At 41.6% G+C, this 57,671-nt stretch carries 44 protein-coding genes and 1 riboswitch (2 of these 45 cut by a window edge); of the genes, 21 read left to right on the plus strand and 23 right to left on the minus strand.

Annotated elements, in window-relative coordinates:
- The 8 genes from AC13FX_RS10570 to AC13FX_RS10605 all read left to right on the plus strand — a co-directional run.
- A protein-coding gene (locus AC13FX_RS10570; protein WP_482880559.1) for a M3 family oligoendopeptidase crosses the window boundary here: on the plus strand, positions 1–1,551 show its 3' portion. Its footprint begins 246 nt before the window's first position; only the last 1,551 of its 1,797 coding nucleotides appear in the window; the start codon falls outside the window, past its left edge; its stop codon occupies positions 1,549–1,551.
- Positions 1,552–1,639: 88 nt separating this feature from the next.
- Positions 1,640–3,103, plus strand: coding sequence for a GAF domain-containing protein (locus AC13FX_RS10575; protein WP_482880560.1), 1,464 nt, complete (start codon positions 1,640–1,642; stop codon positions 3,101–3,103).
- A complete protein-coding gene (locus AC13FX_RS10580; protein WP_482881668.1) occupies positions 3,100–4,269 on the plus strand; it encodes a phosphopentomutase in 1,170 nt (389 codons plus the stop codon). The genes AC13FX_RS10575 and AC13FX_RS10580 overlap by 4 nt, the downstream gene beginning before the upstream one ends.
- A gap of 204 nt (positions 4,270–4,473) precedes the next feature.
- A complete protein-coding gene (locus AC13FX_RS10585) occupies positions 4,474–5,328 on the plus strand; it encodes a sigma-70 family RNA polymerase sigma factor (RefSeq protein WP_255132498.1) in 855 nt (284 codons plus the stop codon).
- Positions 5,329–5,443: 115 nt separating this feature from the next.
- Complete coding sequence (locus tag AC13FX_RS10590; protein ID WP_482880563.1) at positions 5,444–8,326, plus strand: sensor histidine kinase; 2,883 nt, start codon at positions 5,444–5,446, stop codon at positions 8,324–8,326.
- A 4-nt stretch (positions 8,327–8,330) separates the two neighbouring features.
- Positions 8,331–8,963, plus strand: coding sequence for a response regulator (locus tag AC13FX_RS10595; protein ID WP_482880565.1), 633 nt, complete (start codon positions 8,331–8,333; stop codon positions 8,961–8,963).
- Between the two features lie 85 nt (positions 8,964–9,048).
- A complete protein-coding gene (locus AC13FX_RS10600; protein ID WP_482880566.1) occupies positions 9,049–10,611 on the plus strand; it encodes a hypothetical protein in 1,563 nt (520 codons plus the stop codon).
- A 63-nt stretch (positions 10,612–10,674) separates the two neighbouring features.
- Positions 10,675–12,189: a hypothetical protein gene (locus AC13FX_RS10605; protein WP_482880567.1), complete on the plus strand. Its 1,515-nt coding sequence runs from the start codon at positions 10,675–10,677 to the stop codon at positions 12,187–12,189.
- 13 nt (positions 12,190–12,202) lie between these two features.
- On the opposite strand, the gene corA is transcribed toward AC13FX_RS10605, so the two are convergent.
- The 4 genes from corA to AC13FX_RS10625 all read right to left on the minus strand — a co-directional run bounded on the left by corA (position 12,203) and on the right by AC13FX_RS10625 (position 17,436).
- Positions 12,203–13,303 carry a magnesium/cobalt transporter CorA gene (gene corA, locus AC13FX_RS10610; RefSeq protein WP_482880568.1) on the minus strand — a complete coding sequence of 367 codons (1,101 nt, stop codon included), beginning with the start codon at positions 13,301–13,303 and terminating at the stop codon, positions 12,203–12,205.
- 101 nt (positions 13,304–13,404) lie between these two features.
- Positions 13,405–14,082, minus strand: a complete 678-nt coding sequence (locus AC13FX_RS10615; protein WP_482880569.1) for a YiaD family glycine zipper/OmpA-like lipoprotein — start codon at positions 14,080–14,082, stop codon at positions 13,405–13,407.
- An 82-nt stretch (positions 14,083–14,164) separates the two neighbouring features.
- Positions 14,165–16,717: an ABC transporter permease gene (locus AC13FX_RS10620; protein WP_482880570.1), complete on the minus strand. Its 2,553-nt coding sequence runs from the start codon at positions 16,715–16,717 to the stop codon at positions 14,165–14,167.
- 5 nt (positions 16,718–16,722) lie between these two features.
- Entirely contained in the window at positions 16,723–17,436 is a 714-nt protein-coding gene (locus AC13FX_RS10625) for an ABC transporter ATP-binding protein (protein WP_482880572.1), read from the minus strand.
- A 113-nt stretch (positions 17,437–17,549) separates the two neighbouring features.
- Between AC13FX_RS10625 and AC13FX_RS10630 the strand changes: the two genes are divergently transcribed.
- Both AC13FX_RS10630 and AC13FX_RS10635 read left to right on the plus strand, forming a co-directional pair.
- Positions 17,550–18,164: an arylesterase gene (locus AC13FX_RS10630; RefSeq protein WP_482880574.1), complete on the plus strand. Its 615-nt coding sequence runs from the start codon at positions 17,550–17,552 to the stop codon at positions 18,162–18,164.
- Between the two features lie 88 nt (positions 18,165–18,252).
- Entirely contained in the window at positions 18,253–19,146 is an 894-nt protein-coding gene (locus AC13FX_RS10635; protein ID WP_482880575.1) for a PIG-L family deacetylase, read from the plus strand.
- 68 nt (positions 19,147–19,214) lie between these two features.
- Here AC13FX_RS10635 and AC13FX_RS10640 read toward each other — a convergent pair whose 3' ends face one another.
- Genes AC13FX_RS10640 through AC13FX_RS10650 form a run of 3 tightly spaced genes read right to left on the minus strand, consistent with a single transcriptional unit; the run spans position 19,215 to position 21,256 of the window.
- A complete protein-coding gene (locus AC13FX_RS10640) occupies positions 19,215–19,973 on the minus strand; it encodes an SIMPL domain-containing protein (protein WP_482880577.1) in 759 nt (252 codons plus the stop codon).
- Positions 19,924–20,547: a hypothetical protein gene (locus AC13FX_RS10645; protein WP_482880578.1), complete on the minus strand. Its 624-nt coding sequence runs from the start codon at positions 20,545–20,547 to the stop codon at positions 19,924–19,926. The genes AC13FX_RS10640 and AC13FX_RS10645 overlap by 50 nt, the downstream gene beginning before the upstream one ends.
- Positions 20,537–21,256, minus strand: a complete 720-nt coding sequence (locus AC13FX_RS10650; RefSeq protein ID WP_482880580.1) for an SGNH/GDSL hydrolase family protein — start codon at positions 21,254–21,256, stop codon at positions 20,537–20,539. Before AC13FX_RS10650 ends, AC13FX_RS10645 begins: the two co-directional genes overlap by 11 nt.
- 235 nt (positions 21,257–21,491) lie before the next feature.
- Here AC13FX_RS10650 and AC13FX_RS10655 point away from each other — a divergent pair, with 235 nt between their 5' ends.
- From AC13FX_RS10655 to dnaJ, 3 genes are all read left to right on the plus strand, one after another.
- On the plus strand, positions 21,492–24,383 hold the full coding sequence (locus AC13FX_RS10655) for a TonB-dependent receptor (RefSeq protein WP_482880582.1): 2,892 nt from the start codon (positions 21,492–21,494) through the stop codon (positions 24,381–24,383).
- 184 nt (positions 24,384–24,567) lie between these two features.
- Complete coding sequence (locus AC13FX_RS10660) at positions 24,568–25,149, plus strand: nucleotide exchange factor GrpE (protein ID WP_482880583.1); 582 nt, start codon at positions 24,568–24,570, stop codon at positions 25,147–25,149.
- Positions 25,150–25,158: 9 nt separating this feature from the next.
- A complete protein-coding gene (dnaJ, locus tag AC13FX_RS10665) occupies positions 25,159–26,346 on the plus strand; it encodes a molecular chaperone DnaJ (RefSeq protein ID WP_482880585.1) in 1,188 nt (395 codons plus the stop codon).
- 122 nt (positions 26,347–26,468) lie between these two features.
- On the opposite strand, the gene AC13FX_RS10670 is transcribed toward dnaJ, so the two are convergent.
- From AC13FX_RS10670 to AC13FX_RS10685, 4 genes are all read right to left on the minus strand, one after another.
- Entirely contained in the window at positions 26,469–26,789 is a 321-nt protein-coding gene (locus AC13FX_RS10670) for a heavy metal-binding domain-containing protein (protein WP_482880586.1), read from the minus strand.
- 134 nt (positions 26,790–26,923) lie between these two features.
- Positions 26,924–27,169, minus strand: a complete 246-nt coding sequence (locus AC13FX_RS10675; RefSeq protein ID WP_482880588.1) for an RNA recognition motif domain-containing protein — start codon at positions 27,167–27,169, stop codon at positions 26,924–26,926.
- Between the two features lie 131 nt (positions 27,170–27,300).
- The gene (gene purE, locus AC13FX_RS10680; protein WP_482880589.1) at positions 27,301–27,786 is read right to left on the minus strand and encodes a 5-(carboxyamino)imidazole ribonucleotide mutase; all 486 of its coding nucleotides are present in this window, start codon (positions 27,784–27,786) and stop codon (positions 27,301–27,303) included.
- Between the two features lie 62 nt (positions 27,787–27,848).
- Positions 27,849–29,009 carry a 5-(carboxyamino)imidazole ribonucleotide synthase gene (locus tag AC13FX_RS10685; protein ID WP_482880591.1) on the minus strand — a complete coding sequence of 387 codons (1,161 nt, stop codon included), beginning with the start codon at positions 29,007–29,009 and terminating at the stop codon, positions 27,849–27,851.
- Positions 29,010–29,162: 153 nt separating this feature from the next.
- Here AC13FX_RS10685 and prfA point away from each other — a divergent pair, with 153 nt between their 5' ends.
- Positions 29,163–30,236 (plus strand): peptide chain release factor 1, encoded by a 1,074-nt coding sequence (gene prfA, locus AC13FX_RS10690; protein ID WP_482881669.1) that lies wholly within the window; start codon positions 29,163–29,165, stop codon positions 30,234–30,236.
- Positions 30,237–30,240: 4 nt separating this feature from the next.
- Here prfA and AC13FX_RS10695 read toward each other — a convergent pair whose 3' ends face one another.
- From AC13FX_RS10695 to AC13FX_RS10715, 5 genes are all read right to left on the minus strand, one after another.
- A complete protein-coding gene (locus AC13FX_RS10695; protein WP_482880592.1) occupies positions 30,241–31,305 on the minus strand; it encodes a family 10 glycosylhydrolase in 1,065 nt (354 codons plus the stop codon).
- Positions 31,302–32,375 carry a carbohydrate-binding family 9-like protein gene (locus AC13FX_RS10700; protein ID WP_482880594.1) on the minus strand — a complete coding sequence of 358 codons (1,074 nt, stop codon included), beginning with the start codon at positions 32,373–32,375 and terminating at the stop codon, positions 31,302–31,304. Before AC13FX_RS10700 ends, AC13FX_RS10695 begins: the two co-directional genes overlap by 4 nt.
- An 85-nt stretch (positions 32,376–32,460) precedes the next feature.
- Positions 32,461–34,065, minus strand: a complete 1,605-nt coding sequence (locus tag AC13FX_RS10705; RefSeq protein WP_482880596.1) for a phosphoenolpyruvate carboxykinase — start codon at positions 34,063–34,065, stop codon at positions 32,461–32,463.
- Positions 34,066–34,425: 360 nt separating this feature from the next.
- Positions 34,426–37,062 (minus strand): tetratricopeptide repeat protein, encoded by a 2,637-nt coding sequence (locus AC13FX_RS10710; RefSeq protein ID WP_482880597.1) that lies wholly within the window; start codon positions 37,060–37,062, stop codon positions 34,426–34,428.
- Between the two features lie 75 nt (positions 37,063–37,137).
- Positions 37,138–37,713, minus strand: a complete 576-nt coding sequence (locus tag AC13FX_RS10715) for a sigma-70 family RNA polymerase sigma factor (RefSeq protein ID WP_482880599.1) — start codon at positions 37,711–37,713, stop codon at positions 37,138–37,140.
- 207 nt (positions 37,714–37,920) lie between these two features.
- Here AC13FX_RS10715 and AC13FX_RS10720 point away from each other — a divergent pair, with 207 nt between their 5' ends.
- Positions 37,921–38,979: an agmatine deiminase family protein gene (locus AC13FX_RS10720; protein ID WP_482880600.1), complete on the plus strand. Its 1,059-nt coding sequence runs from the start codon at positions 37,921–37,923 to the stop codon at positions 38,977–38,979.
- A gap of 8 nt (positions 38,980–38,987) precedes the next feature.
- Here the strand turns inward: AC13FX_RS10720 and AC13FX_RS10725 are convergent, their stop codons facing one another.
- From AC13FX_RS10725 to AC13FX_RS10735, 3 genes are all read right to left on the minus strand, one after another.
- Complete coding sequence (locus tag AC13FX_RS10725) at positions 38,988–40,274, minus strand: M20/M25/M40 family metallo-hydrolase (RefSeq protein ID WP_482880602.1); 1,287 nt, start codon at positions 40,272–40,274, stop codon at positions 38,988–38,990.
- A gap of 118 nt (positions 40,275–40,392) precedes the next feature.
- Positions 40,393–41,583 (minus strand): saccharopine dehydrogenase family protein, encoded by a 1,191-nt coding sequence (locus AC13FX_RS10730; protein WP_482880603.1) that lies wholly within the window; start codon positions 41,581–41,583, stop codon positions 40,393–40,395.
- Positions 41,584–41,666: 83 nt separating this feature from the next.
- Positions 41,667–41,876 (minus strand): cold-shock protein, encoded by a 210-nt coding sequence (locus AC13FX_RS10735; protein WP_103665130.1) that lies wholly within the window; start codon positions 41,874–41,876, stop codon positions 41,667–41,669.
- 320 nt (positions 41,877–42,196) lie between these two features.
- Here AC13FX_RS10735 and AC13FX_RS10740 point away from each other — a divergent pair, with 320 nt between their 5' ends.
- Together AC13FX_RS10740 and AC13FX_RS10745 are read left to right on the plus strand one after the other, a co-directional pair.
- Positions 42,197–43,495, plus strand: a complete 1,299-nt coding sequence (locus tag AC13FX_RS10740; RefSeq protein ID WP_482880604.1) for a pepsin/retropepsin-like aspartic protease family protein — start codon at positions 42,197–42,199, stop codon at positions 43,493–43,495.
- 104 nt (positions 43,496–43,599) lie between these two features.
- A complete protein-coding gene (locus tag AC13FX_RS10745; RefSeq protein ID WP_482880606.1) occupies positions 43,600–45,108 on the plus strand; it encodes a S10 family peptidase in 1,509 nt (502 codons plus the stop codon).
- A gap of 151 nt (positions 45,109–45,259) precedes the next feature.
- Here AC13FX_RS10745 and AC13FX_RS10750 read toward each other — a convergent pair whose 3' ends face one another.
- The 3 genes from AC13FX_RS10750 to AC13FX_RS10760 all read right to left on the minus strand — a co-directional run bounded on the left by AC13FX_RS10750 (position 45,260) and on the right by AC13FX_RS10760 (position 47,097).
- Entirely contained in the window at positions 45,260–45,469 is a 210-nt protein-coding gene (locus tag AC13FX_RS10750; protein ID WP_103665127.1) for a cold-shock protein, read from the minus strand.
- 292 nt (positions 45,470–45,761) lie between these two features.
- Positions 45,762–46,541, minus strand: a complete 780-nt coding sequence (locus AC13FX_RS10755; protein ID WP_482880608.1) for a S1/P1 nuclease — start codon at positions 46,539–46,541, stop codon at positions 45,762–45,764.
- Positions 46,542–46,602: 61 nt separating this feature from the next.
- Positions 46,603–47,097 (minus strand): VOC family protein, encoded by a 495-nt coding sequence (locus tag AC13FX_RS10760; RefSeq protein ID WP_482880610.1) that lies wholly within the window; start codon positions 47,095–47,097, stop codon positions 46,603–46,605.
- Between the two features lie 225 nt (positions 47,098–47,322).
- Here AC13FX_RS10760 and AC13FX_RS10765 point away from each other — a divergent pair, with 225 nt between their 5' ends.
- Positions 47,323–47,745, plus strand: a complete 423-nt coding sequence (locus tag AC13FX_RS10765; protein ID WP_482880612.1) for a fasciclin domain-containing protein — start codon at positions 47,323–47,325, stop codon at positions 47,743–47,745.
- 61 nt (positions 47,746–47,806) lie between these two features.
- Here the strand turns inward: AC13FX_RS10765 and AC13FX_RS10770 are convergent, their stop codons facing one another.
- Positions 47,807–49,477 carry an amidase gene (locus AC13FX_RS10770; RefSeq protein ID WP_482880614.1) on the minus strand — a complete coding sequence of 557 codons (1,671 nt, stop codon included), beginning with the start codon at positions 49,475–49,477 and terminating at the stop codon, positions 47,807–47,809.
- A gap of 158 nt (positions 49,478–49,635) precedes the next feature.
- Positions 49,636–49,854: riboswitch (cobalamin riboswitch) on the plus strand.
- A gap of 166 nt (positions 49,855–50,020) precedes the next feature.
- On the opposite strand from AC13FX_RS10770, the gene AC13FX_RS10775 reads away from it, so the two are divergent.
- From AC13FX_RS10775 to AC13FX_RS10785, 3 genes are all read left to right on the plus strand, one after another.
- The gene (locus AC13FX_RS10775) at positions 50,021–51,865 is read left to right on the plus strand and encodes a TonB-dependent receptor plug domain-containing protein (RefSeq protein ID WP_482880615.1); all 1,845 of its coding nucleotides are present in this window, start codon (positions 50,021–50,023) and stop codon (positions 51,863–51,865) included.
- Between the two features lie 517 nt (positions 51,866–52,382).
- Complete coding sequence (locus tag AC13FX_RS10780) at positions 52,383–56,063, plus strand: vitamin B12-dependent ribonucleotide reductase (protein ID WP_482880617.1); 3,681 nt, start codon at positions 52,383–52,385, stop codon at positions 56,061–56,063.
- A 551-nt stretch (positions 56,064–56,614) separates the two neighbouring features.
- Positions 56,615–57,671: the beginning of a S41 family peptidase gene (locus AC13FX_RS10785; protein ID WP_482880618.1), read on the plus strand. The gene runs 2,207 nt beyond the window's last position; 1,057 of the gene's 3,264 nt are visible here — the first part of the coding sequence; the start codon lies at positions 56,615–56,617; its stop codon lies beyond the right edge, outside the window.

Consider the following 57,671-nt stretch of genomic DNA (forward strand, 5'->3'; position numbering starts at 1 on the left):
TACCTTCAGTGGTCAACAGACACGGGTAATACTGATTATGGAAAGTTGGTGGCAGAAACAAACGAACTGTCTTCAGAGATCTCACAAAAATTGGTATTTCTGGATGTAGAATGGTTAAAGATCCCGGAAGAAGAGGCACAAAAGCTCATTGAAAGTGATGAACTGAAAAAATACAAACATTACCTTGAAAGCTCCCGCCGATACAAGGAACATGTACTTGAAGAAGGGCAGGAAAAGATCATGTCGGCCAAATCAGTGACCGGCCGAAGCGCGTGGGTTCGGTTTTTTGATGAAACCCTGGGCGCTGCAAAATTTGAACTTGATGGGGAAGAGCTGAGTGAACAGGAGGTACTTAGTAAGCTTCATGAAAGTGATAGAGATCTGCGGGTAAGGGCTCATGCTTCTCTGACAAAGAAATTCAAAGACCTAAGCCGTCAGCTTACGTTTATCTTCAATACCATTTTGGCTGATAAATCCACCAATGATAAACTTCGCAAGTACGAAAGCTGGATCGATTCCAGAAACCTTGCCAACCAAACCAATAGGGAAACGGTTGACGCACTTATCAATTCAGTTACCGGTCAATATGAGCTGGTTCAGCGTTATTACAAACTGAAAAAGAAGCTACTTGGTCTGGATGAAATGAAAGACTATGACAGATATGCCCCAATGCTGAAGAACGAGGCGACTATTAAGTGGAATTCCGCCCGTGATATGGTTTTGGATTCATACTCAAAGTTTCACCCACAAATGGGTGAGATCACAAAAGAATTCTTTGAGAAAAAATGGATCGATGCGGCAATAAAACCGGGTAAACGGGGCGGTGCTTATTCAGCCGGTACGGTACCATCGGTTCACCCCTATGTATTTATGAATTTTGATGGAAAGATCCGCGATGTACAAACACTGGCACATGAACTTGGTCACGGAGTGCATCAATATTTATCCAGACAGCAAGGTGTACTTCAGTCTTCAACACCACTAACCACAGCTGAAACGGCCTCAGTATTTGGAGAAATGTTGGTTTTTCAGAAACTGATGAAAGAATTGGATGATCCCAAAGAAAAACTAGCATTATTGATTGGTAAGATCGATGATACTATAGCTACGGTATTTCGTCAGATCTCAATGAATCGGTTTGAACATGCCATACACACAGCTCGCCGTGAAGAGGGTGAACTTACTACTGAAAGGTTCTCAGAGCTATGGATGAAGCAACAGAAGGCTCTTTATGGTGATTCTGTAACACTGACGGAGGAATACGGTATTTGGTGGAGTTATATTCCTCACTTTCTGCATACACCCGGTTATGTGTATGCCTATGCATTTGGTGAGTTACTGGTGCTGGCTCTTTATGAGGAATATACGCAGCGACCTGAAGGATTCTCTGATAAATATCTGGAGCTGCTGAGTGCGGGAGGATCTGAGTGGCCGGAAGACCTGGTTTCTAAAATGGGACTTGATATCACACAACCTGATTTCTGGGATAAAGGTTTGACCTCTTTCAAAAAGATGATGGAAGATGCCGAGGAAATGGCAGAAAAAATATAAGAGAAACTGCAGATGATCCACGTCAGGAAAGTGTGTATAGAATTTCCTACACTTAAACAGAAATGTACATTTCGAAAAAAAATAAAAAATGTCATTAGATCGACAGGATAAAGCACTCAGAGAGTTCAAGCAGATCATTGAGGATCTGGTGCATTTACTGAGGACCTCAACCGGGGTAGAACTGGCTCACATGTGTTGGGTGAATCGTTCAAGGGAACAATTTGTATGGGAAACGAATAGTACACGTTTGCCTAATGTGATGTTCAAAGACCGGGTGAATTTTGAGAATCATTTCTTGAATGAGTTCCAGGATGCTGAGGATCTCATACAATTGGTAGTGGGCGAAGATATCTCCAAGGCTAAGCTGATGCACTATTTTGATTTTGTACAAGCTAAAAGCATTCTAATTATACCTTTTATCAATAAAGGTGAGACGGTAGCCTTAACAGTTCTGGAAAGTGAAAAAGAGATCGATCAGGAAATGATCCATGACCGGATCGTTTCGTATAACAACGCCCTGGTCAATGTGTTGGATACCTACCTTGAAGTCGTGGACCTGCATGAGGGACAGGAAGAATGGGAAGAGTATGAGAGATCTATTGCTAAACTTGATTACAGGCAGCACAGGGTAGAGATCCTTGAAAATATGTTGAAAGAGATCCAGAATAATATACCCGGTGGTGGTGCAGTGGTATTGGCACCAGGAATGGAATCCTGGAATCTCGTACTGAGAGCTTCTAAAGCTAGTAAACCTCCAAAACTTGGATTGCAGCTGCAGGAAAAAAGCATTGCCTATGATGCCCTCGAAAAAGGTGAACCGGTTTTTACAATGCATTTCAATAATAACCCTCGCAGGATCTCATCGTCAGAAACGATAACTGACGGAGCTTCACTGGCAATACCTCTCATGATAAACGATAGAAGGCAGGCAGTGGTCGTATGTTATGACAATGACCCGCTTACCTTCAAGGAATCTACCAAACATAAGCTGATAAACCTGGTTCGAATAGCTTCGTTAAGTATTCAGACATCAGTTAAAAAATCAGAAACAGTTTCAGAGCTTTTTACTCAGAATTTTGGAGCCTACATGGCTGAATTATGGGAACTAAGTCTGAATCTGGAACTCGACCGGATAAAAAAAGGCAGTAAGGAAACCACCTGGATCGGGTTTATTTCACCTGAAGATGTGTCCGGATTACGGACAAAATATCGTCTTGAAGACCTTCAAAAGATACAAACTGATTTCGTAACTGCTTTGAACCCATCGGTATATGGAATCCCGGGGTACATGGGCTATAATTCTGACTATGTATATGCATTTGTTATTCAAAGTGACGATGAAGATACAGTTGCAAAATGGATCGATAAGGTGAAGGCAAAAATGGAATATGGATTGGATCTATCTATTGGAGGGTCGATAAGAGCAGAATTCAAAGCCGGTTTTACTAAACTTACAGCGGATACCACTAATACCTATCAGGCGGTAGATCGTGCCAAAAAAGCATTGAATAATGTAATGAACGACAGTGAAGCTGAGGTTGTACAATTATAATGGGGAATGTTTATCTGATCGTAATTGATGGGTTGGGAGTAGGAGCTCAGGAAGACGCTGATGACTACGGTGATTCTGATATGAATACACTTGGTCATGTTTCGGAAGAAACGGGAGTTGAATTGCCAAATCTCCAAAAAATGGGAATAGGAAATATAATCCCGCTTGCTTCGGTGCCTTTAAATAAAACACCACTGGCCGCCTATGGTAAACTGAGGGAAGTCTCAGCAGGAAAAGACTCTACTACAGGACACTGGGAGATATCCGGCATTCAGATGTATCGACCCTTTCCAACCTACCCCAATGGTTTTCCGGAAGAGGTAATTGCTTCATTTTGTGAGGAAATTGGAGTGAAAGGGGTATTGTGTAATCAACCTTACTCTGGAACGGATGTGATCCGGGATTTTGGCGAAGAGCATTTAAATACCGGTGAGCCGATCGTTTATACTTCTGCTGACAGTGTATTTCAGGTTGCATGCCATACTGATGTGGTAAGTATTGAGAAACTTTACGAATGGTGTGAGATCGCAAGAAATAAAGTTTGCGTAGGAGAACATGAAGTAGGGCGAGTGATAGCCCGTCCATTTAGGGGGGAGGTAGGTCATTTCGAACGAATTTCTGACCAGCGACATGATTATTCTTCTGTGCCACCTGAGAATAATTTAGTAAATAAGCTTCAGGATGCAGGTGTCGAAACTCATTCTGTGGGGAAAGTTGCTGATCTCTTTGCCGGTATGGGTTTTACGTATTCTCACACTACGAAAAGTAATGCGGAGGGAATCTCTGAGTTATTGGGTTTGATGTCATCGAATATCGAAAACAGTTTAGTGTTCGTGAACCTGATCGATACAGATCAATTATTTGGACACCGACTGGATCCGGAAGGATATGCCGGAAGCCTGAAGGAATTTGATCGGGCAGTTCCTGCAATTATTTCAAAAATTAGAGAGCAGGATCTGTTGATCATCACAGGAGACCATGGTAATGATCCCTGTTCAAAGAGTACGGATCACTCGAGAGAATTTGTTCCATTACTTGTGTTTCCAAAAGGCAGAGCAATTCAGGAAGAGATTGGAACAGGTGATACCTTTTCTGACATAGCGAAGAGTGTTGCATCCTTTTTCAATCTCCCGAATGATTTCCCCGGGAAATCATTTATAAGCTAACACAGGGCAAACTAAAATCAGTAGCCTTTAGAAAGCATTAATGTGAATTTATAATTGTAGCAATAATTGCTTATATTAGCTAATTGTAAAATTTATTAGGATGCAGGCGCAATATTCATGAGATAGATACGTGATTATCTAAAACCTAAATAAAGTTGTCTGCGCATCTGCTTACTCTAACATTCATTAAACCATATATATACAGTGGCAAAAAGTTCTGGAATCTCTACTCGTGAGTCAGAGTCATTAGATCGCTATCTGCACGAAATTGGAAAAGAGAAATTAATTACACCGGACGATGAAGTTCGCCTAGCTAAAGAAATTCAGAAAGGGAGTCAAAGAGCACTTGAAGATCTTACAAAAGCTAACCTTCGATTCGTTGTTTCTGTAGCTAAACAATATCAGAATCAGGGGCTTTCTTTGGGTGATTTGATCAACGAAGGAAACCTTGGTTTGATCAAAGCCGCAAAACGTTTCGATGAGACCCGTGGATTTAAGTTTATTTCCTATGCGGTTTGGTGGATACGTCAGTCAATTTTGCAGGCACTGGCCGAGCAGTCCCGTATTGTTCGTTTACCGCTTAACAGGGTAGGTGCTTTAAATAAAATTGGTAAGGAACTTTCAAAACTAGAACAGGAATACGAACGGGTACCTTCTGCACACGAACTCGCTGAAAGTCTTGAGATGACGGTTGGTGAAGTGGCTGATACCCTTAAGATCTCCGGTCGTCATCTTTCCATGGATGCACCATTTGCACAGGGAGAGGATAACAGGCTTCTGGATGTACTAGAGAACGAAGAGATCCCTAATCCGGACTTCGACCTGATGGGAGAATCTCTGAAAGTTGAGATAGAAAGGGCTCTTTCAAAACTGACCACGCGTGAAGCGGAAGTGATTCGCCTGTATTTTGGTATAGGCCGTGAACACTCTCTCACATTAGAAGAGATAGGAGAACGTTTCGACCTAACGCGTGAGCGTGTACGTCAGATCAAGGAAAAAGCACTTAGAAAACTGAGACACCATAACAGAAGCGCTGCACTGAGAGCCTATTTAGGCTGATCATTTTTTTAATATCGTGAGATGAGCCCTGCATATGATATCATATGTGGGGCTTTTTAATTTATATCATTTTATGACCTACTAATGCTGCGTTGTTTGCGTTACATTTACTGACATGAAACAAACCGTACTCATACTCACACTTTTATTCTGCATTATAGGAACGGCTCAGGCACAACGTTATCCTTTCCGGGCATTTTCTATTGAACAGGGATTAAGTGAATCTGTTGTGTATGATATTGTGCAAGATGATAACGGGTACATTTGGCTGGCTTCAGGTTTTGGCCTGAACCGATATGATGGGATCACTTTTCGTAATTATTTTGAAGAACAAGGTTTGAATAGCAGCCGCCTGCGATCTCTTTTAAAAGATGAGCAGGGAAGGATATGGATTGGCTCGGAAGCCGGGGTCAACTATATAAAGGGTGATAGTATTTATTTTGATACTGACTACAGCGCATTGAATAACAGTACGGTCATCAGTATTTACCAGGATATGCTAGGCGACCTGTGGTTCGGAACTGATGGAAACGGGGTCTGGCATTATTCAGATGGGATACAGATCGCACAGTATACGACTTCAAATGGCCTTGGTGATAACAGGGTACGGGCAATTGCCGAAAACGAAAATGGTACTCTTTGGTTCGCAACTAGAGATGGACTGACCGTTCTTGAAAGCGGAAATTTCCGAACGTACAAAACAGAAGATGGATTACCAGCCAATCGTATCCGGGATGTTAAAATAGATGAAAACGGAATAGTATGGATCGGGACCCGTAGTGGCCTGGCTAAATTTAATGGGGAAGGGTTTGATACTTTCAACACACAGGATGGGTTAATAAATAACCTGATAAGAACCATTTCGATCACTGAGAAGGGAGGGTTATGGATCGGGACAGAAGGTGGTATCAGTCATTTTGATGGTGATAATTTTAAGAATTTTGATCAAGGTTCCGGTATATCGAATGAGATCATTTATTCGAGCTTAATAGATAATGAAGAAAATGTGTGGTTTGGAACCTTTGGGGGTGGGGTTAATTTTTTTATGGGAGATTATTTCGCTAACTACGATACCGAACTTGGTCTCACGAACAACCTGGTCACTTCTTTCACAGAAGATGAGAATGGAAGAATTTGGATAGCGACATACGGGGGTGGTATTACTATTTATGAGGATGGAGTTCTAACACCCTATCAAATGAATTCGTCTTTACCTGACAATCAGATTTATACGCTGTTCAAGGATTCAAAAGAGGATATTTGGATCGGTATGAGAGAAGGATTAGCTAAGGTTACAGATGGTGCTCTGAATGTATTCAGGGATGAGGAATTCCCATTCAGAAAGGTCCGTAATGTAATGGAAGCTTCAGATGGTAGCTTTTGGATCAGTACCTATGACGATGGGATCATTCGATATCGCGAAGGGAATTTTGAGCAAATAACTGTTGAAGATGGGATCATCAGTAACAGGGTTCTGGATTCTGTGGAAGGCGATGACGGCTCAATATGGATCGCCACCTATGGCGGAGTTACCAGGTATCTAGAAGGGGAATTTCAGAGTTTTGCCATTCAGGAAGGTTTGCCAAATAATGCCGTTATGAATTTGATGCATGATGATGACGGTACGATATGGGCCGCAACCTTTGGAGGTATCGCCTGGTTTGATGGTCTGAAATTTCAGAGCATTACGGTAGAAGAAGGTCTTCCTGACGATGTTTCCTATTTTATTCACAAAAACTCGGAAGGTTTTTACTGGATCGGGTCAACAGCCGGAGTGATACGTTTTGACAAAGACACCTATTTTAGTTCAAATGAAAGAAACAGGAATCTTAGTTTTAAGATCCTGAATAAAGAACTTGGCTTGATCACCAATGAGCTTAACCTTGGGGCTGTTTATGAAGACAGTGATGGAACTATGTGGTTTGGTACCGTAGAAGGATTCAGCAGGTTCTATCCGGATAGATATACGGTCAGTCAGGTTCCTCCTAAAGTACATATTACCGGAGTAAATGCCTCTGGAAGAAATTATCAGCCTGATAAGGAGTTTAAACTTTCGCATCGTGAAAACTACCTAGAGATTAATTATACGGGTATCAATTTTTCTGCTCCAAATCAGATACTTTATGAATATCGCTTGAGTGGTATTGACCCGGATTGGCAAAGAACAAATTCAAGGAATGTGAAGTATCCCTCTCTGCCACCGGGTGAATATACTTTTAGGATACATGGTAGAAATATCAATGGGGCATGGAGTCCGGAAGTTGAAGAGTTGAAATTTGTTATTTCGGCTCCTTTTTGGTTACGCTGGTGGTTTTGGGCCCTAATTGGGGCTGTTATTATTGGTATCATCTATTTATTCTACAATTACTATCGGGCTCGTAAGATGATCGATATTGAACGAATGAGGGTTCGGATTGCCAGTGATCTACATGATGATGTAGGTGCCAGTTTAACAGAGATCGCTCTTCAGTCAGATTTTTTACAGGCCGGTGATGTTCAGGGAGAGATCAGGAAATCATTGGCTCAGATTGGAGAACAGTGCCGTAAGATCGTTTCAAGCCTGGATGATATTGTTTGGTCTATCGATGCGAGAAATGACACCCTGGGCGATCTGACCGATCGTATGCAAGATTATGTTATAAATACACTGGAACAGAAAAATATGGACGTCTGGTATGATTTTGACAACCTGAATATGGAAAATAAGCTACCGGTTTCAGTCAAAGAAAATGTATACCTGATATTTAAAGAGGCGGTAAATAATATTGCCAAGTATTCCAATGGTGACCGGGTCGTAATTAAGATGGAAAACCAAAATGGAAGTTTTGAATTCTATATATTGGATAATGGTACCACCGGAAGAGGTACCAAGAAAACCGGGCATGGGCTACGTAACATGGAAATGCGAGCGAAAAGAATTGGAGCAGATATTAGTATTAATACAGAAAACGGTTTTTCTATTACGGTAAATGGAAAGTTAAAACCGAATCAAAGGTGATATTATGGCCATTATTGGAATCGTTGAAGACAACAAAAAGATCAGAGACCTGATTCAGAGATATCTTGACATGCAAAAAGATATGGAATGTCCGGTAGCAGTAGATTCGGTAGAAGAAATGCTGGATTATCTTGAAGAACATAAACATCCGGATGTAATGCTAATGGATATTCAACTCCCTGGAATGTCTGGGATCAAAGGAATGGAAGTTATCAAAGGTAAATACCCGGAAATTGAGATCATCATGCTGACTGTTTATCACGATTCTCATAAGATCTTTGATTCGCTGAAGGCCGGTGCTTCAGGATACTTGTTAAAACACACTTCACTGCCGGAGATCAAAGAGTCAATTGAAAATCTATTGAAAGGTGGAGCCCCAATGTCGCCACAGATAGCCAGAAAAGTGATCTCACATTTTAATGAAGAAGCTCCCAAAAAAAATGAAGACAGTATGCTCACCAATCGGGAGCAGGATATAGTAAACGGTTTGGTAGATGGACTGAGCTATAAACTTATAGCAGACCGGTATGACATCTCCATAGACACGGTGAGAGCTCATATTCGGAATATTTACAAGAAACTACACGTTAATTCTAAAGCAGAAGTTATTGCAAAGTCACTGAGAGGTGAAATTTAGACTAACATTATCATGTGACTTATTTTTTGTTTGAGATGTGACATATTCATTTAAGAAATTATTAATCACTATAAAGGTGAGACTCATGAAAGCTTCAAAAATATTCAGCCGATTATCCTTACTGATCATTCCTATAATATTTTCAGGTTGTTACACTCAGTTTCCGGCTTACGAAAGATCATCCCCTGAGCGTGATCGCTATTCAGATTATTATGCCTGGGATGGTTTTGAAGACGGTCGTGAAAATCCTGATGCTGTCAGGTCTTACCGGTACGATGAATATAGAGAAAATCAGGCACGCCAAGCTTACAGTGCTGATTATTACGATGAGGATTACGCTGCATTAGAAGAAGCAGGTATTTATTACAAAGATTACGAAACTGAGAATTGGTATAAAGAAAATTATGCCGACAATGTTTACTGGAAAGGTTACGAAGATGGGTATGGCAATGGATATGAGGACGGCTTTGATGGTGGATACGAAAGAGCTGCTCAGAGATATGCCAGAAATTCCTATTTCTACGGCTACAAACCATGGGCTTACAACAGCTGGCATTTAAACAGCCATAGATTCCATAGACATTATATGTGGGGAGCAGGATTTAGTCTGCATTTTGGTGGATTCAATGGTCTTTGGGTTTCAAACCATACGTTCGATATTTATAGTCCAACCGGATATTGGTACTATACACCAGCAGGTTACAGAATGTATAGTTATTACCCATACGGCTTTGATTTTTATAGCCCTTTCGGTTATTACGGTTATTCAGGATTCTACGGAAACCCATACTATAACACTTTAGTGTACTATAACAGTTACACTAAAACCGATCGGTATAGAAGAAGTGCTGAATTGTATAGAAAAGGTCCAAGAAATAGTGGGCTGGTCAATAGAGATTCATACAGAAGCAGATCAAAATCTGATTACACTCCAAGAACCAGGGGATCTTCTATCAGAACTCGAGGCATAAACAATGGTTCTCGTGTAAGAAGTACAGGCAGATCCGGTTCAGTTGGTAGAAGCTCAGGAAACGTAGGTAGGTCCAGAGGAACATCCAGCAGCGGTTCAAGCCGATCCAGGGGTTCAGGAAGTAACATTAACAGATCTAACTCCGGTAACAATGGTTCAGGTGCTTCGGTTGGTAGGTCAAGATCTAATAATGACAAAGGTAGCAGTGTATCAAGATCAAGAACTTCATCCGGAAACAGTTCATCACGAACCAGGGGATCCGGCAACCTGAGCTCAAATGATAATCGATATAGTTTTGATCGTAATTCATCAACCAGGATCAACCGTTCTGTCTATTCAGTACCGGTTAAAAGGATAGATGATAATAGCAGAGTTAATACAAGCAGGAGTTCATTCCTGAACTATGGGAACACTTTCAGGTCTGTTGATAATAGCACCAGAAGTTCTTTTAGGGAAACCTATAGAAATAGACTTATTAAAGAGCAGAATGATCAGAGAAGAAACATGAGATCGATACGAAGTGCTATCAATCGGTCTTCGTCCAATAATGGAAGTATCAGAAGCAGTAGCAGAAATAATTCCGGTTCCAGCAAAGTAACCAGAAGTAAGAGTAGTAGATCTTCAAGTAAAGGCAGTTCACGAAGTAGCTCCAAAACACGGTCCAGAGGCGGAAACTAGATACTTACTCTGATTTAGAGTTTAAAAATACGGATGGCTTAAAAAATAGAGAAGGCTTTATCAATGAAAAAACTATATCTGACAATCACACTATTGCTATGTTCAAATGTTCTGGTTTTTGCTCAAAATGGACTGAATCCGTCGAGCTATCCGAATCTGGCATTAGAGTTCAGTAGTCAAAATATGAATGGAAACCCTTCATCTTTTATGCCATCAGTGGCAAACGGATATGGGTTTGGCAGTTATCTTGATAATCCGGCAGCAATGGCTTTGTTGGGAGACAGTCAATTTTCATTCAGTTTATATAATCAGAATACTCAAACCGAGAATTTCTATTTGGGTAATGATATAGAGGCTGAAAGATCTGCTACTATACTTGGGGATCTCGGATTCGTATATAATTTTCCTACACAGCAAGGTAGTTTTGTTATTGGTGGGGGCTATAATCGCACTTCTTCAGCTAATAATGCATTTCGAATTTCCGGAAGAAATAATGATAATACCATTACGGACTCTTTTCTGGACCCTGACAGTGAATACAATGAATTAGCCTTTCAAACTTATGCCATTGACTGGGGTGATGTTGATTCGACCTATCTGGAATCCATTTTTAGGATCGGTTTTCCTCCTGGTACTTTTCCTGGTATCGATCAGGAAGCTGATATAAAATACAGTACCTATCTTGGGGAGTATTCTTTCTTTGCAGCTACAGAATTCAGGAAGGATCTGTTCTTCGGATTTTCAGCTAGCTACTTTACAGGGGAGTATACCTACAGACGTGATTTCCTGGAATATGATTCTCAAAACGATTATGACGGAACCTTTATAGAGGGCAGCGATATTGATAATATCTTAGTTCATGATGAAGTGGATGTGGATGTAAATGGGGGGAAATACCGGGCAGGTTTGGTATATAAGATTTTTTCAGGATTGAATGTTGGAGCAAGTTACATGCTCCCTGCAACTATCAGAGTCTCAGAAAATTATTATTCCTCTATTGAAACTTCCCTGGATGATGGGTCGGAACCATTCTTTTACGATGTAGCCAGTGATGGAAATTTCAGATATCGAATAGAACAACCCGGACAGCTTAAACTAGGTGCTGCTTTATTGGACTTTGCAGGTTTTTCTATATCAGCATCTGCTGAATACATAGACTATCAGAATACAGAGATCGATTTTATAACTGATCGGGATCTGAGGCTCGTTGATGAAGTAGAGGTGAGAGCTCAACAGGAGAGCCTGAATGATTTTATGGAAGAAACTTACGAATCAGTAACGAATTTCAAGGTTGGTGTTGGAAAAAGACTGGATGACCAAGCAGGAATCAGGGCTGCTTATTCATATATGCCTGCAATAAGTAAGTTAACTCCTGAAGATACCAAGGTCTATTCTGCCGGTTTTGACCTCAAGTTAAGTGATAGCTTCTTGATCGATGTATCTGGACATTATCTGGAAAAGAACGACCGTTCTGAATTGTATAACTACATCGATTTTAACGACCAACCCCAGTCCACAACATTTGAGACTAAGAAACAGGATTTTAGAGTACAAGTTGGGTTCAGGATCTTATTTTAATTATATCATATAATCAGAGCCACTTCTTTTTTCTAAAGTAGAAGATCATACCCATAGTAGTCAGTATCATTATGCCCCAAACGGCAGGATAGGCCCATTTTACAGAAAGTTCGGGCATATATTCAAAATTCATTCCATAAATTCCTGCAAGAAAGGTAAGAGGTATGAAAATGGTGGCAATGATGGTCAGAACTTTCATGACCTCATTCATCTTGTTACTGACGTGAGACATGTACATATCTAGCATACCGAGTATCATATCCCTATAATTTTCTATGCCATCTATGATCTGCACCAAATGGTCGTGAACATCCCGAAAGTATATTTTATTCTCTTCGTTTATCAAGGAGGATTCCTCACGAAGCAGGTTATTTAAACTATCTCTCAGAGGCCAAATGGCTTTGCGGAAGTACAAGATTTTTCTTCTTAAAGCATGAATTTGTTCAGGAATATTATCATCTACATTGGAAATAATATGATCTTCAAGCGTTTCGATCTCGTCGCCTAACTTTTCCATCACTTTAAAGTAATGATCCACAACGGTATCAAGTAAGGCATATGCAAGGTAATCAGGACCTTCTTTACGTAATCTAGGAGCATTATTTCTTAAACGGTGCAGTACCGGCTCGAAGATCGGGAAATCATCTTCCTGAAAGGAAAGAACACTGTCATTATACAATACGATACTTACCTGTTCGACATGCAATTCTGCGGATTCTTCAGGAATGCTCATCATGCGAAGTACAAAAAATATTTGATCAGGGTACTCCTCAATCTTGGCTCTTTGACTGGTGTTTAGGATGTCTTCCTGGACAAGAGGATGGAGCCCAAAGTAATTCCAGATATGCTTTAGTTTTTCAACATCATGAAGCCCAAGTACGTTAACCCAGGTTTTTGAGGGTGACTCCAGATAGGGTTTACTTTCCTCAATTTCTGTGATATCGTATTCCCCAAGTTGTTCAACATCATAATCACAGAGGTTGATCTGCACCTTATCGAGGCGTTTTTCACCCGTAAAGTGCAGGGTGCCGGGAGCCTGACCCGGTTTTTTAGAATGCTTTTTATGGCGAAGAAAGTGAGGTATCGGAATTCTTCTGGTGATCTTTTTTACCATGGTATTTGAAATCTGGTGACTTATGATATGTGGTAACAAGTATAAATAAAAAAAGTCCTGCATGGTACCATGCAGGACTTAAACCGATAAAGAAAATAAGATCAGTTACCTATTCTGCCTTCTTCGGCCGCTTTCTTAAGTTCATCGTTTGCCCAAATGGCGATCTCAACACGGCGATTTTGTTGCCGCCCTGCTTCCGTATCATTGGTGGCAACAGGTTGTTCTTCGCCATATCCTACGATGGTCATTCTTTCAGCATCAACACCCGTAAAAGCAGAATATTCTGCTACAGAACGAGCGCGTTTTTCGGAAAGCTCCTGATTGTATTCTTCAGAACCTCGACTATCTGTGTGTCCACCAAACATAATGTTAGTGTCTTCGTACTTCTTTAGGATCTCAGATAGGTTCGCAATATTTTCTTTTGATTGCTCCTTCAGGGCAAAAGAGTCAAAGTCAAAAAGTATACCTGAGTCAAAAGTGATCTTGATGCCCTCTCCAACACGTTCAACAGTTGCATTTTCGAGATCCTGTTCCAATTCTCTTGCTTGCCGATCCATATAGTTGCCAATGGCGGCCCCAGTCGCACCACCTACGGCAGCACCTACAATAGCCCCTGTGGTCGTGTTTCCGGCAGCTTTACCAATCACAGCACCTGCCAGGGCACCGGCTCCGGCGCCGATCGTAGTTCCTTTGGCTGTTTTACTCCAGTTCTGGCATGCAGAAAATGGAAGAACCAGTATTAACCCGAATAAGATATATTTTAAACTTTTTGTATTCATGAGGTTCGTCTCTTTTTTAGTATTGTTATTCATTGATATAAAACAACTTAGGATAAAAAATGTTCCCACTTGTATTGTCTTATTACTCTACTTCTGCTCTTAGAACTTCCAGCGGTGGTTTGTTGTGAATTCCCCGTGTATTCAGCAGGCCAATAATTAAGACGAGTGCGGTAAGTATGATTATCTCTACACCTATAATAATGAAATCCGGAACAAAATTGATCTCGAAATAAAAATATCCGATCAGGTAGCTTGCCCCCAGTGAAAGCACCAATCCGGTTATAGAAGCCATAATGCCCAGCAAAGCATATTCGATGACCTGTATTTTGACTACCTGTTTTTTTGAAGCCCCAAGTGTTCTTAACAGAACGGCTTCCCTGATTCTTTGAAACCGTGAGGTAGCTGCCGAACCTGCAAGCACTATCAGACCAGTTATGATGCTAAACAACCCAATGAACTTAATGACAAAAGTGACTTTATCCAGGAAATTTTGAACGGTCTCGAATACTAGCCCAACATCAATGGCCGAGACATTCGGGTATGCCTGCACTAGGTCTTGTTGCAGTTTAAGGGATGAGTTCCTCCCATCTGTTTTAATGGTAGTGGCAAAGAATTGAGGAGCATTATCAAGAACTCCTGCCGGGAACACAACAAAAAAGTTTGGGGAGGGCTGATCCCACTTAACGGTTCTCGTACTGGCAATATATGTTTGTATCGGTATACCCTGTACGTCCCATGTTAAAGTATCTCCAACGGAGGCATCAAGGTCTTCCATTTGGTCAACCTCTACTGAAATAGGCACGATCTGTTCGAAGCCATCAGTTTGCCCGATCCATTCACCATCTACAATAGATTCGGTAGGCAACAACGAGTCACGATAGGTAGACCTATATTCACGGTTTAGGGCCCAACCCCTGGGATTGGTCGTGGTATCCTCCCGCAGCTCCTCAGGTGACATGCCATTTATGGATTGTATTCTCATAGTTACAATCGGTACGTTTTGAAGGATCTCATGCCCGTTTGACCTGATGATATCATTAACACCATCGTTTTGATCATATTGAATATCATATAAGGCCAAATTTGGAAGATCTTCCTGACCCCCAAAGTCTATTTGATCAAGAAGCATATCCTGGGTCAAATACAGGGAACTGATCATTGTGACTCCAAGTCCAAAGGTCAATAGCAGGGTGGTGGTCTGATTATTAGGTCGGTACAGATTGGCTAAACCCTGACGCAGCTCATACGAGAAACCGGCACGTAAAAATTTACGTGAACCCTTCATGATCAATTTTGCAAACCCGGTCAGTAACAAAAGTGATACAACCAAACCACCTGTAAATGCCAGGGATGGTAGCACTTCTCCGATCATCAGCCACGCATAGGCTGTCACAAAAACAAGTAAGACGGTCGAAAGTATGATCTTTGTATAATTCGATAAAAGATGGGTCAAATTGATCTGAATACTTCTGATGGAGTAGAGTGGTGATATTTTTCTGACCGCTAAAAGTGGAAACAGGGCGAAAAGCACAGATATGATCAGGCCGGTCCCTATTCCAATGGCAATGGAGGTCCATGATATATAAAGTTCAATATCTACCGGTAGAAAATCCTGAACCAGAACCGGCAAATACATTTGTATTCCGGAGCCAATGATCGCTCCCAATACAGAGCCCACTAAACCCATTGCAGCTGCCTGAATAAGATAGATCAGCAGGGCCTGATTTGATGATACGCCAACACAACGCAATACAGCCACGGTATTGATCTTTTGCCTTATATAGACAAAGATTGAGCTTGCCACACCGATACCACCCAGCAGTAGGGCAATGAAACCGATAAGATTCAGAAAATTAGACAGATACAGAATTGCTTCACCAACCTCTTCCTCACGTTCGTCAACAGTGTCGTATCCAAACCGAAGACCCTGCTCATCCCTGAGGTCATCGAGTCGTTCATCCACCGCAACCATATCGGTACCCTCAGGAAATTTATGCCAGGACACATACTCCAGGCGGCTGCCTCGCTGCAATAATCCGGTTGCTTCAACATTTTCTTTCGGAATGAAGATACGCGGTCCAAAAAACGAAGCAGCAACGGGTTGTCCGGGGATCTCTATCAGTGTACCCTCAATTTCATAAGTCACCTGCCCGATCTTGACGGAGTCGCCGGGTTGTAAGTCGAATAATCTCATAACCGGCTCATCGACCAGGGCGCCGCCGTTACTCTGAAAAGTTTGGGCCGCAGATGCCGGCTCAGTGATCAGGTCGCCGTAAAACGGAAAATCGCCCTCAATGGCACTGATCTGTGAGAGCCGGGTGTTCCCGTTTTTCGGGAAGAAAGCCATCGAATTGAACTCAAGAGCAGTTGATACCTCACCACCCAATGAATCAAGTACAGCCTGAAGTTCTTCCTGAAAAGGAGCATTTCGTTCAACCTCAAGATCAGCTCCAAGCAGTTCCTTGGCCTGGTTCTCAATACTGCTATTTAAATTTGACCTGAAGGAAGTAATGGCAACCTGTGCTGCCACGCCTACAATGATGGCAGCCATAAAAAGAAACAACTTGGAGCGATGTGATCTTGAATCGCGCCAGGCCATTTTTACAGTCCAAAGCAGAGATTTTTTATTACTCATAATACTTATTCAGACACCCTTTCAGTTTCAATTTCTGCGTGGGTATCTTCATTGACCAGACCATTTTTAAGGCGTATGATCCGGTCACATTTTTTGGCAAGTTCCAGGTCATGGGTTACCATAACGAGAGTGGTGCCCTGCTTTTCATTCAATTCAAAGATCAGGTTTTCAATGTATTCACCGGTTTCAGTGTCCAGGTTTCCGGTAGGTTCGTCAGCAAAAAGGATCTTTGGGTTGTTGATAAAGGCTCGTGCTATGGCCACGCGCTGCTGTTCTCCTCCCGAAAGTTGAGTTGGATAATGGTGAGTGCGATCTCCCAGTCCTACACTTTCCAGTAATTCCCGTGCCCGTTCACGTACTTCTTTGGTAGCCTCTCCTCTCAACTCTAAAGGGACCATCACATTTTCGATGGCCGTTAGAGTGGGAACCAACTGAAAGGTTTGAAAAACAAACCCTACATGTTGGTTTCGAACCTGCGCTCTTTCGTCTTCATTTAAAGGATTGAGTGGGATACCATTTAATGTAACCGTACCGGATGAGGGTCGGTCCAAACCGGCACATAAACCAAGAAGGGTGGTTTTGCCCGATCCGGATGGTCCCACTATGGCACAGGAGATCCCTTCCGGAATTGAAAAATTAATATCGTTTACGACCGTTAAGGTCTTGGTTCCACTTTGAAATTTTCTGAATAGCTGATGAACTTCGAGTATATTTGACACGTCTTTGATTTTTTGAATGATACCGACTCAAACAACGGTTTATTGATGAAACATTCCTTAAAAAGTTTCAAAACATTACGTCCGGAAATCTAAATTGTTATTAGAATAATTATATGAGATCAATATTGGCCATAATTTTACTATTTAGTCTGACATCAGTTCAGGCCCAGAGTTCAGAACAAAAAAGAATTCTTTTTTTTGGAGACAGCATCACGGCAGGCCTTGGAGTAGATAAAAGTCAGGCTTTTCCCGCATTGATACAGCAAAAAGTCGATTCTGCTGGACTGAACTATGAAGTGATAAATGGGGGATTGAGTGGGGAAACATCAGCCGGTGGCCTCAGAAGGATTGATTGGGTGCTGCAAAGAAAGATCGATGTTTTTATTCTGGAGCTTGGAGGTAATGATGGTTTGAGAGGGATCGAATTGAGCTCAACCAAGGATAATTTGCAAAAGATCATTGAAAAAGTGCAGCAGAAATATCCCAACGTAAAGATCATTCTTGCCGGAATGCAGGTTCCACCCAATCTTGGGCAGGAGTATACCAGTGAGTTTGAGAATATGTATCCCGAACTGGCAGATGAAAATGATCTGCCATTGATTCCCATGATTCTTGATAAGATCGGGGGTAATGAAAATCTGATGCAGGGTGATGGAATTCATCCAACCGCTGAAGGTCATCAGGTGATCGCAGAAAATGTTTGGGACAAGTTGGAGCCCCGTCTATAGAACTGTACTTGTTATTTCAAGTTTTTTAAGAGCATAATCAACTCTACATTTAATAAAAGAGCGAATTAAAACATTTGAATCTATTGCTATGATGAAGAAATATCTGATTATTTTGGTTTTGGTTCTATCAGGTTCTGCGGTGTCTGCGCAGGAAGCACTACTGAATTATGAACCAAAAGTACTACTGGTAACTGCTCACCCTGATGATGATGCATTATTTTCTGCTACCATTTTTAAAACCACAAAGTTACTGGGTGGTAAGGTAGATCTGGCTCTCATGACGAATGGTGAGGGAGGCTATACCTATTCCACACTCGGAAATTATATTTATAACAAAGAGCTGGATAAAGAAGAAATAGGCCGTCAATATTTACCCGGTATTCGTAAACAGGAACTGATGGCCGGAGGTGAGATCGTAGGCATTCGAAATTATTTCTTTTTTGATCAGCCTGACTTTTATTACACGGAAGATGTTCACGAAACGCTGGAAAAGTGGAATACCGACTGGGTGCATGAACGTTTGGTACAGATACTAAAGGAAGGTGAGTATGATTTTCTCTTTTTGATGCTGCCCTTCGAACAATTTCATGGACATCATAAGGCTTCTGCTGTTCTTGGGCTGCAAGCTATGAAGGAACTTCCGGTAGAAGACAGACCGATTGCCCTGCAGGCTTTTATCCGAAGGGGAGATAATCCCGGTGTGGAGTTTACACAGATGGAAGGCTTTCCGGATACTAAAGTAAGTGAGGGAGTCTTATTTGAGTTTGATCGGAGTCAGACCTTTGGAGCCAATGACCGCCTAAATTATAATATCATATCAAACTGGGTGATAGCAGAACATAAATCACAGGGCACCATGCAACTGCTCATGCAAACCGGAGACAAAGTGGTTGAACAGTACTGGTTCAATGCCTTAAATGGAGAAGACAAACTCCCGAAAGCGACTGAATACTTTAAAGCTGTAAACAAGGCTCAGCCCTGAAGGTAAAATAGTAATGTCATGCATTTTGGACTTTGTTTTCTAAAATGCATGGCAATTTTGTGCCCTTCCTACTTAATGAAGTAGCTTATATTGATGTTCGATCGCACTTCTACAGTTTGAGCAAAATCCATCATAGTTGCATCTGAGGCCATCGACATCATTTCCATTGAGTTGACCTTTCTGGGTATACTAACTTGGTGATCGGAGTAATTGATGGTATAGACGTCTCCAACTTCCACTCCTGAGGTACGGGCAATCAATTCCGCACGTTCTCTGGAAGCCTCGATCGCAGAGATCAGGGCTTTTTCCTTGCCTTCAGCTATTTTGGTAGAAGAAAATTGACCATTAAATGTATCGAAATCATTTTCAATCAGTGTGAGCTGAATGCGTTCGTAAAGATCAAAATCGCTAAAAGTTACACTGACGGACTGATTGGTATTTGTGATGTATTGGGGTTCTTCGTTATTGTACCTGTTATTGTTGAGCTGACGTCGGTTCATACGTACCGGCTCAAAATCGATGTTATCTTCCTTGATATTTAGATCATTGAGTAAACCGGCCAGGGTAGATTCTCTTTCTCTGTGCAGTTCAAAAGCTTCCTGAGGAGTTTTCCCTTCTGCATTAATGGTTACGTTGAAAATGATCAGGTCGGCCGGCAGTATTTCTGAAGCACTCATATTGATTGTGATGGTACGTTCAGAAACAACTTGTTGGGCCATTGTGGTGCAGCTAAAACCGAAAAATAAGAGACTGACCGTTAGTGTGATCTTTTTGAGTTTACTGCCATTCCAATCCATACTCTCTTTTGATCCTTTGTACATCTTCATAATTTTTTCCTTGATTTAGTTTGAAAACCCGACTTCCGAGCTGATCAAATTCTTTTATTTTGAATCCTGCTCTGTACCAACTATCCAAAACATCATAATATTGTTGATGCTTCTGTTTGTTTTTCAAAAGCATCCCAAAGTCAGACTCCGTGTTTCCTTTCACAATCTGAAAATGAAGCAGTGTCCGGTTTATCGGAAAACGGGCGGATTGAATAACACTGATCTTGATCTGTGACTCAGGGTTTATTTTAATGGGAGAATCAGGAAACTCTTCAGTGTCCTTTTTAGGATCGATGACAATCTTATTGGAAGATAAATATACTTTGCCGGCATTATGACTAAATAAAAGGGCCATAAAGGCAAAGGTATATCCAATAACAGTACCTATAGAAATAAAGAAGTTCAGCCATTCAGGAACGTCAAAATTCATCATGTCTAAGGTAAAAATACTTAACACTGCTGCTATGGCAATACCCATAGATACCTTGAACTGGATAGATTCTGTAAATGATACTTTACCTGTAAGCGGATCTGGCTTTGACCCGATTTTCAAAAGATCAAATTCAGTCATCATTGTTGAGTTTTAAAGTAATAATTGGCAGCATCTCCTCAACCCACATGGTATACATCTTAGCAGATGGGTGAAGGTTATCAGGGGCTAATAGTGTGGTATCAGTTTCAGCCAGTTCGGAAATTCCGGTTACATCGATAAAGGGGATCCCATAATCTGAAGCAAATTGTTCAGCCATGGAATTATACATTTCAAGTTCCTGCCTGATAACGACAGGGTTTCTGGATTGTCCAAAAGGGGTGACTCCATAATTAGGTATGGATAATACAATGACTTTAGAGGTGTCATCGCCTGCAAAGCTGATGGCCTGACTGAGCAACTCCATGAATTCGGTTTGGTACAATTCTATGTCTAATCCCTGATACTGATTATTGACTCCGATCAACAGAGAGACCAGGTCATAATCTGATATTGGATCCGCTTTTTCAATACCGTTTAAAAGATCAGTTGTGGTCCAGCCATTGGTAGCGATCACAACTGTTGTATCGATCACGTAACCCTTTGCGCTGAGGGTATCTGTAAGCTGATTCGGATAATTATCATCCTCTGCAATTCCTGTTCCAATAGTGTAAGAATCTCCAAGAGCCAGGTAGCTTATGGGCTCAGGATCAAGGGTTTCTGAAGGATCAATTTTTGAGTTGCAGCCCGTTAGAAAGATCAGAAATAAAAATAATGAAGATAAATTGAGCGAAAAATATGTGTTTAGAGGCATTAGGGTATGATTTATAACGATTTATTAATAATATTGAAGAATAAGGCAAGCAGATGTTTTATTCCTAAATAAATTAAGTGGAAGCGCTTGCATTTATGCTATAAACAGACTTTTATTTACTGTATGATACGTAATACGGCCAAAAATCAAAATATGTAGCGAAACTGCATAAAAGAACTGAAGGATATTCACATATCTAAGGCCTACCATAACTAAAATTAAAAGGATCAATAATATGAGCAACATGATTCAGCGAGTACTTATCCTATGTACGGTACTAACTCTTTGTTTGTGTACTTTTGATGGGTATGCAGCAAATATCGAAGATGAAACAGTAATATCAGGTATCGTTACTGATGTAAATGGTATTCCTTTGGCCGGTGTAAATGTCAAAGTGGATGGAAAAGTGATTGGAACTGCCACTCAACCAGATGGTACCTTCAATCTAACCGTTCAGCAAGATCCGCCTCTTACTCTTGTAGTTACTATTGTGGGTTTTCAAACAAAAAGAGTCGAAATAACTGAATCGGTTGTTGATGGGTTAGAGATAGTATTAGAAGAAGAAACTATCTCAGGAGGGGATGTTGTAGTTTCTGCCTCTAGGGTAGAAGAAAGTATTCTGGAAGCGCCTGTAACTATAGAAAGGCAAGATGTAATTCAATTAAGAACTTCTGCTTCGGATGATTACTATAAAACCCTTGCAAACTTGAAGGGTGTTGACATGACCACAAGTAGTATAAATTTCCAAATTGTTAATGCACGTGGATTCAATTCAACAGGAAATACCCGAATGGTTCAGTTGACTGACGGTATGGATACCCAAGCTCCAGCATTGAACTTTCCTATTGGTAATTTAAATGGCCCTTCCCAGCTTGATGTAGAAAGTATGGAATTTATACCAGGTGCATCTTCAGCTCTTTATGGTCCTAATGCTTTTAATGGAATTCTGTTAGTAAATAGTAAAGATCCTTTCAGATATCCCGGTCTTAGTGTTATGGTCAAATCTGGTCTTAATCACATTGATAGTAATGAAAATCTTGGTGAACCAGGAAGTGCTCAGCCTTTATATGAAACGGCTATCAGATATGCTAAATCTTTCAATAATAAATTTGCATTCAAATTGAATTTCTCCTACTCACAAGCTCAAGATTGGGTAGGAATCAATTATGACGATAAAAACTCTAATTTAAACAGTGGTTTGGCAAACAATCCTGCTTATGATGGTGTTCATACATACGGTGATGACGGGACATTCAATATCGGTTTGTTAGGTATTAATCCTGCAACGCGTCAACAAATTGCTCAATCTGTATCTGCACAAACAGGAGTTCCACAATCTGAAGTAGAGCAATATGTTGCTGCATTACCTTCTCAGCCAGTAGCTAGAACAGGCTATCAGGAACAGTTTCTGGTAGATCACAATGCAGAGAATCTGAAGTTTGGTACATCATTGAATTATCGAATAAATGATAATATAGAAGCCAGTTATGCACTTAACTATGGTTATGGTACTTCTGTTTATAGTGGAGCACAACGCTATAGTTTAAGTAATTTTAGTATCTCTCAACATAAGCTTCAGCTTGATGGTGACAATTTTATGGTACGTGCCTATGGTACCTTTGAGAATTCAGGTGATAGTTATATTGCTGATTTCGTGGGTTTTGCAGTCAATGACGCATATCTTCCTACCTCTAGTTGGTATGGACTTTACGGAGGTACCTTTGTTGGAGGTATGATTCAGGCTGCTGCTGCAGCGCAGGGTGGTAATCCTCAGTACAATCAGGCAACTGTTGATGCAATTTTAAGTGATCCAAATATTGTAAATCAATTTCATCAGGCAGCGAGAGGTGCAGCAGATGCTAATAGAATAGAACCAGGTACCAGCGCCTTTCAAGCCGCAAAAGAAGCCGCTCTTGAGGGAGTTGTGCCAGATGGCGCTCGATTTGACGATAAATCAAAATTCTATCATGCTGAGGGTCAATACGACTTCAAAAATGAGATTGATTTCATGGACCTGCAAGCAGGGGTTAGCTTCAGGCAATATCAGTTAAGGTCAAATGGAACCATTTTTGCTGATGCCGGTGGTGTAGAGATCAATGAATATGGAGGCTATCTGCAGGGTTCAAAATCCTTGTTAGATGACCGTGTAAATCTAACAGCATCACTTCGTTATGATAAAAATGAAAATTTTGACGGACAATTTAATCCTCGTTTATCTACTGTGATAAATGTTGCTGAGAACCAAAACCTGAGAGCTTCTTACCAGACAGGGTTTAGAAATCCTACAACTCAGGGGCAATATATCGATCTAAACGTATTGACTGCACGTTTACTTGGCGGACTGCCTTTCCTAGCAGATAAATACAATATTACAGAGAATGCGTTTACCCTAGAAAGTGTAAATGAATTTACAAATACTGTCTTATCTGGTTCTCCTAATCCAGGCGTTTTGGAAGCCTATACTGAATTTGAGCCAGTTAAACCTGAGCAAATTCAGTCTTTCGAAATTGGTTACAAAGGTTTGTTAGGCAATAAGCTATTTTTTGATATGGCATACTACTATAATATTTACAATGATTTTATAGCTCAGTTTAGAATAAGAAAGGCTGCGGCTCCTATAAGTCAGCCAGGGGCAGCATTATCGTTGCTTTCAGGTGATGCCTCCAATACGTATCAAATTTATACCAATGTAGATGATGAGGTTGAATCACAAGGTGCTGTTATTGGTTTCGATTACAGCTTGCCCAATAAATTTAAACTCGGGGCTAACTACAACTGGAATCAACTCATTACTGATAGAGATGATCTATTTATTTTTGACTACAATACACCTGAACATAAATTCAATGTTAGTTTCAGCAATAGAAGTATTACTGAGAACTTAGGATTTAATGTTACTTACAGGTGGCAAGATGAATTTGAATGGGTTTCATCATTTGCGGATGGAACTGTACCAGCTGTATCTACAGTAGATGCACAGGTTTCATATAAATTGAATAATTTGAATTCAATAGTGAAAGTTGGCGGTAGCAATATTACAAACAACAGACACTTCTTGAATTATGGTGGCCCAAATCTCGGAGCCATTTACTACGTTTCAATTACATTTGACGAATTCCTTAATTAATTTTTAAGTAAATAAATCAAAAGCCCTGTTTATTAATTTAAGCAGGGCTTTTTTTATGTCATCAATTCCGGCTAATCTATTAAAAGAGTAACTTTGACATTATGTGAAGTGATTAGGGTGAATGGCATGCTATTTGCTCCTCATGAAGCAGAAATAGAAAAATCTTAACAATTGACGATCATCAATGAGTAAAAAAGAAGAAACAGAACAGCAGGTAGCCGAGCAAGAGGAGGCTATAGAAAAAGAGAACGCAGATACTGAAAATGCAGAAGATGTTCAGGAGTCCGAAGATCAGGAAGTGGATGAAGAACAAAGTCGCATTGAGGAACTTGAAGATGAATTAGCACAAACCAAAGATTCACTGCTTCGCAAAGTTGCTGAGCTCGACAATGTTCGAAAAAGAGTACAGCGTGAACGCGTTCAGTTATTTGAAGAAGCCAAGGCGGGAGCTCTCGAAGACTTCATGCCTATTGCTGACGATCTTATCAGAACCCTGAAAGCGGCAGAGGAATCTGAGATCGAAGATAGCTTCCTGGAAGGTGTTACCCTGGTTGCAGATAAATTCAAAAGTGTGCTCGAGAAGCATGGTGTTGAAAGAATTGATGAAACCGGTGTACCGTTTGATGTGAATTTACATGATGCAATGATGAAACAACCGGCACCTGATGAAAAAACCGGAAGTGATGTTGTTTTACAGGTTCTGGAAAGTGGATATAAGATCGGTAACAGAACCATTCGTCATGCCAAAGTAATTGTAAGCGAGTAAAGATAGAATATGTCTACTAAAAGAGATTATTACGAGATACTTGGAGTCGATAAAAATGCTTCTGAGGCTGAGATAAAGAAGGCCTACCGCAAAAAAGCCATGAAATTTCATCCCGACAGAAATAAAGGGGATGAAGATGCGGAAAAGAAATTCAAAGAGGCATCCGAGGCTTATGAGGTATTAAAAGATCCACAGAAGAAAGCCCAATATGATCAGTTTGGTCATGCAGGTGTAAACGGACAAGGTGGCTTTGGCGGAGGTGCCGGAGTTGACTTCGATAATATGGGCTTTGAAGATATTTTCAGTCGTTTTGGAGATATATTCGGTAGTGGCTTCTTTGGAGAGGAAGCATTTGGTGCAGGGGGGCGTAGAGGCCGTTCACGAGCCCGTAGAGAGCCTGGACAGCCTGGGTCGGATATGAAGATCAGAATGCCGCTTACCCTCGAAGAGATCGCATTTGGAGCTGAGAAAAAGCTTAAGATCAAAAAACAGATCAAGTGTGATGAATGCGATGGCACAGGAGCAGAAACCAATTCCGATTTTGAAACATGTTCTACATGTAATGGTATGGGGGAAGTCCGACAGGTTACCAGAACCATGCTGGGACAGATGGTAAATGTTCAGGCTTGCCCAACCTGTAATGGGGAAGGCCGCATTATCAAGAGCAAATGTAAGAAGTGCTCTGGGGAAGGCCGTATCAAAGGAGAGGAGACCATTAAGGTCAACATTCCATCCGGTGTTTCCAATGGTAATTACATCACCCTTCGCGGGCAGGGTAATGCCGGCAGAAGAGGAGGATCGGCCGGCGATCTTATCGTGCTGATCGAAGAGAAAGAGCATGAGAACTTTCAGAGAGATGGCAATAACATCTATTATAACCTGACGCTCAGTTTACCTGATGCTATTTTAGGAACCGAAGTACAAGTGCCTACTTTAAAAGGAAAGGCCAAACTGAAGATAGACCCCGGTACGCAACCCGGCAAGATGCTAAGAATGAGAGGAAGAGGTATTAAAGGGTTGAATAACTCAGTGGAGGGAGATCAATACGTTCGCTTGAATGTATACATACCCGAAAACCTGACAGGATCAGAAAAAGAAGCGATAGAATCACTGAAAGGCTCAGAAAACTTTGACGCTTCCAATGCTGATGACAGCGGTAAAAACTTCTTCTCGAAGATGAAGGATATGTTTGGATGATCATGAAAAAGTGAGAAAGTGATGAAGTAGCTCTTATTGTAAATGAAAGAGCTATTTTTTCAGCTAGCTGCTAAAACCTAATTGCATCCCATTCACTTCATCACTTTTCACTTTTTTAACAGTTATTCGGCTAAAACAGCAGTTCCGCTTACGGTTACCATAAGCATACTTCCATTGGCACCTATGGTCTCATAATCGATGTCTATACCAACAATTGCGGTAGCTCCCACGGAATTAGCTTTGTGTTCCATTTCTTCAAATGCCAGTCTTCTGGCAGATTGCAATTCTTTTTCATAGGCACCAGAACGCCCTCCTACAATATCACGTATACCGGCAAAGAAATCTTTGAATATATTTGCCCCAAGAATGGCCTCTCCGGTTACGACACCCAGATATTTTTTAATTTCTTTGTGATCCAGGCCGTGAGTCGTTGACATTATCATAGTATATCTCCAATTATTTAAAGTTTAGTTTATTTACTGATTTAGGCTCAAAATGTTACTCTGAAATATAACCCAAATAAAAAGCCCTTCACATGATTCATGGAAGGGCTCAGATTCAATTGATGACAGCTGGATCAGTTACGAGGTTTTGCCTCATTGACCTTTACAGGGCGGCCGTCGATCTCTGCTCCATCGAGTTGTTCTATAGCAGCTTCAGCCTCTGCTTTGTTATCCATTTCAACAAAGCCAAAACCTTTTGAACGGCCGGAATTTCTGTCAGTAATTACTTTGGCAGAACTTACTGTTCCGTAAGCTTCAAATACTTCTTTAAGTTGTTCACTGGAAACATCATAACTCAGGTTTCCTATATAAATATTCATAATCTTTAGATGTGTTTTTATAAATTAAATAGTAGATGTAATTCCGACGAATACAAATACCCATTCGCAAATGTACGCTATTTTGAATAGATCACAAAGAGAATGGGTTTCTTTCGCCTTTATAAATTAGTTCAGATAAGATTATCAGTCTTTTTCATTGACGCATCAGCCATTTCCTGATGATAGTTTTTAAGTTTTTCAGATAAAGCCTCGTTTGTCATGCCAAGCATACGTACAGCAAGAAGTCCGGCATTTTTGGCCTTGCCTATTGCAACGGTAGCCACCGGTATGCCATTAGGCATTTGAACGATCGAATAAAGGCTATCTAATCCACCAAGAGCTGTTGTTTTGATCGGAACACCTATAACCGGCAGTGTAGTGTGACTGGCTAACATCCCCGGAAGGTGAGCCGCCCCGCCAGCACCGGCAATGATGATCTTCAAACCACGCTCTGCTGCTTCTTTACCATAATCAGCCATTTCGTCCGGAGTGCGGTGAGCCGATACGACTCGTTTTTCATAAGGTACATCAAAATGATCCAGGACCTCAGTGGCTTCTTTCATGGTTGGCCAGTCACTGTCGCTGCCCATTACCACCCCTACAATTGGTTTACTCATGCTATTAATATGTTTTGAAATTATGTGTCAAAGATATCAACCAAAGATCAGAAATCAGAATCTCAGATCTCGATGTTTCTGGTGACATGCATCGCTGTTTTATAGGTTTCCTCGAGGCTTTGCCCAAGCAGAGTGTAGTGAGCCATTTTGCGCCCAACTTTACTTTGCACCTTACCATAAACATGCAGGTGACCATCTTCCTGTTCAAACCCCTCCAATACATCTTCGGTTTGAGCCGGTCTTTTATGGGTTCCAAGCAAATTGATCATAGCTACGGCAGGAGCCTTCATTTTTGGAGAGCCCAGTGGCAGTCCTAAAACGGCTCTTACATGATTTTCAAACTGAGAGGCAACCGTTCCTTCTATAGTATAATGACCGGAATTATGAGGCCGCGGTGCAGATTCATTGAGCAGGACCTTTCCTTCTTTAGTGAGAAAAAACTCAAAAGCGAAAATTCCTTTACCATCAATAGCCTCGGTTGCTTTTACAGCCAGTTCCTGAGCTTTTTCGCGAAAATGTTCATCAACAGGAGCCGGGGATAGAACCGCTACGCAAATATGATCTTTTTGCACGGTCTCACAACATGGATATACAACCGTGCCGGTCTCATTGCGTGCAACCTGTACGGCGATCTCGTTTGTGAAATCAACAAAAGCCTCAGCTACAATATCGCGACCTTTATCTCCACCCAGTTTTTCGAAAGCTTGCTTTGCACTTTTCAGATCTTTCACCGTTTCGTTGCCGTACCCATCGTAACCACCTTTGGATGATTTTAACAAGTAAGGCCACCCATAATCCTCCCCAAATTCTTTCAGATCATCTTCAGACCTGACAAGTTGATAAGGCGTTACCGGAATACCGGCATCTTCAAAAGTTTGTTTTTCGATCAGTTTATTTTCAATCAGGGCAAAGCTGTCGGGTGAAGGAAAAATTGGGGTCCCACTTTTTTCCTGAACTTCTTTAAGAATGGCAGAACTGATAAATTCATTTTCAAGAGTGATGACGTCACAGTCTTTGGCGAAGGCGACCATATCTTCAACAGAAGAAAATGACCCAGAGGTGGAAGAGGGTGTCATGAACTGTACAGGTTCATTTTCAGGCCGGTCAGAAAAAACAGCTACCTGAATTCCGAACCTAAAAGCTTGTAAAGCACTCATGCGTGCAAGTTGACCGGCTCCCAGAAAGCCTAATTTGAAATTAGCGGGTATTGAGTTAGTTGCCATGGATAGTTTTTCTTTTAAAGGTAAGAATATTTTGAGTTATGAGTATGGCGTTTAAGGTTAATGCATCTACAGGAAGTGTACTCTAATTAAAGTATCAATACAGTCACGAATTCCTTAATTTCGAATCCGAAAAAATTCAGCCCACATATGGATATAGAAGAAAAACTTAAGCAGATAAAATCCCGGTTCGAAGAAGTAAATGCAGCTATGAGTGATCCCGCTGTTTTTGATGATCCGGATAAGTATACGGCACTGACGAAGGAGAGAAGTGACCTGGAGGAGTTAGTAGAGGATTACGACACCTGGAAAGATCTGACCGGCAGGCAGAAAGGAAATGAAGAGCTCATTGAACAAAATGAGGATGCCGAGATCACGGAAATGGCCAGGGAAGAGAATGAGGAGATCAAGGAGGAGCTGGTCGAACTTGAGGAAGAGATCAAAATGAAACTGATCCCTAAAGACCCTGAAGACTCTAAAAATGCCATTGTTGAGGTTAGAGCCGGAACAGGAGGGGATGAGGCCGCGATCTTTGCGGGAGACTTGTTTGAGATGTACCGTAGATATGCAGACAAGATGGGTTGGAAGATGAGTATTTTAAGTATCAATCACTCTGAAAAGGGTGGTTATAAAGAGATCGTGTTCTCTTTGGAAGGAGACGAGGTTTTTGGGAAAATGAAGTACGAAAGTGGTGTTCACAGGGTTCAACGGGTTCCCGAAACTGAAAGTCAGGGGAGGGTTCATACCTCTGCCGCTACTGTTGCAGTGTTACCTGAAGTTGAAGAAGTGGATATTCAGATCAATCCGGCGGATATCCGTGTTGATACCTTTCGTGCAAGTGGAGCAGGTGGGCAGCATGTTAACAAGACAGATTCGGCCATACGACTTACTCATGAACCAAGCGGAATAGTGGTTGAGTGCCAGGAAGAGCGGTCGCAGCACCAGAATAAGGAAAAGGCGATGACCATGTTGCGTGCCAAGATGTATGATATCGAATTAGAGCAAAAGCAGAAGGAGCGGGCCGCAGAACGAAAAAGTCAGGTTTCCACCGGCGACCGTTCGGCAAAGATCCGAACCTATAACTTTCCTCAGGGACGATTCACGGACCACCGGATCAATCTTACCCTTTATGATCTGGATAATATCATGAAAGGTGATATTGACGAAGCGATTAAGGCTTTACGCGTACAGGAGAATCTGGAAAAACTAAACGCGCTGGCAGAGGAATAGTTTGCTATTTCGAGGCTGAATTGCTTACTACATTCCAATGCTCCTGACTCATGGCATTGATATCAAATACCGAAATGCCTTTCGCGCCACCTTCTTTGGATTTTTGTATCGCAGTTTTTAATTGTGCGGGAGTAAGGGCCGGTATATATAATCCTGCTACAATATCAAACCGGTTATGAGATTCCCGAACACCTTGCTCTGTGGCAAATCGGATCCATTCCAGGTTCTGCCTATAAAAGTTTTGGTAGAGCATGGGTAAGGCAATGTCAAGGTCCCAGCTGGCCCAATCCTGCCGAACCATTTGACGGCTCATTTCAGGAAACGGAAAAACTGCCGCTGTAAGGAGCTTCTCTTCTTTGTGAACAATTTCTGCAATTTCATTTACAAGTGTGGTGACTGCATTGAGCCGGAATTGCAGCCACTCCATACTTAATTCCGGATTCTTCATCTCTATTGGGTCAACCCCAAACATTTCTTCAAAACCTGTACGAGCATTTGGGTGATAGCCATAATCAAATTCAGGAAACTGTCGGTCTTGTTCCAGGTCATATTTAGGCTGAAGATCAGCTCCAAGAATCACGTCTACATAACGAACGTAATCAAGGTGAACAGAATACAAGCCGGGGATTTTTGCATAAGTATCCATGGTGGATTTAATATACTCCCGGGCCCCCTGTGAAAATGGAGAGAGCCATTGATAATAATCTACATAAGCGCGATAATCATATGAGTTGTCCCCATTACGGTTTACTGCGTACCATTCGGGATTTTTGGCTGCGGTTGAATCGCCGGGTCGATTTAAAGTCCAAACCCATGCATGAATATTGATGCCATAATCTGAAGCATAGTTGACTACTCGCTCTGTTTCTTCAGGGTTAGCAGACAGAAAAAGATCAGTGAGGCCATATTTAGACAACATTTCAAGTTCAGAACGCCATTCGGTTTCGGTTTCTGCAATGTCAGCCCCTGTCCAGGCAGCGATCATAAAGCCTGATTCTTCATTTTTTTGAGTGCAACTTAATACAAGAGTGAGTGCTAAAATGTATAGGAAAATAGGTGTCCGTTTCATGATGACGTAATGATAAAACCATCCTGGTTGATGGTAAGAGAGTTTTTATTCGCATTAGTTACGGTGATTTCAAAACCCAGTTTTGTTGAGTTAACTGAGCCTTGTAGCGGAATGTCATTAATAATGAAATCCGGTCCGCCAAAATCCCTGATATTATCAGAAAAGCGGTCATGATCGACCTTCCATTCGAGCTGTTTTCGATACAAATGAAATAGTAACTGGTATTCATTCTGATATGGATCTTCTTCAATTTTGGAGTTTTGCGTATCTGCAAAATACACATACCCCCAGTGTTCAGGCCGGTGCATGTCGATGGCTGATTGCTGAGTCCATACCCAATTATTTTCAGAGAGAAGATCACCGTTCGAATCGGTCTTTTTCTCATACTTACCATCAGTAATTTGGTGTCTCCATTGCACCCTTGAAAAATTAATCCTCCAGATACTCCCGACCTCAAGTTGAGATCCGCGGTCAATATCTTTCAGTGGATTGATAGGTATTGCCATTTCAACACTCCAGCTATCATCAGTGTCATTTGGATTGTTAAGTGTTCCATTGATATCAATACCGACTTGTGTCTCGTTTAGGTCCCAATGATCTAATACAGGTCCATTTCTGCGATAGGGACGGGCAAGAAATAATTCCCAAAGTGTACCGAGAGCGTTTACCTCAAACTCAGCGTAATAGGGCTGAAACTGGTTAGGTTTTATAAATATCTCAAAGTCATTGTTGTAAAAAATCACAGCATCTCGCTCTGTGATGTCACCCCAAATATGCTCTTCCTCCATTTCAGTATAAAAGTAAATGAATTGATCATCCCACAGCATCTTAACCCTGGTATTGTAGTAGGGCGCTGGCTTTTGTTCACCTTCAATATCAATAAATAAGTCTGTCCATTCGGCTGAATTCCAGCTTTCTTCATTAGCCAACCCATCAATAATGGGTGAAGATTCTGCCTGTTTAATGGTGTAGGACTTTGGAATAGGGAGTTCTAAAACCTCAGGAGAGTGGTTGAGTTGGATACAACTCGAGCAGAATAATAGTAAAAGGAATAGGGTGAATTTTTGCATTTCCGAAAATACAAAAATAATAACCCCGTACTCAAAAAATGAATACGGGGTTAAAAGCTAATTGGTAATTAAGATGCTTTGGCTATTAAATCTTAGGTGCTGCAGCAAGCAGTTCGTCACTGGCTTCGTCAGCAAATTGCTCAAAGTTATCTATGAACATCTTAGCCAGTTTTTTGGCTTTGGCATCATAAGATCCGGTGTTTTCCCAGGTATCGCGCGGGGTCAATACACTATCCGGCACACCGTCTACATGTTGTGGGATAGACAGGCCGAAGATCGGATCTTTCTTGTACTCTGCATTGTCCAGGTTGCCTTCAATAGCTTCTTTCAGCATTCTACGGGTATGAGGGAGTTTCATGCGATGTCCAACCCCATATTCGCCTCCGGTCCAGCCGGTATTTACCAGCCATACCTTAGCTTCATGTTTTCTGATCTTTTCAGCTAACAGTTCAGCATATACAGTAGGATGTAACGGCATGAATGGAGCTCCAAAGCAAGCTGAAAAAGTAGCTTGTGGTTCAGTTACTCCTCGTTCGGTGCCTGCAACCTTTGCAGTGTAGCCACTGATAAAGTGATACATTGCCTGTTCAGGTGTTAGCTTCGAGATCGGAGGTAAAACTCCGAAGGCATCAGCAGTCAGAAAAATAATGTTTTCAGGGTGTCCGCCTTTGCCGGTATCACTGGCGTTTGGAATATTATCCAAAGGATATGAGCATCTGGTATTCTGAGTAAGGCTCACATCATCAAAATCAGGTTCCCTGTTATCATCCAGTACCACATTCTCCAGGATGGTTCCCGGCATTTTAGTAGTGGCATAAATAAGTGGTTCATTTTCTTTTGAGAGGTTGATGGTCTTTGCATAGCAACCGCCTTCGAAATTGAAGACTCCATCATCACTCCATCCATGTTCATCATCACCGATGAGGATCTTATCGGGGTCTGCAGAAAGGGTGGTTTTACCGGTTCCTGAAAGACCAAAGAAAACCGCTGTCTTTCCATGTTTGTCGTGATTAGCAGAACAATGCATGGCCATGACACCTTTTTTGGGAAGAAGGTAATTCATGACAGAAAAGATGCCTTTCTTCACCTCACCGGAATACAATGTTCCCCCTATGATGATCAGCTTTTTCTCAAAATTACAAAGGATGAATGTGCTGGTTCGGGTACCATCAGTTTCAGGGTCAGCCTTGAAGTGTGGAGCTGCCAAAACAGTGAACTCAGGCTCATGATTTTCCAATTCCTTTTCAGATGGCCTGATAAACATATTGTGGGAAAATAAACCATGATAAGCAGCTTCACTGACCACTCGAACGTTTAGGCGATTATTTTCATCAGCACCACAAAATAGATCCTTAACGAAGAGATCTTTGTCTTTGAGATAGCTAACGGTCTTATCAAAAAGATTATCAAAAACATCTTCAGATATCGGTTGGTTGATCTCACCCCAGTCAATATCATCATGTATGGATGGCTGATCGACTATGTACTTGTCTTTTGGCGATCGACCGGTATACTGACCGGTAAGTACCCTCAAGGCATGATCTTTGGTGAGAATAGCTTCACCTCTGAGGATGGCTTGCTCATAAAGTTCAGGGGGAGTCAGGTTCCAATAGACATTTTCATTTTCATTTAAACCCAGGTAATCTAGTCCGACGTTGCTTTTAGGATGTGATTTGTAATCTACACTCATGCTTTCGTTTTAATTATTTTTGAGAGCACGAAAGGTAAGCATTTGAAACATGAATTATAAGCTCAGTAAGCGTTTAAGGCGAATTATGAAGGCATTTATACAAATTTATGGAAGCGCTTTTATATGTTACGCAGAAAGCAGATTTTGCTTAAATATGAATGACTATTATTAGATTGTTGTGAAAACATAAGGTGATGTTTTCAGGTAACTGTCTTGTATATTTAGTTTTTTTACAAAACTGGAAACAGGGGTTGCAAATTTTTCCAGTGGAAATCGATCTAGTTAACCTTAGTATCGAACTGTATAATGGGAAGCACACTGATTTGCATTCTGTTTATACAATGAATTTATTATCTCAGTTTATGGAGTAAGTTCTGAGATCAAAGAATCAATGGATACGGAGTACCCCCAATTTTGTGCGTCTTTAAGATATTTAGCAGCAGTATTTTTTACATCAGAATGATCTGGCCCAAAATTAGCGATCAATGATCTGATAGAATGTCTGTATAGGGAATCAGCTTCCTTATAGCGTTCTTTAATCACCATTATGTCAGCTAAGCTCCTTAGGTCACTTGCAATGTATGGATGGTTAGGATTTTCATAGACCTTTCTGCGTATTTCAAGTGATTTTAAATAATGAGATTCAGCTTCCTCATATTTGCCTTGTTGTTTTAATAGATATGCAATACCTGTATGGTCGAAGGCAACATTTTGATGAAATTCACCAAACGTTTTTATATCGAAGCTCAATACCTGTTTATACAATGATTCAGCTTCTTTGAAATCCCCCATGTCTGATTTTAGATTTGCTCTGTTGTATAGGGCAGAGACAACACTCGGATGTTCCTCCCCCAGAATTTCATTGAGAACCTGGTAAGATCTTTTAAATAAAGAATCTGCTTTTGAATATTCATTTGTATAGTAATATAATCCTGCCAGATTATTTATGGCAGTCGCAGTATTCAAATGTTTTTCACCATAAAGTTCGAAAGCCATTTCAATTACATCAACGTATAGAGATTCGGCCTTTATATATTCATTCATTTCTTTGTAAGAATATGCCAACCCCATGTAACTGTTCAATATATCCGGATGTGGTGGTTCAAATAATGACTCACTTACATCTATTGCTTTATTCCAGGTGTTCACTGATCCAACAAAGTCACCTTCTTCTGATTCTATGGCACCCAGCTCTTTTAAGACGCGGTAATAATCTCTTGTATTCGTAGCACCAAGGTCTTTGAAGATCTCTTGGGATCGTTTTATCACCTGGTAAGCACTGTCCAGATTTCCCTGATCTTTTAATGTTTCAGCTTTTAATCGCATACTCTTTGCTAAATCAATGTGTTGCTCAGCGGGCATCATGATCTGATAGGATATAGCTGTGTCAAGGAGTGAAAGCGTCAGGTCATACTCACCAAGTACATGTTTAGTTTGGGCAAGTGAGTAATATGAAGAGGCTAATTCCGGATTACTTTTGTCGTATAAATCTTTATGTAAGGCAACTGACAAGTTTTTTAGAGAGTCGGCTTTATCAGGGAAACTCAAAAGACTATAAATTGAACCTAATACGTCCATCAATCGAGCTTGGACTCTTGGTTCATTTGATAAGTTTCCAATATTTTTTTCTCCCTCATCAAGAAGTTGTAGAGCAGTTATCTCTTTACCCCTGCTGTTACCGGGAGAATTTGCCTCAAAAAGTTCTATCAGGAAGTTGGTTACCTCATTTGCTGTTTGGGCTTCAGTTTTAGCTATATTTTTTTCATATCTGAGCTGAGTCGTATAATAGACCATGGTAGCAATCAAAATGACAAAAGACGCTACTGTGTATACTATTGGCAGCTTGTTTCTCTTAACAAATTTGCGGGTTTTATATGTAAAACTACCTTCATGGGCTCCTACCGGCAGACCGGCCTCAAAATGCTTTAGGTCTTCAAGAAATTCACTGGCCACACGATAGCGTTTGTCATATTCTTTACGCATCGATTTTAAAAGGATCGCATCAAGGTCACCTTTAAGCCTTCGCTTTAATTGGGGATCACTGGCGGCCTCACTTGGTTTACACGGTTCATCATGGATAATGGTCTGTTCCACTTCATAGCGCGTTTTGTCATCCAGTTGATAAGGATCGATGCCGGTCAATAATTTATAAAACACCACACCAAGTGAATACATATCAGTTGCGGTCGTGATGTTGGTTCCTTTGATCTGTTCAGGGGCGGCATAGCGAGGTGTCAGGATCTTTGATCCCGTCTGTGTCAGCATCAGGTTATCTTCATCCTCAAGAAGCTTTGAGATACCAAAATCCAGGATCTTTACATTCCCTGATCGGTCGATCAAAATATTATCGGGTTTCAGGTCACGGTGTACTGTTAGGTTCTCATGAGCATTTTGAACAGCATGAAGAACTTGCCTGATCAATCTGATCTTTTCACTTACAGAGCAATTGTTTTCTTCGCAATACTGCGTTATTGGTATCCCATCCACGAATTCCATGATGATATAGGGAAACCCTTCATCAGTAACGCCACCATCATAGAGTTGTGCGATTCCCGGGTGATTGAGCCTTGCAAGGATATTTTGCTCTCGCTTAAAGCGTTGGATATTCTCTTCTGTAGCCCGCCCGTTCCGTATGATCTTGATAGCTACCTGATGCTGGAAACTATCGTCAGAGCGTTCTGCCAGAAAGATCACCCCCATGCCACCTTCACCGATCTTCTCAGTAATTGTATAGGAACCAAAGTCGGTCCCGATCAGTGTATCGCTGGAAAGGGAGCTGATAGATTCAAAATCACCATCAAACGCTTTTTTCCTGTATCCACGAAGGCCTTCAAGCCATCCTTCTGAATCGGTGATGGATTGGAGCATTTCGATGACCTCGGTTTTGAGGTCTTTGTCTGTATAGTTGGAGTCAAGGTAGGGGATACGTTGATCTTCAGGCAGATCCAATAGCTTATCGATGATCTCCTCAATTTTGTTCCACCTTGATCTTCCCATACCAACTACATTTTATTTTATCCTTTAAGATCGTTTTTAGATACGAATTTCACTTTATTAAAAGGTCATAATCGCTCAACTAATCTCAAATCTTTCCTTTAGTTCTTTATAAAGCCATCCACGCGCCTTCATCCAATCTCTCTTAACGGTACTTTTAGATACCCCTAATGCATCCGCTGTATCTTCAATGCTCATGTCTCCAAAAAAACGCATTTCAACAACTCTGGAAAGCCTTTCATTTAACTTTTCAAGTCTATTTAAAGCGTTATCAATGTTTATTAGGTCCTGTGCGTCTTGTTCATGCTTACTGAATATCTCATCAATGAAAGTCAGGTCTTTATCTTTGCCACCCCGTTTGAGTGCGTATTTTTTTCTGGCATGATCGATCAATATCTGGCGCATACATTTTGAGGCGATAGCGAGAAAATGACTTTTATCTGAAAAGTTTATACACGTTTGGTCGATCATTTTCAGATATGCTTCATGCACCAAGTCCGTTTTGGAAAGTGTGTGGTCATCTTCCTGACGATTCATATGCCCGTAAGCCAACTGGCGTAATTCACCATAAATGACCGGGTAGAGTTTATCGAAAGCTCCCTGTTCTCCAGACTTCAATTGCTTTAACAATTGAGTTACTTCATTTTTTTCCATCTGCACATTGTTTAACCTTCGCCCTTAATCTATTGACCCGTTTATATTTAGCGTAAACTTATTTTTATTTTAGGACGGTGGGTATATAAACATTCTTTTCAATATTATCAAAAAGTTGAGGGAAATCAGTAGTATATCGATACAAGATCTCTATCTTCTGTACGAACTCATATTTGTATCATAATCCGGAAGAGAAGCGTCTCATAAATGAATGCAGAAAAACATCTTTTTATGCCAGCTGAATGGGAACAACATTCAGCAACTCAATTACACTGGCCTGCAAATTCTGAAAAGTGGCCGGGAGATCAAATAGATAAGATAGAGGCACTGTATTGTGAAATCATTGAAGAGCTTCATTTCTTTGAGGTCATTCATTTATTTGTGGAGGATCTTGGTGCACGAAACCGTGTGATGAACAAACTTTCATTAAAAGCTGTGGATCTTGACCGTATTGTGATCCATCAAAGAAAGATAAATGATATCTGGGCCAGGGATTGTGGCCCCATATTCGTAAAAGATGAGCAGGACGGTCATGTGTTACTGAATTTTGGGTTTAATGCCTTTGGTGAAAAGTATCGTCCCTGGAGTGATGACGATTCAATTCCTTCGTATATCGCCAATAAATATGATATGAAATGTGTCGAACCAGGTATGATACTAGAGGGCGGTTCTGTTGATGTAAATGGGGATGGTGCTCTTCTGACCACGGAATCAGTTTTATTGAATGAGAACCGCAATCCTAAGCTTTCAAAGGATGAGATCATTCATAAACTTGAAAACTACCTGGGAGCAGATCAGGTAATATGGCTGAAGAGCGGATTAAGCGAGGACGGGAGAAATGGGCAAGTACAGAATGTGGCCCGTTGGTTAAATAAGGATACGGTTTTAACAATGGTCACAAAGGATGGATTACATCCGGATCATGAGAATCTTCAAGAAAACCTTGAAATACTTAGATCTGTGACGTTGAAAAACGGTAGGTCATTGAATATTGAGACCCTGGAACTTATTGATAAAAAAGATTTTCAGGAAGGTACTATGAACTCTATGAATAGGTCTTTGAGTTATACCGGTTACTATGTTGCCAATGGGGCAGTTCTTGTGCCTCAGTTTCGTGCGGGTAATAAGGATGATGAGGTTAAGGGGGTTATAAAAAAATACTATCCGGGAAGAAAAATTATCCCCATTGATTGTACTCCACTCGCAAAAAGAATTGTTGCCGGCTTACATGGTATCACTCAGCAGTGGAGAGGAATAATCTATTAAAAAGAGCTCTAATTACCTGATTCTACAGGTAACCGGGTAGGAGTGACTTCACCTGAAGCCAGTAATTCAGAAACCTGAGCAATGGCCCGGATCGTATTGGTTGTATGAGGAATATTGATTGTATTAAATTCATCCGATACCTGATGATAATCCTGATCTACATCGATCGGAGTGGTGCTGATAGTATGTGCAGGTACTCCTTTTCTGGCAAGTGTAGCATTATCCGACCTGTAAAATAAATTTTGATTCGTAAAAGGATCAGCATAAAATCTGAAATTATCGGGGGAATGTTCTTTAAAGATCTCTCCGAAAGAGGTCTTATCAAAGCCGGTTATCCAGGCAGTATTCTCACCTTCAACTGCCGGTTTACCGATCATTTCTATATTGACCATGGCAACTATCTTTTCCGGTTCAATTTGTTCCGAAAAATGCCGGGAACCAAATCCACCCATTTCTTCTGCTGTAAATCCAACAAAATACAAGGTTCGTTCAGGGGTTTGCCCTGAAGAGAAATATCGAGCCAACTCTATCACACCTGCCACTCCGGAGGCGTTATCATTGGCTCCATTGACCACTGAATCCTCTTCAACTGGATTAACTATTCCAATGTGGTCATAATGAGCTGAAAAAAGAACGATCTCGTCTTCACTTTTACCCTGGATCTTACCTACAATATTTTCGAGTTCCAAAGTTTCAAGTTCGTTGAAGATCTCAATCTTTGCACTGTTGACCGATCCGTTCATTAATACAAAGAGGTCGTTAGGTTTTTGATCGACCTTCAATGTGCGATTTGCCCGGCTATAGTATGAACGATACCTGTTAAACCATTCAACATGTTCATTTGCAACGACAACGATAGATGATTCACTGTCATTTCTGTAAGTATTGAATGAACTGCGGAAATCTTCGGAATCACTGATCCTTTTAATTGAGACATCACTTAAAGACCAGTTCAAAGAATCAGTATTGGTGATGCTAAAATATTTATGGTCTTCTATAATTTGACCATTCAAGGTAACGGAAGAGCGGGAGGGAATGATGGAGTACAAAGTGAATTTCTGCCGGTAATCTTCATAAACAGGAGTGAGACCAATATTCTTAAACTCATTTGCAATAAAATCAGCGGCTCTTTTGATGTCAGGACTCATAGCATGCCGGCCCCTCATTTCATCAGAGCTTAGGGTGCTGATGATCTGTGCTACGTTATTCTCCGTAATCTCCTGGCGATTATTGCAAGAGGATATAAACAAAAAAAGTGTTGCCAGTGTGAAAAGCAAAACTGATCTGATATTCATTGATAGAGATCTATTCTATTTAAATTTTACGTGGCAATATTAAACATACAAGTGAATTCTATTTGAAAAAAGATGATACAGCAGCGTAAAGCTCTGTAAAAACACCAAATAAATGCTTTTAGGTGATGGAAATATTAAGTCCACGATCCTTCAATCTGCCGATCAATTCCGGTCCTAATGCTGAAATTGTGGTTAAAAAACCGTTTCTACCTATGTAAGACCGGTCGTTTTCGGCCAGAAAAAAGGCTGATTCGCAGAGAAAAAATATGGTGGATTTATTGCCCGGATCTCCGGGATAGGACATTCTTAGTTTTTTGGGCTTGGAATTCCCATCAAAAGCAAAAGCAGTAAGCCTGAAAAAGCCATTTTCAATACTCCTTTCTGAGGGGCCTTCACCCGGGGCTGGCATGATCCTTTTGATCAATGATCTGAACCAGTTATATGGCCCTAACAGGGTAAGAGTTACCATGAATAATGATACGATCAGGAACGGCAATGGATTGTACCAGGGGCCAAGAGCCGAATGTTCGCTATACCCTATGCTATCAGCATATTTGTTCTTTTCCTCGTTGAATATTGCAGCCGACTTATAAACTACCTTAGAATTTATGGTACCCATAATAAAAGGTGCTGACCACTTTTTGATCAGCTTGTCATATCCAAAAAAATGAGTGTCACTCGTTTTATGAACATTCTGTTCCTTTCCGCGGATCAGCAGTCGTGGGTCATTCATTTCCTTGTACTCACCGGTTTCAAACTTATTCAACATGGTTGCAATGGTACCACCATTAAACCCTCCACTGATGCTATAATAAGATTTGATGGATAATTTTGCAGGGTCAGTGAACTCATTGCTTAACAAATAAGCAGTGATATCTGCAGGAACACTGTCAAATCCGGAGAATGGGATCAAAATAGATCCACTTTCCATGGCAGCCTCTTCGTATTTTGAGGACATCTTCTGTATGAACCCAACCTCACCTGTAATGTCAAGATAATGAGTACCACTTTCGGCACATTGCCTGATGAGTTCCTCCCCATATAAGGAAAAAGGTCCGACCGTGGTAACGATGATCCGTGTTTGTTGTACAATTTTCCTCACATCATCAGGATTCGTTGTATCAACCCTAAAACATCTTTCCGAGCTAACCCCATTTTCAGAAGCTATTCGACTTAACTTTTCAGGATTTCTTGCGGCAATGCCCCAATTAAGAGAATCAGGTGCATGGTCACTGAAATATTTTACAGCCCGCCGTCCTGTGAATCCGGTAGCTCCAACCAATATGATATCAAATGATCTTAAAGACATAGCATTGATAATATTAATTCATGGGCATAAAAAAACCCCACACATGATATACGTGCGGGGTTTGAATTTCTCTTTGGTGAGAATTAGCCAACGCGAGATACTTCGATCGCGCTTAAGCCTTTAGGTGTTTCTTCAACATCATATTCTACTTCTTCACCGTCTGCAAGCCCCTCTTCGAATCCAAGGTTTTGAATGTTGTTGCGGTGAACAAAGATGTCTTTTCCACCATTGTCAGGCTCGATGAATCCAAATCCTTTTTGTGCATCAAACCATTTAATTTTACCGTATTCCATAATTGTGTTGTGTTGTATTGAGTGCATCTGAAGGAATATCAAAAGATGATCCGCTTAAACAGATGCATATTTATTGTTAGTTGTACAAACTATAGAGGGGAAACAAATACTAAACTAAATACTAATACTGATTCTTACCATACATTTGCATTGCCTCTAATATCTTCTTTATTACAATTAATACCAAATATGTACGTATAAATTGTGACTTTTCATTATATAGGGATGATGACTGGTTCATCATAACTTTTTTTGTGAATTAGCGAATAAGAATATTGGTTTCAATTATGAATGATACCTGGTTATCAAATAGGGAATCAATGAGGTTAATCCGTAAATACCTTACAAATATAACTTTTGCTGCAGGTTTTGTCCTTTTGTCGCTATTTGGGATATCCCAGGCAACGGCACAGCCGCAGGATAGACCCACATTCTGGCTTATGGGAGACCGAAGTGAGAGATTGGTTCTGCCGTTTGAACTCATCAATAACCTGGTTGTAATTGAAGCTAAAATAAATGGTTCAGAGCCTCTGAAGTTCATTGTAGATTCCGGTGCAGGCAGAAATATCATTACCTCGCTATATAATAAAGAGATCTTTTTGAACAATACTGAAACAGTCCTGCTTGCCGGATTGGGGGAGGGTGAGAGGCTTGAAGCCTTTCGGTCAACAGGGAATATGGTACAAATCGAACGTATTGCCGGCGAAAATGTGGAAGTATTGATCCTGAAAGAAGATGTTTTCAAGCTGGCTTCATTTATGGGGACTGAAGTTCATGGTATACTAGGGTTTGATCTGTTTGATAGTTTTGCAGTTGAGATCGATTATAGGGCTAAGCTTCTTAAGATCTATGACCCCGTTAAGGCAGAAGAAAAGTTCGAAAAATTACCAGATCACAGAAAATGGTTTACCATTCCCATCAGTATTGAAAATGAAAAGCCATATACGACCTTAGCTTTCAAGAACACAAAAAATGACGACTACTCAGATCTGAAATTGTTACTAGATACAGGTGCCAGTAATTCTCTTTCATTTTATGACCCCACCAGTGATGAGATCGAATTACCCAAAAATACCATAAGCACTCTTTTAGGTATCGGTTTGAGTGGCAATGTCAGTGGCGAGTTGGGCAGGGTCAAGAAGATAAAATTCGGTCCGTTTGAATTTGAAGAGCCGGTTGTAGCTTTTCCTGACAGCTTATCGGTCAGAAGGGCTTTTGGGTTTGATGACAGGAATGGAAGCATTGGAGGAGATCTGCTTCGGCGATTCAAGGTCATATTCAATTATCATGAAGGATTGTTATATCTGAGAAAGAACAAAAACTATAATGAGGACTTCACCTATAATGTGAGTGGAATTGAGGTAACGACTCCCTTGCCAAATTTACCTTACTATGAAATTTCTTTTTTAAGGGATGACTCACCTGCCAAGAAAGCGGGTTTAAAGGAAGGAGACATCATTCGGCGTATAAATGGTAAAAAGGCGGAAGAACTCTCACTGAATGATCTTTTGAATATCTTTCAGAATAAAGAAGGACACAGGGTTCGTATGACCGTTGACAGAGATACCATTTCAGTCTCTCTTAGATTTGACCTGAAGGATGAACTTGAGCTGGATTGACCTGTCCTTAAAGTGCTTATGTACTTTTACTGAATTTGACTAACTATTGAGTAAGTAAATTGCTAAATACAGGCACTGACCAATTTTAATCAATCATCTTAATTATGAACAAAAAGTACTTAATAGCTGCTTTTTCAGCTTTTATTTTCACACTTTTTTCAGTCACAGGAACGTTCGCACAGGAAGCAGATTCCAATAAACGGACTCCAAAAGTTGACTGGAGTAACACCACTGAGCATGAAGTTCAGATCAAGGGAAATAAAGTTCCATATACCACTACAGTTGGTAATCTTCCGGTTTACAGTGAGGATGGTAAGATCATTGCCTCCCTTTTTTACACTTACTATCAGCGTTCTGATGTACGTGACAAAACCCGCCGACCTCTTGTATTTTCCTTCAATGGGGGGCCGGGTTCAGCTTCTGTCTGGATGCATATCGGGTATACAGGCCCCAAGAAACTGAAGATCGATGATGAGGGATACCCTATTCAGCCTTATGGTGTTGATGATAATCCCCATTCCATACTTGATGTGGCTGATATCGTATTTGTCAATCCGGTGAATGTTGCCTTTTCACGTATGGTTCACGAGGATGCTGAAAGAGAAACCTTTTTTGGTGTAAATGCAGATATTGAGTATTTGGCTCAATGGATCAATACGTTCGTTTCCCGTGAGAATCGCTGGCCATCCCCAAAATATCTGATCGGTGAAAGTTACGGTACTACAAGAGTATCAGGTCTTGCAGAAGAACTGCAATCGGCACATTGGATGTATTTGAATGGTGTGATCCTGGTTTCACCTACAGGCCTTGGTGTTGACCGTGATGGTCCGGTTGGTGATGCAACCCCGTTACCATATTATGCAGCTACTGCCTGGTATCACAATGCTCTTACACCGGCCTTACAAAATAAGGATCTTGATGATATACTGCCTGAGGTGGAGGAATTTACCATCAACGAATATATTCCTGCTCTGGCTAAAGGTGGTTTTATAAGTGATGCTGAAAAGAACAGAATCGCAGAAAGAGTGTCTTACTATTCAGGTATATCCAAGGAAGCTGTTTTAGACTGGAACCTAAGGATCTCGACTTCTTTTTTCTGGAAAGAATTACTACGGGATGAGGGGCTTACGGTTGGTCGACTAGATTCAAGGTACCGGGGAATCGACCGTGAGAACGGAGGTGAGCGTTATGACTTTGATCCGGCCTTAACCGCCTGGAATCATGCGTTTACCCCTGCCATTAACCATTATTTGAGAGATATGCTGGGTTATGAGACGGACCTTCAGTATTGGACATTCGGCCCGGTTCATCCATGGGACCGAAGCGGTGACAATACCGGTGAGAATCTGCGATCTGCCATGGCAGAGAATCCATTCCTTCACGTGATGGTACAATCAGGTTATTATGATGGCGGAACCAATTATTTTGATGCCAAATACACTATGTGGAATATGGATCCGAGCGGACGACTCAAAGATAGGTTATCTTTTAAAGGGTATCGTTCCGGCCATATGATGTATCTAAGGGCGGAAGACCTGGCTACCTCCAATGAAGATATTCGAGTATTCATTGAAAACTCTATTCCGGAAGAGGGAATGCCGGCAAAATACTGATCCGTATAATTTAGAAGGTATAATTTTAAAGGCTGCTCAGATGAGTAGCCTTTTTTATGCACTATATATTGGATTCAGCATAATTTGCAGACATAAAAAAAGCCCCGAACAACTTAATGTCCGGGGCTTCTAATGTTCTTCGAACGTTGAATTATTCGAGAATGTAAACTTCTGTAGCACTAAGGCCTTTAGGAGTTTCTTCTACTGCGAATTCAACTTCTTCGCCATCATTGATACCTTCGTTGAAACCAAGGTTCTCAATGTTGTTTCGGTGTACAAAGATATCTTTGTCACCATTGTCCGGCTTGATAAATCCAAAACCTTTTTGTGTATCAAACCATTTTACTTTACCGTATTCCATAATATATATGTAGTGTATGTTATTTCGCAGGCACAGTGTACTGAAAGCTCAAAATGAGCAGACTTCATTTCTAAAAATCGGCTGCGAGAGAATTAAGTGTTAGTTATACAAACCAGAGAAGGGAAATAATACTGTACTAAATGAAAAATACCGATGTTGCCTTTAATTAATTTGCACTTCAAAGTTCTCCTTTATTCTATCCAATACCAAATTTAAAGTGAAAAGTAATTTAAGTGACGAAATAAACTTTGAATGCATTCTAAATTAGTTATAAATCATCACTTCATCACTATCAACCATAGATCTCATTGATCAGCCCGGCCATGCGAATACCTGCTTTAAGGAGTCTTAACTCGACTGTGCTCCAGTTTTTATAAGCATATTCATAGCTAAGTTCTTTATTTTCAGGAAAGTCATATACCTGTGGAAGTATGGACTGTGATTCATATGCCCAATCCAGAATAGAAGCACTTTGCCATTCACGGATCTGATCTGCTGTGGCATTATTAATGAAATCAGAGAGTTCAGTAAAACTGAGTTGTTTATCATCGATCATTTCACTGTCCCATACGCGATGCAGATTTGAGTTGTCCCAAAACCACTGCAGCCTTACGTCGTTACCTCCGCGATCCGTTCCATTGCCAACGTGCAGTGGCTGATGAATATCACCCACCAGGTGAACAAGAACTTTCAGGTTTTCAGCTTCCTGTTTTGGTGTTAACCCTCCTTCTTTTAATTCATTCACCACTTTTCTTAGCGCCCAGATGATATCGCCATCTTCTTCCTTTTCAGCCGATCCATACGTTTCATCTTCCGGGATAGTCACATAATGCCAGGTGTTCATATAATCGTAGGAATCGTCTGAACGGACTTCGTCCATCCAGGTACTTACTTTAGCCAGGCTCTCATTTCCAAGAATTCGTTTTACTTCTTTAGCGGCCTGCGGGGTGAGGTATTGCTCGGCAACATGGCCCGTGGTTCGGTGACCGATCTGCCCCCAGCGCAGAGCCTCATCTGCAGAGTTTGAAAAACCAAAAATAAAAATGAACAGAAATGAAATGAGTTTTAGCATAGCAGGAACTTTAGGTGTGTTTTTCTGAAAGATAACAGGCTTCAAATTATCATTCAGTAAATTATTTACTTAATTCGTTTAAAAGATCGTCAACATCCAGAGGACGCGTGAACATATCGATATTTCCATCGGCATTTTTTGGCCATTCGTTTTTTGGGCGGTCATAATATAACTCTACCCCATTTTGGTCAGGGTCATCCATATAAATAGCTTCGGATACCCCATGGTCTGAGGCACCTGTGATAGGATATTCATTTTCGATAAGTCGATCTAAGATAGTAGCCAGATCCTTACGTGTTGGATAGAGTATGGCTGTATGAAACAAACCCGTACTTCTTTTTGGAGCCGGGGGTGCTCCCTGGCTTTGCCAGGTATTTAACCCAATGTGGTGATGATATCCACCGGCAGAAATAAATGCAGCCTGATCACCATAAGTGGTAATGAGTTCAAATCCCAGTAATCCGCAATAAAAATCCAGGGATCGTTCAAGATCGGATACTTTCAGGTGAACATGACCGATCCTCGTTTGAGCGGGAATTCTATAGCTTTCTGACATAGATAAAAAGGGTTAAATCAGTTTGAAATTGATAAGGCCATTAGCTTCGGTAAGTTGACCCATAATTATAAATATGATATTAGTCCATGGTTATTAAATACCTATCCATAAACAATGTAAATTACAGTTTTTCAATGATATATAGAGGAACAAATGATCTCAAATACCATAACAAGTAATATATGACAGCGATAAGCTGCAAATTCGAATAAAATATGGAGTAAAATGAAACGTCCGATCAAATTTTTTTCGACCTTAACAACGTTTTTAATTGCCTTGGCCATAGGGTTAAGTTCGGCTCAGGCACAGGAAAATGATACTGTTGCTGATATAGTTACCAGCAGTGAAAAGCATAGTACATTTGTAACTTTACTTGAAAAAGCTGAATTGAAAGGAGTGCTTGAACAGCCGGGGTCTTATACCGTGCTTGCTCCAACAAATGAAGCATTTGAAGAACTGGGAGAAGAAAAGATAAAAAGACTGAAAGAGAACCCTCAGGAGCTTCAAAACGTTTTGGTTGGGCACTTATTTCAAGGTAATGTATCGTCCTCAGATGTTGAAGAGGCACGAGAGGTAAATGTCACAAAAGGGGACATCGAAGCTTCAAACGGTGTCGTCCATGTAATAGATGAAGTAATGATAGAGTGACCAACTATCACCTTTTAGATCAACACAACCCCGATTCATGAAAATGAATCGGGGTTTTTAATTATTTCAGAAATAAAGGCGGATGTTTTTTGTGATGACCCGTGGCTTGCTGATAGGCTTTTGCTACCGTCAGTAAAGTGGCTTCATCAAACAGGTCTCCAACAAAGGTAATACTTGTGGGTGAGTCATTATCTGTAAATCCGTTGGGCACCACCACGCTTGGATGGCCGGTCAGATTGGTGATCAAAAGATTTCCTCCCCCAAAAGCAGGAGAAATGTAAACGTCTACATTCTGCATAACTGAATCCATTTTCTGGATTAGTTCATATCGTGCACGGTTTGCATTGATGTATTCCGTAGCCGGAATGAAGTGAGCTGCCCTGAAAGAATTAGGCCAGGCATTGGGTGTTTGCCACTGCATCAGGTCATCCTGATCGGTGAGTGTAAGCTGGTCAAAAGCAGCGGCTCCTTCAGCGGTCAGGATAATGCGAAGTGGCCCAACCTCAAAGTCCGGCAGTTCTATTGGGATCAATTCAACTCCCAGTTCTTTCATGGTTTCAAGCACCAGGCTGTCGCGGCCTTTATTCCAGTAATCCTGTTCAAAAGCTGACTCCAGATAACCGATCCTGAGATCAGTGATATCGACCGTAGCATCATAATTAAAAGGCAGATCAACGATAGTCTGATCTATACCATCAGGACCGTAAATGGCGTTAAATACCAAAGCAGCATCCTCCACGCTTCGGGTGATCGGGCCTATCTTGTCCATAGACCAACTTAAGGCCATAGCTCCGGTTCGGCTAACGCGACCATAGGTTGGTCGCAGACCCGTAGTCCCGTTTCTTGTGGAAGGTGAGACAATGGAGCCAAGTGTTTCAGTACCAATTGCGAACGGAAATAATCCTGCAGCTGTGCCCGCTGCAGAGCCGGCTGAAGAACCACTTGAACCCTGCTCTAAATTCCATGGGTTATTTGTTCTTCCCCCAAACCAGATATCACCGTATGCCAGGGCTCCAAGGGTAGTTTTAGCGATCAGAACCGCCCCCGCCTGATCCAGCTTTTGTACCACAGTAGCAGTCTCATCGATCACCTGATCCTTATAGGGAGTGGCCCCCCAGGTGGTCTTGTAGCCCTCAACGGCAAGGAGGTCTTTGGCACCATATGGGATTCCATGCAAAGGACCACGATATATTCCCTGTTCCAATTCCACATCCATTTGTTCAGCCTTTTCAAGTGCGCGCTCTCTTGTTACAGTGATAACCGCTTCAAGCTTGTTATCATGTTTTTCAATTCGATCCAGAAAAAAATTGGTTAGCTCAACCGAGGTTATCTTACGATCTTTGATCAGAGAGGCAAGCTGTTCGACCGTGTAGAATGCCAGTTCATTTTTGTCTTCAGGAAGTTCCACATTTTGAGCCAGGTCCCATTTTTGCGCTCTTTGCTGATAATCAAACCGTTTGCCAACAGGTATCGGGTTGAAATTTAATGATGGGGGTATGCTGTTAGGGAGTTTCATGTCCCGAATTGACTGAAGGTCACCGCGGGTATCCGAGAGGGCCTCTATCATGGTGTCACGTTCAGTATCGGTAAACTCCAGTCCAATAATGGAAGCCCCATTCTTGATCATCCCTGAAGTGATGGGTGCGCTTTTATCCTGAATGAGAGTGAAGGCAAAGAGGAAGCCGATCAATATGCCTCCCGTGAAGAGCATGATTTTATTGTACTTTTTCATGATGGCGAGATGATATGTTTTGAAAAGGGGAATCTAAATTCTACAGATGGGATTATTGGCAGAATAGGGCATTAAGTCAATGTATTTTATGTAATTCTTTATTGAATTTGAAAACGAACCGAAATTGGGATTTGAATTTTTAATGAGGTTGCCTACTTTGATTTCAACTTAATGGTCGGTCTCAGATACGTTCTGAGTTAAAAGGGAATCTCGTGAGAAACGAGAGCTGTTCCCGCAACTGTAATCCGAGTTTGATGATCATGCATCATCAGATCACCTGCAGCCTCACCTTTGCCACTGTCACTGACATTCATTGTCCGGACGGGAAGGCGCTGCCAACGGAAAGCCAGGAGACCTGCCGCCATTAAATCGTAGCACTTCTTTCGGGTAAAAAGGCGTGCCGTATCCAGTTTTATGTTTTATTCGTCTCAACAAGATCGCTATATAGTATCCGGGCTAATTACTCCAGGAAGAACTATATCAAATTGAGACATAAAACGATTTACCCGCCAAACAAAAACTAAAACTTACAATCATAAATAAATGAAGTATCTACTTACTACGGTATTATTTCTATTGGCGGTATCATACACAATAAACGCACAAGTAGCCGACACGTTAGATCTCGGTGAAGTGGTGATCACAGCCTCCAAAACTCCAACTTCTGAAAGAGAAACAACGAAACCCGTGACAACCATCACACAGGCAGAGATCCGGAAAGCACCGGGCCTGTCAGTTTCAGAACTGCTGAACAGACAAACGGGTATTATGATCAATGGAGCCGTTTCGAGTCCGGGAAAGGATAAATCCGTATATCTGCGGGGGGCTGCGACCCAATATACTTTAATTCTTATAGACGGCTTTCCTGTGACAGACCCATCGAGTGAAGGAGGCGCTTTTGATCTCAGGTTGTTATCACTTGAAAATGTGGAGCGTATTGAGATCGTTAAGGGCAGTATGAGTACCCTGTACGGTTCTGACGCCATAGCCGGAGTCATAAATATTATCACCAAAAAACCTGAAAATGGGTTGGTGAATGCCAACGCTAAAATGGCGATCGGCTCATACAACAGTAACGAATTATCATTGGGTGTAAACGGAAAAGTTCGTGTTGCCTCATATAATGTAAATCTGTCGAGATCTTTTACAAAGGGGATCTCAGAGGCGGCAGGTGAAGATTTTAGGCGGGATGGTTTTGAGCGCTATTTTGGTTCTGCAGAGCTTAATTTTGAATTGACTGAAGGTCTCACGCTGAGTCCATTTCTGAATTATTCCAAATATGACGGGGATTATGATGCCGGTGCTTTTGCGGATGCGGAGAACTCTTATGAGGCAGACCTGATCAACACCGGATTACGGTTCAATTACACAAACAATAAGTTTGAATTGAAAGGTGCCGGAACATTAACAGAGACTGAAAGAAAGTTCACGGATGATTTTGGCGTCTTCAATCCTAAGGCAACACTTTTGAATAACGATGTATACGGTGTGTATTCTTTTACTGATAATGTGAGACTTCTCAGTGGTTTCAATTATCAGGACCTGTCCTTTGAGCTTAATGGGATTGATGAAGGCAGTGATATCATTAGCCCGTATGCTACCCTGTATCTGAGCTCAGGATCTGGTTTGAATACTGAGGTAGGGCTTCGTTTAAATAAGCATTCAGAATACGGATCCAACTGGAGCTTCAATATTTCACCAGTCTATAACCTTACCAATGAGGTAAAAATACTTACCTCACTCAGCTCCGGCTTTAAGGCCCCGACGTTAAATGAATTATTCGGACCTTTCGGTGCGAACCCGGACCTGGAGCCACAAACCAGCCTCACCTTTGATGCCGGACTTGAGTATAGGTCAGCTGCAACCGGATTAAGTGCAGGTATAAATTATTTTATCCGAACTGTTGAAGAGCTTATTTCATATGACAGTGCAGTGGGATATATCAATGTAAATGAACAGAATGATTCCGGGCTGGAAGTTACAGGTTCATATACCTGGCCGGATACGAGGATCAATCTATACTACAATTATCTGGATGGGGCGATCACCCGTGAAGGGGAAGAGTTTGATAATCTGATCCGTAGACCTGACCATAGTTTTGGCTGGGGAATACAACATAATGTCGGTTCAGATTTGATCGTAGACCTTAATGGGAAATTCATTGGTGAGAGGGAGGACCTTTTCTTTAATATGTCAACCTTTCAGAATGAAACAGTGGAGCTTGATCGTTATGTACTTTTGAATATTTCAATGAACTATGATCTGCCGGAATTCAACGCCAATCTGTTCGCTTCTTTGAATAATTTACTTGATGTTTCATACCAGGAAGTATATGGGTTCAATACACCCGGTGTTAACTTCAAGGCAGGTATAAGGCTTGATCTTTGATCTGATATATTTGAATCATAAACAGAATTATTGGCTGTTTTGATGATAAAAGTTTATCCATATTAATTGAATATATAATTCACGTAATAATCATTAAATAAGAGTTAAATAAAATTATATAAATGAATTTTATGATTGGACCTTAAAATTCAAGTGTGGATAACTTTTATCTTGATAATTGAAAAATGCCTGTTTAAAAAAGCCTTTTTATTTAATTAAAGAGGCTTTTTTAATATGATCTTGCATCAAACCGGATCTGATATAATTTTAATTTATAATATAATGTATATTAAAAAATATTAAGAGGCGGCTTTTAGGGGGTTGGGTTTTTACAATGTGGATAAGTCCCCGAATTTGTGGAAAAGTAATCGTTTTTTTTCTTGCTGTGTGTTGGTCTCGCGTCTATATTATTCCGTACTTCTTTAGGAGATAAGAATCGGGAAGCACTACAGAATTGTCTCTCATCTACGAAGGTATAAATGATATAATTGTAACATATAAGTAACGAAGTACGCCAATGAAATTTACTCGCTTCTACACGCAGTCCGAATGGAAAACCCCATTTGATGAAATAGAATTTGCAACCAGAACCTCTGAGATCAAGAACCCTGACGGATCACAGGTATTCCATATGGAAAATGTGGTGGTACCAAAGAGTTGGAGTCAGGTTTCCACTGATGTGATCGCTCAGAAATATTTTCGTAAGGCCGGAGTACCTGCGAAACTGAAAAAGGTCAAAGAGAAGGGAGTGCCTAAATGGCTGCAAAGATCTGAAGCTGATGAGAAAGCATTAAAGGAACTACCGGAAGAAGAGCGTTACTCACACGAAATTGACAGTAAACAGGTCTTTCACCGATTGGCGGGTTGTTGGACCTATTGGGGCTGGAAACACGATTATTTTGGCAGTGAAGAAGATGCGAAGGTATTCTATGATGAACTGGCTTACATGTTGGCTAATCAAATGGCCGCACCTAACAGTCCACAGTGGTTCAATACCGGATTGCACTGGGCTTATGGGATCAATGGTCCGGCTCAGGGACATTATTATGTAGATGGCAAGACCGGCGAACTGAAAAAATCTGAAGATGCTTACAGCCATCCACAGCCACATGCCTGCTTTATTCAAAGTATCGATGATGACCTGGTGAACGAAGGTGGCATCATGGATCTTTGGGTCAGAGAAGCCAGACTATTCAAATACGGATCAGGTACGGGAAGTAACTTCTCCAAGATCCGCGGTTCCAATGAACCGCTGAGTGGAGGTGGTCGCAGTTCAGGACTGATGAGTTTCCTCAAGATCGGTGACCGGGCTGCCGGTGCTATCAAATCAGGTGGTACTACCCGACGTGCTGCAAAGATGGTAACCCTGGATCTGGATCACCCGGATATTGAGGAATACATCAATTGGAAAGTGCGAGAAGAACAGAAAGTGGCTGCCCTTGTTGCAGGTTCCAAATCGGTTCAAAAGCACCTTAAGAATATCATCAAGCTTTGCCATACCCCGGTTGAGATCGAAGGACGAACCTTCAACGGAGCGATGAGCCGTGATCCGCTTAAGAATAAAGCTTTGGCTGAAGAGATCCGCAAGGCCAAGCGGAATCAGGTTCCCCTGAATTATATTGAACGCGTGATCCAACTTGCTGCCCAGGGTTTTACAGATCTGGAATTTGACACATACGATACAGACTGGAACTCAGAAGCTTACGCAACGGTAAGCGGTCAGAATTCCAACAACTCGGTTCGAGTACCAAATTCATTCATGAAAGCCGTTAAGGAAGACGGTGACTGGGACCTATATGGCCGTGTTGAGAAGAAAAGAGCAGCCAGGGAAGGGCGTGAGCCTGAGCCAATGAAGACCCTGAAAGCCCGTGAACTTTGGGATGACATAGCCTATGCTGCCTGGTCTTGTGCAGACCCCGGCACTCAGTACCATGACACCATCAACGAATGGCACACCTGCCCTGAAGATGGTCCGATCAACGCAAGTAACCCTTGCTCTGAGTACATGTTCCTGGACAACACTGCCTGCAACCTTGCTTCCCTGAACCTTATGAAATATTTCAAAGGCGATGGCGAGTACAAAGAATTTGATATGGAATCACTGGAATACGCTTCACGTATGTGGACCGTGGTTCTGGAGATCGCCGTACTAATGGCTCAGTTCCCATCCAAAGAGATCGCTGACCTGTCATATAAGTTCCGCACCTTAGGGCTTGGTTATGCCAACATTGGTGCTGCTTTGATGGTGCAAGGCCTGCCTTATGACAGTGAAGAAGGCGCAGCTGTTGCAGGAGCGGTTACAGCTACCATGCACATGACCTCATACGCGACCTCTGCTGAACTGGCCAAAGAATTAGGTCCATTTGAAGGATATGATCGTAATAAAGAGCATATGCTTAAAGTGATCCGAAATCACCGAAGAGCCGCTTATAATGCAGATCCTGAGGAGTATGAGGGACTGACCGTGAAGCCAATGGGTATTGATGCTTCCATCTGTCCTGATTACCTGGTGAAAGCAGCTAAAAAAGCTTCTGACAAGGCCCTCAAGCTGGGTGAAAAACATGGTTACCGTAACGCTCAGGTGACCGTACTGGCACCAACCGGAACTATTGGGTTGGTCATGGATTGTGACACCACAGGAATCGAGCCTGACTTTGCCCTGGTTAAATTCAAGAAATTGGCCGGCGGCGGTTATTTCAAGATCATCAATCAGGCGGTACCTAAAGCGCTGAAGAATCTCGGTTATTCTGCCAAAGAATCTCAGGAGATCATCGATTATGCCAAAGGAGCCGGTACTCTGGAAGGATGTCCGCATATAAATGCTGAGATCCTGATGGAGAAAGGATTTACGAAGGAAAAACTGGAAGCCATCAATGAAGCACTTCCCGGTAGTTTCGACATCAAGTTTGCATTCAATCAGTGGACACTTGGTGAAGACTTCTGTAAAGACGTTCTGGAGATCCCGGAAGAGCAGCTCAATGACATGAACTTTAATATGCTGCGGTTCCTTGGATTCAGCAATGAGCAAATTCAGGAAGCGAATGATTATGTATGTGGAACCATGACCGTTGAGGGCGCCCCGCATCTGAAAGAGGAGGACTACGCCGTATTTGATTGTGCTAACCGCTGTGGACGAATCGGAACCCGGTTCATTTCAGCCAAAGGTCACATCCGCATGATGGCGGCCGCACAGCCTTTCCTTTCCGGCGCTATTTCCAAGACCATTAACCTCCCGAATGAGGCCTCTATTGAGGACATGAAGGATGCATACATGGATTCATGGGAAATGATGCTGAAAGCAAACGCTCTATATCGTGACGGTTCTAAACTAAGCCAGCCTCTGAACTCCATGGCCGATGTGCTGGAAGAGATCGATGAGGTAGAAGAAACGGAAGCCGTAGATGCTGAAACCACTATGGCACAGGATAAAGTGCTTGAAGTGGCCGAACGTATCATTCACAAGTATGTGGCTCGCCGACAGAGATTGCCGTTCCGCCGCGAAGGATATACTCAAAAAGTTAAGATCGGCGGACAAAGTGTTTACCTGCGAACCGGTGAGTACGAGAACGGTCAGCTTGGCGAGATCTTCATTGATATGCACCGTGAAGGCGCTGCATTCAGAAGCTTGCTGAACTGTTTCGCGATCTCCATTTCGCTGGGACTACAGCATGGTGTACCGCTTGAAGAATTCGTGGATGCTTTTGTATTCACCAAGTTCGAGCCAAGTGGTATGGTGAATGGAAACCCTCATGTGAAGATGAGTACCTCGGTCATCGATTACATCTTCCGTGAGCTGGCGGTTACCTACCTGGGTCGTGAAGATCTGGCCCACGTTCCCGCCGATCAGATCGAGACGCGTAACCTGCGCCCAACGGCTGATGCCAACCCGGATGTGGACAGCGCTGAATTTGAACGCACTGCCGGAACGACTTCTTCAGCTGATGCCGTGGCAAAAGCCCCGGAATCTGAGCCTGAAGCTGACCCGGTTCCTGAAAAGGTAAGTGTTGACAGCAGCCAGACGGCCGTTGAAGGACAGCACAAAGCCGTTCAGGCCGACAGCTATGAAAGCGAATATGACAAAGCAAAACAGATGGGCTATACCGGCGAAGCCTGCCCCGAATGCGGTAGTATGACCATGGTAAGGAACGGGACATGCATGAAGTGCATCACCTGTGGATCTACCACCGGTTGTAGTTAATCGTGATTGGTTGATTCGTTAATGGAGCAAGTAGTTTCCATTAACGAATAACCATTACTCCAATAAAGAACTTTACATGGAGAACAGGATAACCCTGATCGGTGAGTAACCGGTCGGGGTTTTTTATTGTCTCCGGGCGAGTGCTATAAACCCTGCACTTTCAGTGTAGTAAGTTAGTATCTCGAATAAATTTACACCGTTGTGATATGCGTCATCCAGAACGGAGTGAAGGATCTTGCCTTTAGCGAAGCATGTAAGTTTGTAATGAAAAACAAAGAGGTAGTGGCATGTTGTTTTGTATAGCATGCTCCGTTCAGGAAATAGGCGAGGTTCATCACTCCGTTCTGAATGACTCACATTGATGGTGTCCATGAAACCGGGCACCAGGGTTATGGTGAAACACTTGCCGGATGATTCGCGTAACCCTATCTATAACTGCATCAGACCTTAGCTGAATTAGCAATTTTCGGATAATTGCAGTATATAAGGTTTGGGTATTCAAACGGGATGATTAGTAGCTCCTATCTAATTCAAAATAAAACGTTATGACCATGAAACGACTGTTCTTAACTTTCATCATATTAACCATTTCAGGTACCGCCTTTGCACAGATCAGCGCCAAGCTTATGCGCTATATGGATGTGTCCGGATCACAGATCACTTTTGTTTACGGAGGCGATATCTGGGTTGCCCCGAAAGCCGGGGGAACGGCTGTTCAATTGACCAGTTCGAAAGGCGAGGAAAGCTGGCCAAAATTCTCACCGGATGGATCAGAGATCGCCTACACTGCCGGGTACAATGGAAACGATGATGTATATGTGATCCCGACGAGCGGAGGCGTTCCACACAGAGTGACCTATCCTTCGTTCAGTGACCGCATGGTGGAGTGGCATCCCGATGGGGAACGTTTATTATTTGCATCAAGAAGGGAAATGGGACAACGATCGTCCAATGAATTTTACCTGGTCTCAAAGGAAGGCGGTATGCCGGAAAAACTGGAAATACCGTATGGTGAATTGGCAAGCTTCTCGCCTGATGGTAACCAACTGGCCTACATCACCAAGATCACAGAGAATTATCCCTTTAAGCGGTATAAAGGTGGACTGGCTTCCGACATTCTGATCTATGATATGGAGAAGAATGAGGTTAAAAAAGTTACTGATAATGAATACAATGATGGGAAACCGGCCTGGTTTGGGGATAAGGTTTACTTCCTGTCTGACCAAGGTCCAAATTTCAGGCTGAACATCTGGGAATACGATACCAAAGATGAAAGCATGGATCAGGTTACCAATTTCGATGAGTTTGATATCTCATTCCTGTCTGCCGGACCGGAAGACCTGGTATTTGAGATGGGAGGAGATCTTTACCTCCTGGATCCTGAGACCAATGAGTATAAAGTGGTAGAAATTGATGTGGTCAGTGACCTATCCAACGAGATGCCAAAAGAAGTGGATGTGAGCAACAACATTCAACATATGACGGCTTCCAAAGAAGGGAAACGGGTGATCTTTGAAGCAAGGGGTGAACTTTTCAATGTTCCGGCTACTGAGGGTTATTCCATGAATATGACCAAATCGAGCGGAGCATTTGACCGTCATCCATCAT

It is taken from the genome of Gracilimonas sp. B-17, from assembly GCF_056857935.1.

Coding starts and splice junctions, on each gene's coding strand:
- AC13FX_RS10575 (WP_482880560.1), top strand. CDS start 1,640: ATGTCATTAGATCGACAGGATAAAGCACTCAGAGAGTTCAAGCAGATC.
- AC13FX_RS10590 (WP_482880563.1), top strand. CDS start 5,444: ATGAAACAAACCGTACTCATACTCACACTTTTATTCTGCATTATAGGA.
- AC13FX_RS10595 (WP_482880565.1), top strand. CDS start 8,331: ATGGCCATTATTGGAATCGTTGAAGACAACAAAAAGATCAGAGACCTG.
- AC13FX_RS10600 (WP_482880566.1), top strand. CDS start 9,049: ATGAAAGCTTCAAAAATATTCAGCCGATTATCCTTACTGATCATTCCT.
- AC13FX_RS10605 (WP_482880567.1), top strand. CDS start 10,675: ATGAAAAAACTATATCTGACAATCACACTATTGCTATGTTCAAATGTT.
- corA (WP_482880568.1), bottom strand. CDS start 13,303: ATGGTAAAAAAGATCACCAGAAGAATTCCGATACCTCACTTTCTTCGC.
- AC13FX_RS10615 (WP_482880569.1), bottom strand. CDS start 14,082: ATGAATACAAAAAGTTTAAAATATATCTTATTCGGGTTAATACTGGTT.
- AC13FX_RS10620 (WP_482880570.1), bottom strand. CDS start 16,717: ATGAGTAATAAAAAATCTCTGCTTTGGACTGTAAAAATGGCCTGGCGC.
- AC13FX_RS10630 (WP_482880574.1), top strand. CDS start 17,550: ATGAGATCAATATTGGCCATAATTTTACTATTTAGTCTGACATCAGTT.
- AC13FX_RS10635 (WP_482880575.1), top strand. CDS start 18,253: ATGATGAAGAAATATCTGATTATTTTGGTTTTGGTTCTATCAGGTTCT.
- AC13FX_RS10640 (WP_482880577.1), bottom strand. CDS start 19,973: ATGAAGATGTACAAAGGATCAAAAGAGAGTATGGATTGGAATGGCAGT.
- AC13FX_RS10645 (WP_482880578.1), bottom strand. CDS start 20,547: ATGATGACTGAATTTGATCTTTTGAAAATCGGGTCAAAGCCAGATCCG.
- AC13FX_RS10650 (WP_482880580.1), bottom strand. CDS start 21,256: ATGCCTCTAAACACATATTTTTCGCTCAATTTATCTTCATTATTTTTA.
- AC13FX_RS10655 (WP_482880582.1), top strand. CDS start 21,492: ATGAGCAACATGATTCAGCGAGTACTTATCCTATGTACGGTACTAACT.
- AC13FX_RS10660 (WP_482880583.1), top strand. CDS start 24,568: ATGAGTAAAAAAGAAGAAACAGAACAGCAGGTAGCCGAGCAAGAGGAG.
- dnaJ (WP_482880585.1), top strand. CDS start 25,159: ATGTCTACTAAAAGAGATTATTACGAGATACTTGGAGTCGATAAAAAT.
- AC13FX_RS10670 (WP_482880586.1), bottom strand. CDS start 26,789: ATGATAATGTCAACGACTCACGGCCTGGATCACAAAGAAATTAAAAAA.
- AC13FX_RS10675 (WP_482880588.1), bottom strand. CDS start 27,169: ATGAATATTTATATAGGAAACCTGAGTTATGATGTTTCCAGTGAACAA.
- purE (WP_482880589.1), bottom strand. CDS start 27,786: ATGAGTAAACCAATTGTAGGGGTGGTAATGGGCAGCGACAGTGACTGG.
- AC13FX_RS10685 (WP_482880591.1), bottom strand. CDS start 29,009: ATGGCAACTAACTCAATACCCGCTAATTTCAAATTAGGCTTTCTGGGA.
- AC13FX_RS10695 (WP_482880592.1), bottom strand. CDS start 31,305: ATGAAACGGACACCTATTTTCCTATACATTTTAGCACTCACTCTTGTA.
- AC13FX_RS10700 (WP_482880594.1), bottom strand. CDS start 32,375: ATGCAAAAATTCACCCTATTCCTTTTACTATTATTCTGCTCGAGTTGT.
- AC13FX_RS10705 (WP_482880596.1), bottom strand. CDS start 34,065: ATGAGTGTAGATTACAAATCACATCCTAAAAGCAACGTCGGACTAGAT.
- AC13FX_RS10710 (WP_482880597.1), bottom strand. CDS start 37,062: ATGGGAAGATCAAGGTGGAACAAAATTGAGGAGATCATCGATAAGCTA.
- AC13FX_RS10715 (WP_482880599.1), bottom strand. CDS start 37,713: ATGGAAAAAAATGAAGTAACTCAATTGTTAAAGCAATTGAAGTCTGGA.
- AC13FX_RS10720 (WP_482880600.1), top strand. CDS start 37,921: ATGAATGCAGAAAAACATCTTTTTATGCCAGCTGAATGGGAACAACAT.
- AC13FX_RS10725 (WP_482880602.1), bottom strand. CDS start 40,274: ATGAATATCAGATCAGTTTTGCTTTTCACACTGGCAACACTTTTTTTG.
- AC13FX_RS10730 (WP_482880603.1), bottom strand. CDS start 41,583: ATGTCTTTAAGATCATTTGATATCATATTGGTTGGAGCTACCGGATTC.
- AC13FX_RS10735 (WP_103665130.1), bottom strand. CDS start 41,876: ATGGAATACGGTAAAATTAAATGGTTTGATGCACAAAAAGGATTTGGA.
- AC13FX_RS10740 (WP_482880604.1), top strand. CDS start 42,197: ATGAGGTTAATCCGTAAATACCTTACAAATATAACTTTTGCTGCAGGT.
- AC13FX_RS10745 (WP_482880606.1), top strand. CDS start 43,600: ATGAACAAAAAGTACTTAATAGCTGCTTTTTCAGCTTTTATTTTCACA.
- AC13FX_RS10750 (WP_103665127.1), bottom strand. CDS start 45,469: ATGGAATACGGTAAAGTAAAATGGTTTGATACACAAAAAGGTTTTGGA.
- AC13FX_RS10755 (WP_482880608.1), bottom strand. CDS start 46,541: ATGCTAAAACTCATTTCATTTCTGTTCATTTTTATTTTTGGTTTTTCA.
- AC13FX_RS10760 (WP_482880610.1), bottom strand. CDS start 47,097: ATGTCAGAAAGCTATAGAATTCCCGCTCAAACGAGGATCGGTCATGTT.
- AC13FX_RS10765 (WP_482880612.1), top strand. CDS start 47,323: ATGAAACGTCCGATCAAATTTTTTTCGACCTTAACAACGTTTTTAATT.
- AC13FX_RS10770 (WP_482880614.1), bottom strand. CDS start 49,477: ATGAAAAAGTACAATAAAATCATGCTCTTCACGGGAGGCATATTGATC.
- AC13FX_RS10775 (WP_482880615.1), top strand. CDS start 50,021: ATGAAGTATCTACTTACTACGGTATTATTTCTATTGGCGGTATCATAC.
- AC13FX_RS10780 (WP_482880617.1), top strand. CDS start 52,383: ATGAAATTTACTCGCTTCTACACGCAGTCCGAATGGAAAACCCCATTT.